This window comes from Bradyrhizobium zhengyangense (assembly GCF_022012555.1).
Lineage (GTDB): Bacteria > Pseudomonadota > Alphaproteobacteria > Rhizobiales > Xanthobacteraceae > Bradyrhizobium > Bradyrhizobium zhengyangense.
Map to the genome: position 1 here is coordinate 57,672 of NZ_JAKLTZ010000013.1, position 52,969 is coordinate 110,640.

Annotated in this window: 66 protein-coding genes and 1 riboswitch (2 of these 67 only partly in view); of the genes, 27 read left to right on the top strand and 39 right to left on the bottom strand. The window is 64.4% G+C overall.

Annotation, left to right across the window (positions count from 1 at the left end):
- Positions 1-67, bottom strand: the 5' portion of a protein-coding gene (locus L6639_RS33290) for a hypothetical protein (protein WP_188108359.1). The gene continues 218 nt to the left of window position 1, outside the view; only the first 67 of its 285 coding nucleotides appear in the window; the start codon lies at positions 65-67; its stop codon lies beyond the left edge, outside the window.
- Between the two features lie 239 nt (positions 68-306).
- Positions 307-633, bottom strand: a complete 327-nt coding sequence (locus L6639_RS33295; protein ID WP_237865840.1) for a hypothetical protein — start codon at positions 631-633, stop codon at positions 307-309.
- A 135-nt stretch (positions 634-768) separates the two neighbouring features.
- On the opposite strand from L6639_RS33295, the gene L6639_RS33300 reads away from it, so the two are divergent.
- The 3 genes from L6639_RS33300 to bfr all read left to right on the top strand — a co-directional run bounded on the left by L6639_RS33300 (position 769) and on the right by bfr (position 2,132).
- Positions 769-1,074 (top strand): hypothetical protein, encoded by a 306-nt coding sequence (locus tag L6639_RS33300; protein WP_237865841.1) that lies wholly within the window; start codon positions 769-771, stop codon positions 1,072-1,074.
- Positions 1,075-1,240: 166 nt separating this feature from the next.
- Complete coding sequence (locus L6639_RS33305; protein WP_237865842.1) at positions 1,241-1,510, top strand: (2Fe-2S)-binding protein; 270 nt, start codon at positions 1,241-1,243, stop codon at positions 1,508-1,510.
- A gap of 133 nt (positions 1,511-1,643) precedes the next feature.
- Complete coding sequence (gene bfr, locus L6639_RS33310; protein WP_011089420.1) at positions 1,644-2,132, top strand: bacterioferritin; 489 nt, start codon at positions 1,644-1,646, stop codon at positions 2,130-2,132.
- A gap of 76 nt (positions 2,133-2,208) precedes the next feature.
- Here bfr and L6639_RS33315 read toward each other — a convergent pair whose 3' ends face one another.
- From L6639_RS33315 to L6639_RS33325, 3 genes are all read right to left on the bottom strand, one after another.
- Entirely contained in the window at positions 2,209-2,811 is a 603-nt protein-coding gene (locus L6639_RS33315; protein ID WP_237865843.1) for an MSMEG_1061 family FMN-dependent PPOX-type flavoprotein, read from the bottom strand.
- Positions 2,812-2,887: 76 nt separating this feature from the next.
- Positions 2,888-3,232: a hypothetical protein gene (locus tag L6639_RS33320; RefSeq protein WP_237865844.1), complete on the bottom strand. Its 345-nt coding sequence runs from the start codon at positions 3,230-3,232 to the stop codon at positions 2,888-2,890.
- 142 nt (positions 3,233-3,374) lie between these two features.
- Complete coding sequence (locus tag L6639_RS33325; RefSeq protein WP_237865845.1) at positions 3,375-4,436, bottom strand: alpha/beta fold hydrolase; 1,062 nt, start codon at positions 4,434-4,436, stop codon at positions 3,375-3,377.
- A 126-nt stretch (positions 4,437-4,562) separates the two neighbouring features.
- Between L6639_RS33325 and L6639_RS33330 the strand changes: the two genes are divergently transcribed.
- Both L6639_RS33330 and L6639_RS33335 read left to right on the top strand, forming a co-directional pair.
- Positions 4,563-4,829 (top strand): DUF2277 domain-containing protein, encoded by a 267-nt coding sequence (locus L6639_RS33330; RefSeq protein ID WP_237865846.1) that lies wholly within the window; start codon positions 4,563-4,565, stop codon positions 4,827-4,829.
- Between the two features lie 97 nt (positions 4,830-4,926).
- A complete protein-coding gene (locus L6639_RS33335) occupies positions 4,927-5,142 on the top strand; it encodes a hypothetical protein (protein WP_237865847.1) in 216 nt (71 codons plus the stop codon).
- 9 nt (positions 5,143-5,151) lie between these two features.
- On the opposite strand, the gene L6639_RS33340 is transcribed toward L6639_RS33335, so the two are convergent.
- Positions 5,152-5,670 carry a collagen-like protein gene (locus L6639_RS33340; RefSeq protein WP_237865848.1) on the bottom strand — a complete coding sequence of 173 codons (519 nt, stop codon included), beginning with the start codon at positions 5,668-5,670 and terminating at the stop codon, positions 5,152-5,154.
- Positions 5,671-5,827: 157 nt separating this feature from the next.
- On the opposite strand from L6639_RS33340, the gene L6639_RS33345 reads away from it, so the two are divergent.
- Positions 5,828-6,079, top strand: a complete 252-nt coding sequence (locus L6639_RS33345; protein WP_237865849.1) for a hypothetical protein — start codon at positions 5,828-5,830, stop codon at positions 6,077-6,079.
- Here L6639_RS33345 and L6639_RS33350 read toward each other — a convergent pair.
- Together L6639_RS33350 and L6639_RS33355 are read right to left on the bottom strand one after the other, a co-directional pair.
- A complete protein-coding gene (locus tag L6639_RS33350; RefSeq protein ID WP_237865850.1) occupies positions 6,076-6,324 on the bottom strand; it encodes a helix-turn-helix domain-containing protein in 249 nt (82 codons plus the stop codon). The two genes, L6639_RS33345 and L6639_RS33350, sit on opposite strands and share 4 nt — an antisense overlap.
- A gap of 211 nt (positions 6,325-6,535) precedes the next feature.
- Complete coding sequence (locus tag L6639_RS33355; RefSeq protein WP_237865851.1) at positions 6,536-7,303, bottom strand: SDR family NAD(P)-dependent oxidoreductase; 768 nt, start codon at positions 7,301-7,303, stop codon at positions 6,536-6,538.
- A gap of 111 nt (positions 7,304-7,414) precedes the next feature.
- Between L6639_RS33355 and L6639_RS33360 the strand changes: the two genes are divergently transcribed.
- Entirely contained in the window at positions 7,415-7,900 is a 486-nt protein-coding gene (locus L6639_RS33360) for a J domain-containing protein (protein WP_237865852.1), read from the top strand.
- 6 nt (positions 7,901-7,906) lie between these two features.
- On the opposite strand, the gene L6639_RS33365 is transcribed toward L6639_RS33360, so the two are convergent.
- The 4 genes from L6639_RS33365 to L6639_RS33380 all read right to left on the bottom strand — a co-directional run bounded on the left by L6639_RS33365 (position 7,907) and on the right by L6639_RS33380 (position 9,913).
- Entirely contained in the window at positions 7,907-8,545 is a 639-nt protein-coding gene (locus L6639_RS33365) for a hypothetical protein (protein ID WP_237865853.1), read from the bottom strand.
- A 92-nt stretch (positions 8,546-8,637) separates the two neighbouring features.
- Positions 8,638-8,892, bottom strand: a complete 255-nt coding sequence (locus tag L6639_RS33370; protein WP_237865854.1) for a hypothetical protein — start codon at positions 8,890-8,892, stop codon at positions 8,638-8,640.
- A 231-nt stretch (positions 8,893-9,123) separates the two neighbouring features.
- Positions 9,124-9,384, bottom strand: a complete 261-nt coding sequence (locus L6639_RS33375; RefSeq protein WP_237865855.1) for a hypothetical protein — start codon at positions 9,382-9,384, stop codon at positions 9,124-9,126.
- 145 nt (positions 9,385-9,529) lie between these two features.
- On the bottom strand, positions 9,530-9,913 hold the full coding sequence (locus L6639_RS33380) for a RidA family protein (RefSeq protein WP_237865856.1): 384 nt from the start codon (positions 9,911-9,913) through the stop codon (positions 9,530-9,532).
- 462 nt (positions 9,914-10,375) lie between these two features.
- On the opposite strand from L6639_RS33380, the gene L6639_RS33385 reads away from it, so the two are divergent.
- On the top strand, positions 10,376-10,810 hold the full coding sequence (locus L6639_RS33385) for a hypothetical protein (RefSeq protein WP_237865857.1): 435 nt from the start codon (positions 10,376-10,378) through the stop codon (positions 10,808-10,810).
- A gap of 144 nt (positions 10,811-10,954) precedes the next feature.
- Here the strand turns inward: L6639_RS33385 and L6639_RS33390 are convergent, their stop codons facing one another.
- Both L6639_RS33390 and L6639_RS33395 read right to left on the bottom strand, forming a co-directional pair.
- On the bottom strand, positions 10,955-11,650 hold the full coding sequence (locus tag L6639_RS33390) for a glutathione S-transferase family protein (RefSeq protein WP_237865858.1): 696 nt from the start codon (positions 11,648-11,650) through the stop codon (positions 10,955-10,957).
- Between the two features lie 11 nt (positions 11,651-11,661).
- Positions 11,662-12,057: a hypothetical protein gene (locus tag L6639_RS33395; RefSeq protein ID WP_237865859.1), complete on the bottom strand. Its 396-nt coding sequence runs from the start codon at positions 12,055-12,057 to the stop codon at positions 11,662-11,664.
- Between the two features lie 275 nt (positions 12,058-12,332).
- On the opposite strand from L6639_RS33395, the gene L6639_RS33400 reads away from it, so the two are divergent.
- On the top strand, positions 12,333-12,770 hold the full coding sequence (locus L6639_RS33400; RefSeq protein WP_237865860.1) for a VOC family protein: 438 nt from the start codon (positions 12,333-12,335) through the stop codon (positions 12,768-12,770).
- A gap of 303 nt (positions 12,771-13,073) precedes the next feature.
- A complete protein-coding gene (locus L6639_RS33405) occupies positions 13,074-13,802 on the top strand; it encodes an SDR family oxidoreductase (protein WP_237865861.1) in 729 nt (242 codons plus the stop codon).
- Positions 13,803-13,924: 122 nt separating this feature from the next.
- Here the strand turns inward: L6639_RS33405 and L6639_RS33410 are convergent, their stop codons facing one another.
- Entirely contained in the window at positions 13,925-14,572 is a 648-nt protein-coding gene (locus L6639_RS33410; protein ID WP_237865862.1) for a glutathione S-transferase family protein, read from the bottom strand.
- Between the two features lie 248 nt (positions 14,573-14,820).
- Between L6639_RS33410 and L6639_RS33415 the strand changes: the two genes are divergently transcribed.
- On the top strand, positions 14,821-15,045 hold the full coding sequence (locus L6639_RS33415; RefSeq protein WP_237865863.1) for a DUF6429 family protein: 225 nt from the start codon (positions 14,821-14,823) through the stop codon (positions 15,043-15,045).
- Positions 15,046-15,052: 7 nt separating this feature from the next.
- Positions 15,053-15,607: an HD domain-containing protein gene (locus L6639_RS33420; RefSeq protein ID WP_237865864.1), complete on the top strand. Its 555-nt coding sequence runs from the start codon at positions 15,053-15,055 to the stop codon at positions 15,605-15,607.
- A gap of 141 nt (positions 15,608-15,748) precedes the next feature.
- Here L6639_RS33420 and L6639_RS33425 read toward each other — a convergent pair whose 3' ends face one another.
- From L6639_RS33425 to L6639_RS33460, 8 genes are all read right to left on the bottom strand, one after another.
- Positions 15,749-16,255, bottom strand: coding sequence for a mismatch-specific DNA-glycosylase (locus L6639_RS33425; protein ID WP_237865865.1), 507 nt, complete (start codon positions 16,253-16,255; stop codon positions 15,749-15,751).
- Positions 16,256-16,342: 87 nt separating this feature from the next.
- Positions 16,343-16,951: a hypothetical protein gene (locus tag L6639_RS33430; protein WP_237865866.1), complete on the bottom strand. Its 609-nt coding sequence runs from the start codon at positions 16,949-16,951 to the stop codon at positions 16,343-16,345.
- 91 nt (positions 16,952-17,042) lie between these two features.
- Positions 17,043-18,941, bottom strand: coding sequence for a phosphomethylpyrimidine synthase ThiC (gene thiC, locus L6639_RS33435; RefSeq protein ID WP_237865867.1), 1,899 nt, complete (start codon positions 18,939-18,941; stop codon positions 17,043-17,045).
- Between the two features lie 186 nt (positions 18,942-19,127).
- Positions 19,128-19,736: a thiamine phosphate synthase gene (locus L6639_RS33440; protein WP_237865868.1), complete on the bottom strand. Its 609-nt coding sequence runs from the start codon at positions 19,734-19,736 to the stop codon at positions 19,128-19,130.
- Positions 19,723-20,505: a thiazole synthase gene (locus L6639_RS33445; RefSeq protein ID WP_237865869.1), complete on the bottom strand. Its 783-nt coding sequence runs from the start codon at positions 20,503-20,505 to the stop codon at positions 19,723-19,725. The genes L6639_RS33440 and L6639_RS33445 overlap by 14 nt, the downstream gene beginning before the upstream one ends.
- A gap of 152 nt (positions 20,506-20,657) precedes the next feature.
- A complete protein-coding gene (thiS, locus tag L6639_RS33450; protein WP_237865870.1) occupies positions 20,658-20,855 on the bottom strand; it encodes a sulfur carrier protein ThiS in 198 nt (65 codons plus the stop codon).
- 7 nt (positions 20,856-20,862) lie between these two features.
- Positions 20,863-21,873, bottom strand: coding sequence for an FAD-dependent oxidoreductase (locus L6639_RS33455; RefSeq protein ID WP_237865871.1), 1,011 nt, complete (start codon positions 21,871-21,873; stop codon positions 20,863-20,865).
- A riboswitch (TPP riboswitch) is annotated at positions 21,861-22,002 on the bottom strand. Its footprint overlaps the gene before it by 13 nt.
- 27 nt (positions 22,003-22,029) lie before the next feature.
- Positions 22,030-22,566, bottom strand: coding sequence for a lytic transglycosylase domain-containing protein (locus L6639_RS33460; protein WP_237865872.1), 537 nt, complete (start codon positions 22,564-22,566; stop codon positions 22,030-22,032).
- A 244-nt stretch (positions 22,567-22,810) separates the two neighbouring features.
- On the opposite strand from L6639_RS33460, the gene L6639_RS33465 reads away from it, so the two are divergent.
- A complete protein-coding gene (locus tag L6639_RS33465; RefSeq protein ID WP_237865939.1) occupies positions 22,811-23,041 on the top strand; it encodes a hypothetical protein in 231 nt (76 codons plus the stop codon).
- Here the strand turns inward: L6639_RS33465 and L6639_RS33470 are convergent.
- Positions 23,038-24,375: an ATP-binding protein gene (locus L6639_RS33470; protein ID WP_237865873.1), complete on the bottom strand. Its 1,338-nt coding sequence runs from the start codon at positions 24,373-24,375 to the stop codon at positions 23,038-23,040. The genes L6639_RS33465 and L6639_RS33470 overlap by 4 nt on opposite strands.
- A gap of 15 nt (positions 24,376-24,390) precedes the next feature.
- Positions 24,391-25,131: a response regulator gene (locus L6639_RS33475; RefSeq protein WP_237865874.1), complete on the bottom strand. Its 741-nt coding sequence runs from the start codon at positions 25,129-25,131 to the stop codon at positions 24,391-24,393.
- Positions 25,132-25,312: 181 nt separating this feature from the next.
- Here L6639_RS33475 and L6639_RS33480 point away from each other — a divergent pair, with 181 nt between their 5' ends.
- Entirely contained in the window at positions 25,313-25,891 is a 579-nt protein-coding gene (locus L6639_RS33480; RefSeq protein WP_237865875.1) for a hypothetical protein, read from the top strand.
- Between the two features lie 217 nt (positions 25,892-26,108).
- The gene (locus tag L6639_RS33485; RefSeq protein WP_237865876.1) at positions 26,109-26,636 is read left to right on the top strand and encodes a PRC-barrel domain-containing protein; all 528 of its coding nucleotides are present in this window, start codon (positions 26,109-26,111) and stop codon (positions 26,634-26,636) included.
- A 105-nt stretch (positions 26,637-26,741) separates the two neighbouring features.
- Here the strand turns inward: L6639_RS33485 and L6639_RS33490 are convergent, their stop codons facing one another.
- From L6639_RS33490 to L6639_RS33530, 9 genes are all read right to left on the bottom strand, one after another.
- Positions 26,742-27,950, bottom strand: a complete 1,209-nt coding sequence (locus tag L6639_RS33490; RefSeq protein WP_237865877.1) for an ABC transporter substrate-binding protein — start codon at positions 27,948-27,950, stop codon at positions 26,742-26,744.
- Positions 27,951-28,118: 168 nt separating this feature from the next.
- Positions 28,119-28,946 (bottom strand): ABC transporter permease, encoded by an 828-nt coding sequence (locus tag L6639_RS33495; protein WP_237865878.1) that lies wholly within the window; start codon positions 28,944-28,946, stop codon positions 28,119-28,121.
- The gene (locus tag L6639_RS33500) at positions 28,943-30,205 is read right to left on the bottom strand and encodes an ABC transporter permease (protein ID WP_237865879.1); all 1,263 of its coding nucleotides are present in this window, start codon (positions 30,203-30,205) and stop codon (positions 28,943-28,945) included. The genes L6639_RS33495 and L6639_RS33500 overlap by 4 nt, the downstream gene beginning before the upstream one ends.
- Positions 30,206-30,274: 69 nt before the next feature.
- Positions 30,275-31,345, bottom strand: coding sequence for an ABC transporter substrate-binding protein (locus L6639_RS33505; RefSeq protein ID WP_237865880.1), 1,071 nt, complete (start codon positions 31,343-31,345; stop codon positions 30,275-30,277).
- A 47-nt stretch (positions 31,346-31,392) separates the two neighbouring features.
- Positions 31,393-32,502: an ABC transporter ATP-binding protein gene (locus L6639_RS33510; RefSeq protein ID WP_237865881.1), complete on the bottom strand. Its 1,110-nt coding sequence runs from the start codon at positions 32,500-32,502 to the stop codon at positions 31,393-31,395.
- 134 nt (positions 32,503-32,636) lie between these two features.
- On the bottom strand, positions 32,637-34,205 hold the full coding sequence (locus tag L6639_RS33515; RefSeq protein WP_237865882.1) for a DUF4403 family protein: 1,569 nt from the start codon (positions 34,203-34,205) through the stop codon (positions 32,637-32,639).
- Positions 34,206-34,315: 110 nt separating this feature from the next.
- A complete protein-coding gene (locus L6639_RS33520; RefSeq protein WP_237865883.1) occupies positions 34,316-35,161 on the bottom strand; it encodes an SMP-30/gluconolactonase/LRE family protein in 846 nt (281 codons plus the stop codon).
- Positions 35,162-35,238: 77 nt separating this feature from the next.
- On the bottom strand, positions 35,239-35,877 hold the full coding sequence (locus tag L6639_RS33525; protein ID WP_237865884.1) for a Vgb family protein: 639 nt from the start codon (positions 35,875-35,877) through the stop codon (positions 35,239-35,241).
- Positions 35,878-35,963: 86 nt separating this feature from the next.
- Positions 35,964-37,184, bottom strand: a complete 1,221-nt coding sequence (locus tag L6639_RS33530) for a helix-turn-helix domain-containing protein (RefSeq protein ID WP_237865885.1) — start codon at positions 37,182-37,184, stop codon at positions 35,964-35,966.
- Between the two features lie 99 nt (positions 37,185-37,283).
- Here L6639_RS33530 and L6639_RS33535 point away from each other — a divergent pair, with 99 nt between their 5' ends.
- Together L6639_RS33535 and L6639_RS33540 are read left to right on the top strand one after the other, a co-directional pair.
- Positions 37,284-38,069, top strand: coding sequence for a DUF899 domain-containing protein (locus L6639_RS33535; protein ID WP_237865886.1), 786 nt, complete (start codon positions 37,284-37,286; stop codon positions 38,067-38,069).
- Positions 38,066-38,323, top strand: coding sequence for a hypothetical protein (locus L6639_RS33540; protein WP_237865887.1), 258 nt, complete (start codon positions 38,066-38,068; stop codon positions 38,321-38,323). The genes L6639_RS33535 and L6639_RS33540 overlap by 4 nt, the downstream gene beginning before the upstream one ends.
- Before the next feature lie 51 nt (positions 38,324-38,374).
- On the opposite strand, the gene L6639_RS33545 is transcribed toward L6639_RS33540, so the two are convergent.
- Positions 38,375-38,872: a GNAT family N-acetyltransferase gene (locus L6639_RS33545; RefSeq protein WP_237865888.1), complete on the bottom strand. Its 498-nt coding sequence runs from the start codon at positions 38,870-38,872 to the stop codon at positions 38,375-38,377.
- 92 nt (positions 38,873-38,964) lie between these two features.
- Positions 38,965-39,669 (bottom strand): L,D-transpeptidase, encoded by a 705-nt coding sequence (locus tag L6639_RS33550; RefSeq protein ID WP_237865889.1) that lies wholly within the window; start codon positions 39,667-39,669, stop codon positions 38,965-38,967.
- Between the two features lie 273 nt (positions 39,670-39,942).
- Here L6639_RS33550 and L6639_RS33555 point away from each other — a divergent pair, with 273 nt between their 5' ends.
- From L6639_RS33555 to L6639_RS33565, 3 genes are all read left to right on the top strand, one after another.
- The gene (locus tag L6639_RS33555; protein ID WP_237865890.1) at positions 39,943-40,995 is read left to right on the top strand and encodes a glycosyltransferase family 4 protein; all 1,053 of its coding nucleotides are present in this window, start codon (positions 39,943-39,945) and stop codon (positions 40,993-40,995) included.
- Between the two features lie 33 nt (positions 40,996-41,028).
- Positions 41,029-41,718 (top strand): class I SAM-dependent methyltransferase, encoded by a 690-nt coding sequence (locus tag L6639_RS33560; RefSeq protein WP_237865891.1) that lies wholly within the window; start codon positions 41,029-41,031, stop codon positions 41,716-41,718.
- A gap of 153 nt (positions 41,719-41,871) precedes the next feature.
- Positions 41,872-42,531, top strand: coding sequence for a hypothetical protein (locus L6639_RS33565; RefSeq protein ID WP_237865892.1), 660 nt, complete (start codon positions 41,872-41,874; stop codon positions 42,529-42,531).
- A 290-nt stretch (positions 42,532-42,821) separates the two neighbouring features.
- Here L6639_RS33565 and L6639_RS33570 read toward each other — a convergent pair whose 3' ends face one another.
- On the bottom strand, positions 42,822-44,486 hold the full coding sequence (locus L6639_RS33570; protein ID WP_237865893.1) for an aminotransferase class III-fold pyridoxal phosphate-dependent enzyme: 1,665 nt from the start codon (positions 44,484-44,486) through the stop codon (positions 42,822-42,824).
- Positions 44,487-44,521: 35 nt separating this feature from the next.
- On the opposite strand from L6639_RS33570, the gene asd reads away from it, so the two are divergent.
- Positions 44,522-45,385 (top strand): archaetidylserine decarboxylase, encoded by an 864-nt coding sequence (gene asd, locus L6639_RS33575; protein WP_237865894.1) that lies wholly within the window; start codon positions 44,522-44,524, stop codon positions 45,383-45,385.
- A 69-nt stretch (positions 45,386-45,454) separates the two neighbouring features.
- Complete coding sequence (locus tag L6639_RS33580; protein ID WP_237865895.1) at positions 45,455-46,024, top strand: NUDIX hydrolase; 570 nt, start codon at positions 45,455-45,457, stop codon at positions 46,022-46,024.
- 56 nt (positions 46,025-46,080) lie between these two features.
- Here L6639_RS33580 and L6639_RS33585 read toward each other — a convergent pair whose 3' ends face one another.
- Together L6639_RS33585 and L6639_RS33590 are read right to left on the bottom strand one after the other, a co-directional pair.
- A complete protein-coding gene (locus L6639_RS33585; protein ID WP_237865940.1) occupies positions 46,081-47,535 on the bottom strand; it encodes a FecR domain-containing protein in 1,455 nt (484 codons plus the stop codon).
- A gap of 192 nt (positions 47,536-47,727) precedes the next feature.
- Positions 47,728-48,519 carry a DUF2147 domain-containing protein gene (locus tag L6639_RS33590; RefSeq protein ID WP_237865896.1) on the bottom strand — a complete coding sequence of 264 codons (792 nt, stop codon included), beginning with the start codon at positions 48,517-48,519 and terminating at the stop codon, positions 47,728-47,730.
- Between the two features lie 256 nt (positions 48,520-48,775).
- Here L6639_RS33590 and L6639_RS33595 point away from each other — a divergent pair, with 256 nt between their 5' ends.
- The 5 genes from L6639_RS33595 to L6639_RS33615 all read left to right on the top strand — a co-directional run.
- Positions 48,776-49,108: a hypothetical protein gene (locus L6639_RS33595; RefSeq protein ID WP_237865897.1), complete on the top strand. Its 333-nt coding sequence runs from the start codon at positions 48,776-48,778 to the stop codon at positions 49,106-49,108.
- 129 nt (positions 49,109-49,237) lie between these two features.
- Entirely contained in the window at positions 49,238-50,440 is a 1,203-nt protein-coding gene (locus tag L6639_RS33600; RefSeq protein WP_237865898.1) for an extensin-like domain-containing protein, read from the top strand.
- A gap of 282 nt (positions 50,441-50,722) precedes the next feature.
- Positions 50,723-52,021: a M20 family metallopeptidase gene (locus L6639_RS33605; RefSeq protein ID WP_237865899.1), complete on the top strand. Its 1,299-nt coding sequence runs from the start codon at positions 50,723-50,725 to the stop codon at positions 52,019-52,021.
- Positions 52,018-52,851, top strand: coding sequence for an ABC transporter permease (locus L6639_RS33610; RefSeq protein WP_237865900.1), 834 nt, complete (start codon positions 52,018-52,020; stop codon positions 52,849-52,851). The genes L6639_RS33605 and L6639_RS33610 overlap by 4 nt, the downstream gene beginning before the upstream one ends.
- A 23-nt stretch (positions 52,852-52,874) precedes the next feature.
- Positions 52,875-52,969 carry the start of a taurine ABC transporter substrate-binding protein gene (locus L6639_RS33615; protein WP_237865901.1) on the top strand. It continues 916 nt past the right edge of the window, so the window shows 95 of its 1,011 coding nt (coding positions 1-95); its start codon is at positions 52,875-52,877; the stop codon falls past the right edge of the window.

The window sequence follows — 52,969 nt, forward strand, 5'->3', positions numbered from 1 at the left end:
GCGTGGCGGTCACCAGCGAACCGGCGATCGTCGCAACCGTGAGGGCGGCAACAATAGTCTTCTTCATGCTCTTGGCTCTCCTGGGAGAAGGACGTCCCTTGTTAGGAGCGTCCGGGGTTCAAAGGTTCACGCACACGCTGATGGAATTGGCCTTGCAGCTAGGAAGCGCGCAAATGGTCAATCCACGGTAAACGCACACGGAGCTGTGACGAGAAAAAGCGGTCTTTTTCGGGCCTTGAGATGAACGGCGCATCCGTAGTGAACCGGCCCGACCGAAACCGCTCAAGCGATCCGGTCTAATGCGCCTCAGCCACAGACTCGGACGCGGCGGACGCGCCAGGCGTAGCCGTCCCAGAAGCGCTGCTTCTGCCAGACGCAGCCATTGCCGTAATAGTCGTCGGCGACGTAGCCGGGACCCGGCGCGTAATAGCGGGGCGGATAGTAGCCGGGGCCATAGCCGTAACCCGGGCCAGGTCCGTAATAATACGGAGACGCCAGGGCGCCACCGACGATAGCGCCACCAATGATGCCGGCGGCGACGCCCGCCGCGACACCGCGCTGCGCATGAGCCGGCGTTCCAGCGGTCAGGACCAGGGTGGCGGCAGCAGCGACTGCCAATAGCGTCTTCTTCATCGGCTCGACCTTTCACAGGACCGCATAACTCTTCCGGCCAAAGTTCCATATTTCGCTTGAATGATCAATGAACGGCGCGTTGGGCGGATGCGACCAATTGGTTGAGACAGAGGCTTGCAAGCCCGGGAGACGACGATGAACGCCCTGACCAATGCCCTGATCGCCCTCGGCGCCGTTGGCGTGGTGGGTTATGCCCTGATGACCCATCTGCAGAACCGTGCTCCGCGGCCGCGCGCCAGGACGGGTGGCGATGGCGGCGGCAGCGACAGCTATTCGGATACGACGAATGAGGGCTTCTCGCTGGGAAGCTGGTTCTCCAGCGACAGTTCCGGAAGCTCGACCGACAGCGGCAGCTGCTCCGCCAGCGACGGTGGCAGCAGTGGCGGAGATTGCGGAGGCGGTGGCGGTGGCGATGGTGGAGGCGGCGGGAGCAGCGATTAAGCCCGGTTCGGCATCTTCTTGATCCAGCGCAACTCGCTATTTTAGAGCCGTTCTAGGCTCTATCCGGGCCAGTTTGGAATAGCTTGAAATACCGGCTTTTCCTTTTGCATCCGGCCGGCCCCTTAAATATCGATGATGGCGCATCACCGAAGGGCCTACCGCTTCCATGATCGTTTGTTCCTGTAACGTGCTGAGCGATGACGACATCCGCGCCGCCGTCGCCGAGTCCGACGATGCTGTGCGTCATGCCAAGCAGGTCTATGGATGCCTCGGCTGCAGCGCCGAATGCGGTCGCTGCGCCCGAACGATCAAGACGATCATCGACGAAGCACTTGGCCCATGTGCGCAATCCTGCTGCGCCGGTTGCCCGCACAGCCACACAGTGGCTGCGAATGAGATCGCCGAACCCGCACAGTTCGCCCTAGCCGCCTGCTGAATTCTTTTGCCATTTCATCTGAGCTTTTCCCTGGCCGCGTTCCGGTAGCCGGTTGCTCTCATGTTTGATCTCATTTAGAAGCATTCTAAAATCGGTGTAGCGCCGATTTGGACTGCAAGAGCTGGAGTGGACCATGCAGGGCGACGCAAAAGTCATCGACTATCTCAACAAGGCGCTGCGTCACGAACTGACTGCGATCAACCAGTACTGGCTGCACTATCGCTTTCTCGATAATTGGGGCCTGCTGGATATGGCCAAGGTCTGGCGCAAGGAGTCCATCGAGGAGATGGAGCACGCCGACAAGCTGACTGCGCGCATCCTTTTCTTCGACGGCTTCCCGAACATGCAGGTGCTCGATCCCCTGCGCATTGGCCAGAACGTCAAGGAGATCATCGAGTGCGATCTCGCCGCAGAGATGAGCGCACGGGCGCTTTACCAGGAAGCGGCGACCTACTGCCACGGCGTCAAGGACTACGTCACGCGTGACCTGTTCGAGAAGCTGATGAGCGACGAGGAGCACCACATCGACTTCCTCGAGACCCAGCTCGACCTGATCGGCCGTATCGGCCTCGAACTCTACACCCAGAAGCACGTCGGCGGGCTCGAGGGCGAAGGGCATTAGGCTCCGACGTTAGTCACACAGTTGCGAGGCCGTCCCGGCTTCTGCGGGGACGGCCTTTTTCGTTCCAGTGCCCCAGCTACAGCTGCGCCTTGTAACGCTCTTCCACGATCTCCTGGCTCTCGGGCTCGCCGAGGCTGGTCTGATCGTGGATGACCTGGCTGATGCTCGGCATCACCGAGCGCGCCACCTTCTCCGGCGACCACAGCTTGGAGCGCATAAGAGCCTTGCCGCAGTGGAAATAGACTTCGCTGACGGCGACGTTCAGCACCGCGCGCGGCGGCTTGCCGAACTCCACCATCGCGGCGAGCAGATCCGGATCGGTCGAGAGCGTGCCGCGTCCCCCGACGCGCAGCGTCTCGTCGATCCCAGGCACGAAGAACAGCAGATGCACGAACCCCGAGCCCTCGACGACATTGCGAAAACTGTCGATGCGGTTGTTGCCGGCGCGGTCGGGCATGAGCAACTGGTTTGGGCCAGCGACATGGACGAAGCCGACGCCGCCACCGCGCGGTGAGGCATCGACGCTGCCGTCGAGTCCCGATGTCGCGAGCACGCAGAACGGCGACATCTCGATGAACTTCTTCGCATGCGCATCGATCGCGGGACGCGCTTTGGCGATCACGCGCGGGGTTGGCTTCGCATAGATGGTGGCGAGGTCTTCGGCGCAAAGGTAGGTCAACGGTGTGCCTCCGGATGAGCTCGGCGTCAAACTACTTGATTGCTTTACGTCCGCCAACGAATTCCATCTTGAGACGTCAGACCGCGTCGGCCGGTACGAAGCAGCTGATGATGATGGCGCCGCGGTGATGGACGTACCACACCACGGCTTGACCGACCGGATTGCCGCGATCACGGATGATGGCGCGCTCAGGCACCTCCATCCATTGTCCCTCGATCGGCACCCAGTAAGCACCTTTGCGCACGTCGTAGTCGGTGCGGTGGCCATCCGAAATGTCGCAGCAGGGTACGCCGTTCGGCGCGATCACGCTCTTGAACCACGCGCGGATGTCGGGCGGAACGCTGTCGTACTGACCATTGTCGAACGCGAGCGCGGTGCTCGTCATCGCGGCGAGCCAAACGCACAGCGCAAGCCTGTGCATGCAAATCCTCCTCATCGCGTTTTCGATTCGTATCGTTGATGCGATTAAGCCCGAGCCGCCGGCTCATTGCATGCTCAAATAATATGCGGCGCCGAGGCGCCGCATATGATGCGTTGCGATATCGAGGTTGCTCCGACGATGTCTACATCGTCCGCTGCGGTGCGGTTTGCAGCAATTGTCGGACCTGCTCGCTGTAGAATTTTGCGTTGCCGGTGGTGCCGTGGCCGCGCGTCTCGGTGCTCGCGGGGATGAGGTACAGCTTGCCGTTCTTGACCCGCTTCATCGCGGCATCCGTGATCCCTGTCTCGGGCGGATTGCGCTCGTCGTCGGCGGAATTGATCAGCAGCAGCGAGGCCTCGATAGCCTCGAGCTTCTCGGCAGCGTTGTAGTCATGTGAGGAGTCCCATTGATAGACGTAGTCGTTCGCGTCAGCAGTAATCGGCGTCGCCAGTCGCTCGTCGACGATCTTGTCGGCCTTCGCCGCGGTCGGCGCTTGTTGCTGATAGGCGAGCGTGCCGCCGATGCTGGCAATGCCATAGGCGGTGATCGCGTACTTCATCATCCGTGGCTGGCTGGTGTAGTTGCCGCCGTTGTAGTCGGGATCGTTCCTGATGGTGTCGAGCATGATCCGTCGCAGCATCCAGTTGCGTGACGCCATCTCGGTCGGTTGCGAGGCCATCGGTACCAGCGCGTCCATGTCCTTCGGATACTTCTCGCCCCACAGCCAAGTTTGCATGCCGCCCATGGAATTGCCGATCACGAGCCGCAGGTGCTTGACGCCGAGGCCTTCAGTCACGAGGCGATGCTGCGCCTCGACCATGTCGTCGTAATCGTATTTCGGAAAGCTCGTCTTCATGCCATCGGAGGGCTTCGACGATTTACCGTGGCCGATCGCATCTGGGAGGATGATGTAATATTTGGACGCGTCGAGTGGTTGGCCGGCGCCGAACAATTCGCCGGCGAAGGCTGGCGTCAGCATGCTTGCGCCCGAGCCGCCGGTGCCGTGCAGCACCAGCACCGGCTGTCCAGTCGGTTCGCCGACCGTGGTGTAATGCAGCTTCAGTTCCGGCATGACCTCGCCGGTGTGGAATTTGAAATCCCGCGCGACCCAATCGCCCTGCTTCGGCGCCGGGTAGTCCGCCGCGTATGCCGATGCGGAAACGGACAGCAGAATGGCCGACAGCGCTGCAAAATATGCTTTCATGTTCCTCTCCCCAGGCGGCTCATATCCGGCGGCCGCGTTGGCGTGGACCTTACCAGAAGAGGGCGGAACGATGTAGGATTTCGGCTCAGCCGATCGTCTTAAGGGGAAACCACCGGGAGAAACGGCATGTGCCGCAACATCAGGACGCTGTTCAATTTCGAGCCGCCGGCGACAGAGGAGGAGATCCACGCCAGTGCACTCCAGTTCGTTCGAAAGCTCTCCGGCTTCAACAAGCCGTCACAGGCCAACGAGGCGGCCTTCGACCGCGCGGTGGCGGAGGTTTCGGATGCTGCGCGAAGACTGCTGACCTCGCTGCACACCCACGCACCGGCGCGCGACCGAGAGGTCGAGGCGGAGAAAGCCAAGGAGCGTTCGCGGCTGCGCTTCGGTTAGAGGTTCCGCAAGGTCCCACCGTGACCTGCCTCACGGTGGCGTTGGCCGTGACGCGCGATGATGCCTGCCGGGGTTCTGACAACCCGGAGCAGGAACCATGAGCCGTCCCCTTCTTCCGCTGAAAGCAGGTGCCATCATATTCACGCTGTTGTGGACCGCGTGGATGATGTGGTGGAGCGGATCGTTCTCAAGCGCAAACGTGGTGATCCTGGCGGTTTGCGGCGCGGCAGTCGGCTATCTCTGGTACCGCGCCATGCGCTGGCAGTTCGAGCGCATGGGCATGGTGCCGCGGCGGGACGACCAGGCGCAGTAGCTGCGCCCGCTAGTCCTTGTGGCCGTGCTTCTTCTTTTTCTTCTTTCTCTTGGGCTCGTCGCCTTCGCCCTCGTCGCTCTCGTCATCCGAGGACGCATCTTCAGCCTCGTGCACTGCAGCTTCGAGCGCGGCGTGCTCGGCGGCCTCCTGCTCGCGCTGGCGGCGACGTTCATCCCAGGCGTCGAAGAGCTGATCTAGCCACGGCAGCACTTGTTCGATGGACGGTAATTGACCGGGAGGGCCTGGCTCGCCGCGCGGGCCCTGGGGGCCGGCTGGGCCCTGAGGTCCTGAGGAGCCCTGCGGTCCTGCGGCGCCCCGCGGGCCGGCTTCGCCCGGCTTGCCCGGCAAACCAGCCTTGCCCTGTGCGCCTGCCTTTCCGGCCGGTCCCGGTTTACCTTGTGGTCCCGGCTTGCCGCGTGCACCGTCCGGGCCTCGCTTGCCCGGATGACCCTGCGGCCCCGGTCGCCCCGGTTCGCCCTGCCGCCCGCGCGGACCCTGTGGTCCCGGCCGTCCCTGATCGTCTGCCACGCCGCTACTCCCTCTTGGCAAGCTTGCTACTTAGCGGCGTTTGACGACAGCAGCAATTCCGCCCGGGCGTCGTGGCGGGCTTGATCAACATCAATCGGCGCCGCAGGGCGCCGTGTCATTGATGACGCGCGGCCACAATCCTTGCGAGGAACGACCGATGCGCGCAGCCTGGAAAGTCTTCTGCCTGTCCGCGGTCGTTCTCGCAGCGACGCTCGGCCTTGCCCATCTGCTCGTGCCGGACGTCGTCCCGGTTGGCTATGCCGAGGAGCCGCAGCCGTCATGGGCTATACTGACGGCCTTCGCGCTGCGCGCCATCGCGTTGACCGCGGCCTGGGTCGCGATCATCACGGTGTCACTGCTTGTCGGCACGAAGCTGTACCGGACGCTCTCCGGCGCCGTCACGCGCTAGTCGTGATAGGCCGGCACCTCGATGCCGGAGGCGGCATAAATCCTGATCTTGTTGCGCAGCGTGCGCACCGACAGGCCGAGCACACGCGAGGCACGCGTGCGGTTGCCGTCGCAGCGCGCGAGCGTCTGCAGCACGAGCTCGCGCTCGACCTCGCCGACGGTCGCGCCGATCAACAGTGGAACGATCTCATTGGGTGCAAGGAATTGCGCGCCCTGCTCGGGCGCCGCGACATGAACAGTGGTCATCAACACACTCCCCGATCAACGCCCGCCTCCATCGTTGGAAGCGGATCGAGAACAAACGACCCCCAAGCCGTATATCCTAAGCCGTAGATCTACGGTGGGCGGGTTTGGTTAATGAAAGGTTAATTTCGATCGATCGCACCAGATGACCTTGGGAATGCCGCCGCGTTGCCGCGATTGGCACGAGATGCATAGCAACGCGGACCGATCTCACTCACACCGTGCGATATCCGCCGTCCACCATGACGATCGATCCTGTGACGAAAGACGACAGGTCTGACGCAAGGAATATCGCGGGGCCGACGATGTCCTCCGGCTTACCGGTACGTGCGAGCGGGGTGTGGTCGACGAAGGCCTGCACCAAAGCAGGATTGGTGGCGCGTACATGGGCATTGATGTTGGTCTCGATGAAGCCTGGCCCGATCGCGTTGACGCGCACGCCTTCCTTGCCGAGCTCGACCGCGAGCGCCTTGGTGAAGCCGAGCACGCCGTGTTTCGAAGTGGTGTAGGCCGCCGAGCTCGGCGTGCGCAGATGCACGAAAGACTGGATCGAGGCGATATTGACGATGCGGCCCTTGGCTGCACGCAGCGGCGCGAGGAAGGCCTGCGTCGTGTTGAAGACGCCGTTGAGGTTGAGTGAGATGATGTCGTTCCAGTCCTTCGCCACCGCCTCGGTCTCCGCAGTGATGGCGTTGCGGCGGGTGATGCCGGCGTTGTTGACGAGGATCGAGACCTGACCGACCTTGTCGGCGACCTGCTTGGCCAGGGCGAAGCAGTCGTCACGCCTGGTCACGTCGAGCGCAAAGCTCGTAGCCTTACCGCCGGCTTTGCTGATCTCTTCGGCGGCCTCCGCGACCGTGGCGGCGTTGACGTCGAGCAGCACCATTTGCGCGCCCTCACGGGCATAGCCGGCGGCGATCGCCCGGCCGATGCCGGAACCGGCGCCCGTGACGACAGCGATGTGGTTTGCGAGCAATGCCATGGCAATTTCCTCCCGGATTCGTTTCTAAGTTTCATGAAAGGCTAACCCGAAATTAAGGGGTCGGAAACGGCGGCCTTGGCATACTCGTCCGCGTTGCTAAACGTTGCGCGCATGATGGAACGACTCGAATCCTGGAAATTGGCGCTCGAGCGCCTGCGGTCGGCGGAATTTGCGGACTGGGCCGAGGCTGGCCGGCTGGTGGCCGAGATCGTGCGGATGAGCACGGATGCCACGCTGCGGCAGGCCGCCGAGCAAGCGCTCCCCGTGCTGCGCCAAGTCGCGGACAATGACGATCACGGCGTGACGCTCGCCGCCCGGCGCCGCGTCGGCGTGATCCTCGATGTCGTCCATGATCTGACCGCGCCGCGCTTCGGCCGTCGCAACGCGGCGCCAAAGAAACTGTCGAGCGAGGATCGCGCCCGCAAGATGCTGGGCCTGCCGCTCGCAGTGCAGCTCACTTGCGAGGACATCAACCAGGCCTATCGTCGCGCCGCCAAGGGCATGCATCCCGACCAGGGCGGCAGCGCGCAGGCCTTCATCGACTTGTCGGCCGCCCGCGATGTCTTGATTCATCCCGGCGCGCACAAGGACGCCTGAGAGCGCTCAGCTCTTGTTGACGCAGCTTGGATAGGGCGCGGCTTCGCCTGAGACGATCGGGCAGAGATCGATCGGGTTGAGATCGCGTAGGCGCCTTTGCCAGCGCTCGTCGTTGACCGGCGGCTCGTCGCTTTCGGGGCCGCGCTCGGCCCATTGGATGGTGTAATAGTCGCTCGCGCCCTTGAGCGTGATCAGCAGCGCGGTCTCGCTGTGCCGCGTCGGGCCGCTGTCGATGCGACCGCAACCGATCACCGCGACAAAGCCCTCGAAGCGGCCGAACATGGTCGCGCCCAAAGGCCTTGCCGCAAAGCTGTCGGGGCAGGCCGATTTGAAGCCGCCGGCGATGGTGCCCGCGAACATCTCCGGCGAGCTGCCCGGCGTCAGCGTCATGCCCTTCTCGCCGGTGACCGTGATCATCTGCGTCCAGCGCTCGGGCGTCTCACCCTTGAGCACGGCTTCGCGGATGTAGTGGCCGCCCTTGGTGTTCTCGAACACGGCCGCGAAGTCAGACGGCATCGCGAAGGCGACGAGCTGGCCGAAGATCGGCGAGATCACGCGGAAGGATCGCGGGGCCTGCGACGCAGCCGCAGCAGTGAGCAGAAGCGAAGCGGCGAGGGCCGCCAGCCGCGTGGTCCGTGCGCGCATCGACCTGCTCCTGTCGGCGAGGTGAAAAAACGACCGGGCAAGGATGCTAGCGTCGCATCCTTGCCCGGCCCTGTCGTCCGCCGATCGAAGTCTTACCAGCTGCAGTGACCGGCCTTGAGCGCGCTGTCCTTCATGACGAGCGCGTCGACGAAGGTCGGAACGCTCGCGCTGGCGCGATGATAGCCGGCGGGCCACGGCGTGGTCGGAATGCTCTCGTCCCAGATCTGGCAGAAGCCGCTGTCCTGCCAGCGGATCAGGTGATAGCCGGCTTCGGCCGGGCTCGCAGCGACGAAAGCGGCAGCGGCGAGACCGGCGGCAGCGCAGAGCATGGAAATACGACGACGCATGGATCAGCTCCTCAAATTGAAAGATGTGATGCGCCTCCCGACCATGACGGGGAGGGGGTGCGGGGCGCTTCCTCAGCCTGCGCCCCGGACAAGAGGTGAGTAGTTCCGTGCGCTGATCAGGTTCAAAGCGAAAACGCGGGAAATCGCGGAATTCGCTTGCCAAAAGACCTGCCAAAAGAAGAGGGCGGGCTGCTCGCGCAACCCGCCCTCAAACAGAAACGGCCCGATGGCTCAGAGCGTGCAGCGACGCTCGCCACGCAGCTTGATCTGGAGGTCCGAGGCCTGGGTGAAAGTCGGGAACGGCTTGCTGACGACCTTGTAGGTCGAGACGCCCCACTGGGGCGGCTTGTACTGCAGGTCCTCGTTCCAGACCTGGCAGATACCCGTGTTGTCCCAGCGGATCACGTAATAGCCGACCTTCGCGGAGGCGGGCACTGCAAAGACGGAGCTGGCGATGCCGGCAACGGCACAAAGGGCGAAAACGCGACGCATGGAAAATCTCCTTGGTCTGGGCGGGTGATCCGAAAATTCGTGCGGTAAAAACAGCGGCTTTGCAAGCCGGGGAGCCCGCCTTCACGGATATGTCAGACCGGCGCGGCCACTTGGTTTGGCTGCGTGCCCTGCAAGACACACACGCTCACTTCGCCAGCGACGCCACCGCCTCGATCTCGATCAGCATTTTCGGATCGGGCAGCGCCTGCACCACGCAGGTGGTGCGTGCAGGGAACGGCGGCGGGCCGAACGCGCCGGCATAGAGCGCATTCATCGCGGCGACGTCAGTGGGGCGGGTCAGGAGCACGTTGACCTTGACGAGGTCGCGCGTCGTGGCGCCGGCCTCGTCCAGCACGCGCTTGATGTTGACGACGACGTTGGCGAACTGCGCCTCGAACCCGTCAGGCAGCGCGCCGTGGGCGTCGAAGCCCGGGATGCCCGACACGAACAGCAGGTCGCCGACACGGGTCGCGAAGGAGAGCGGCGGCGCCTTGACGTGCGGCGGGGCAGCGAAATGCTGGATCGGCATGGGGGCCTCCGAGGATGCGAGGTGAGTTGGGAGAGCGTAGCGGTGTGCGGGGCGTGCTCCAACACAAAACGCGAAAACAACCCCATGCACAGTAGAAATGATTGGCGAAACTGTAATTCGGGAAGACAGAAATTTGGATTGACCCGTCGGGCAAAACAGTGGCAGGATGGCATGATGGGGATGGTGCGGGTGCGCGCGCCTTGCAGCCTCGAACTCCGCTGTCATCGCCCGGCTTGACCGGGCGATCCAGTACGCCGCGGCGGATGTGGTGAGAGCGAGCTCTTCGACGCTGGTCTCTGGAATACTGGATCGCCCGGTCGAGCCGGGCGATGACAGCTGAGTGTATGGCTGACGGCTCGCGCCTCACCCACCCCCCATCATGTTGCCGCCGCGATCGATCGGATAGATTGCGGCGTCTGATTCGCTTTTCCTCTCGAGAAAAATAGCCCCCGGAGACGCCCCATGAAGATTGCTTCCACCTTGCGTGCCGCGCTCGTCGCCATTGCCGCGCTGGCCGGCCTTTCGACCGCGGCGCAGGCCGACGGCGGCACCGTGGTGCTGACGATCTACAAGGCCGGCTGGATCATCGGCGGCTCCGGCGGCTCGGGCGTTTTGAACTTCCGCGGCCGCTCCTATGCGCTCTCGACCGGCGGGCTCGATTACGGCCTCGTCTTCGGCGGCTCCAAGACCGTGCTGCGCGGCCGCGTCTCCAACATCGTCAGGCCCTCCGACGTCGCCGGCGTCTATGGCGCCGCCGGTGCCGGCCTCGCCGTCGGCCGCGGCGCCCGCGCCATCGTGCTGACCAACCAGAAGGGCGCGGTGCTGGAGCTGTCGGGCACCCAGACCGGCCTGATGGCGAATGCGGATCTCTCCGGCCTCGCGATCACGATGCAGTAGAGCACGGTGCCGTAGGGCGCGGTGCCGTAGGGTGGGCAATGGCGCGCCCTTCGCGCGCCGTGCCCACGTTCTGCCGGATACGGAGAGAGAGCGTGGGCACGGCGCAAGAGCGCCTTTGCCCACCCTATGAGATCTCGAGCGCGTCTACGCTCCACTCACCATCCCATGCACCCGCTCGCAATGCGCGACGAGATTCTTGTGCGCATCGACGAACGCCTTCAGCGGTGTCGGAATCGGGAAGTAAAAGATATTCGCGATGAAGCCGTAGATGCCGGCATCTACGCTGGTGGGCCGCTCGCCCTCGACGAAACCGGACGCCGGCACGATCTCGGCCAGCACCTGCAGATCGGCAAGTCCCCGCGCATAAGCCTGCTCCGGCGTGTAGCGGCCGATGCCCTGGTAGTGATAGCGCTGTGCGTTGTAGGCCTTCGCCTTCTCGAAGCCTTCAGCATTGATCTGCTGATGCTGCGCGATGAAGCCGTCGCGAAACGCGGGGTAATAGCGCTCGTCCTTCCAGCGCGAATAGGACATCACCCAGTAGAGATCATCCAGCATGCGCGTGATGAGATGATGGCTGCGGCGCTGCGCCGGTGACAGCGCGGCATCGATGGTCAGGTGATATTTCGCGATCGCGTGCGCGATGATGGGTTCGCTGTCGCCGATGGTCTCGCCGTCGTCGACGACATAAGGCAGTTGCCCGCGCGGTGCCGCGGAGGCATCGAAGATGTGCTCGTGCACGAAGGGAACGCCGGCGAGCTTCAAGAAGGCGTAGACCTTGAGCCCGTAGCCGTTGTTGTCGGCGACGCCGAAGAGTTCCGGATACGAATAGAGTGTGAGCATGATGGCTCCCTTTACTCGCGGGCGGGCGTCGTGGCTCGCTTGTCAGTGGTGGCGGCCTGCGCGCGTTTGCCGGAGCGGATCATCAGGAACGATCCTGACGTGCCCGGCAGCCGCCAGCGTCCGTCGATCTCGGTCGCCTCTCCGTTCATGATGCCGTCATAGTGGACGATGTCGAAGCCGTAGCCCGGCGGCTCGTAGCGCTTGACGAACGACACCACGCTGCCGGCACGATGGCCCGTGATCGAGGCGTTGTGCGTCCGTAGCGGGCAGTGCGGATTGGAGCACGGCTCGGTGACGTGGCCTGAGAGCGCGCCGCCGGTCTCGATCAGTGTTGCCGTGAACGTGACCATTCCCGTGCCGGGTTGGATGTAAGTGCCGTCCCAGACACCGGAGAGATCGTCGCTCATGCGGCGGCTTCCTCGATATGATGTGCGCCGGTTGAGGCCCGGCTTTTCCGTCCCACGTTCTTCCACCCAAAGTCGTATCGCCCCGGTTCCGCGCTTGCAAGTGTCCGCACGCGACGTCCATGGGTCGCGGGATGCGCGGCCTCATCCGTTCGGTGTAGTCCGGTGCCGCTCAGGGGCAAAAAAGCGCTATTCCGCCTGTCGGATGATCGTCCGCTCGTTCGTCCTTCGGGTGACGGCGCACCCGCGTGCGTCCGGTTCGACGCAAAGGATAGCATATGACCTCCATCACGCCGTTTCTCTGGTTCGACAACAACGTTCCGCAAGCCGTCGACTTCTACAAATCGGTGTTCCCCAACGCCAGGGTCGAGACCGTCAGCGACTTCATGGCGGTGTTCGAGCTCGAGGGACAGCGCTTCCACGCGCTCAATGGCGGGCCGATGCACCGCTTCAACGAGGCGGTGTCGTTCTTCATCAGCGTGGAGACGCAAGGCGAGGTGGACTATTTCTGGAACCGCCTCACCGCCGACGGCGGCGAGGAATCCCGCTGCGGCTGGCTCAAGGACAAGTTCGGCCTGTCGTGGCAGGTCATTCCGGCGGCGCTCGGCCGCTATCTCGGCGATGCCGACCGGACCAAGGCCAACCGCGTCATGCAGGCGATGATGGGGATGCGGAAGATCGTGATTGCGGATCTGGATAGAGCCTACGCTGGGTGAGGCGCTGACGGTTCGCGGTTTGGTGGCATGTCGTATCCAAACCCATAGTGTCGTCCCGGCGAAGGCCGGGACCCATACCGCGTGATTTATCGGTTGCGGTCAATAGAAGTACCGGACGACGAGTCTTCGCCAAATCGCCGCCTGTGGTTATGGGTCCCGGCCCCCCGTGCGCAATTGCGCACTAGGCCGGGACGACAGCTGAGTGTGGGACGCTAGCGTTGATCCACCCGACGAGGCCTGTGATCCACATCGCCAATTCGCGTGGAGCCGCTATACTGCCGAGCTCAGTTGAATGGTGATCTCATGGCAAGAGAATTGGAAGGCAAGGTTGCGGCCGTGACCGGGGCGGCGTCGGGCATCGGGCTTGCGAGCACTGAAGCCATGCTGGCCGCGGGCGCGCGCGTGGTGATGGTCGACCGCGACGAGGCCGCGCTCAACGCGCTCCGCAACAAGCACGGCGATGCGATGATCCCGCTGGTCGTCGATTTGCTCGATCCCAAGGATTGCGCGACGCTGTTGCCGCGGGTGCTGGAGAAGGCAGGCCAGCTCGACATCTTCCATGCCAATGCGGGCAGCTATGTCGGCGGCGACCTGATCGATGCCGACACCATGGCGATCGACCGGATGTTGAACCTGAACGTCAACGTCGTGATGAAGAACGTGCACGACGTGCTGCCGCACATGATCGCACGCGGGAGCGGCGACATCATCGTGACGAGCTCGCTGGCGGCACATTTTCCGACGCCATGGGAGCCGGTCTACGCCTCGTCCAAATGGGCGATCAATTGCTTCGTCCAGACGGTGCGGCGGCAGGTCTTCAAGCACGGCATTCGCGTCGGCTCGATCTCGCCCGGCCCTGTTGTCACGTCGCTGCTCGCGGACTGGCCGCCCGAGAAGCTGCAGGAAGCGAGGGCTTCGGGCAGCCTGCTGGAGGCCAGCGAAGTCGCAGAAGTCGTGATGTTCATGCTGACCCGGCCGCGCGGCATGACCATCCGCGACGTGGTGATGATGCCGACGAATTTCGATCTCTAGGCATGTTCTCGTAGGGTGGGCAAAGGCGCGCACTTCGCGCGACGTGCCCACGTTCTGTCGGACTCATGGAGAGGTGGTGGGCACGGCGCAAGAGCGCCTTTGCCCACCCTACGGCACTATGGCTACCCGCTCGACGCTACCGTGAACACTGCCAGCTGCGCCTCGAACGCGCGGCGGAAGGCCGGGCGGGCTTCGCCGCGGGCCACATAGGACGAGAGGGTCGGATAGCCCTCGAGCACGTTCGATGCGTTCAACCGGCGCAGCACCGTCACCATCAGGAGATCGCCGGCGCTGAACGCGCCGTCGAGCCAGTCGGCGCCGCCGAGGTGGCGGGACAGTTCGTCGAGCCTGATACCGACGCGATTCCTCAGGATCGGCAGCCGCTCCTCATACCAGCTCTCGTCGCGTTCGAGCAGCACCGCCATCCCGAGCTCGACGATCGGCGGCTCGATCGTGTTGAGCGCGGCGAACATCCAGGCGATCGCGCGGCACCTCGCATTGGCGTCCTTCGGCAGCAATCCGTCATGACGCTCGGCGATATGGAGCACGATCGCGCCGGTCTCGAACAGGGCGAGATTGCCGTCCTCATAGGTCGGGATCTGCCCGAACGGATGCAGCGCCAGATGCGCCGGCTGCTTCATGGCCTCGAACGACAGCAGGCGAACGTCGTAAGCCTGGCCGACCTCCTCGAGCGCCCAGCGCACCCGCATGTCCCGCGCCTGTCCCCGGCCGCGGTCGGGCGGGCTTTCGAAGGCGGTGATGGTGGGCATGGGGGCGTCTCCGGGTGAATGTAACTCTGTATCTAGGACGAACGAGCGGAGCGAATTCCGACAATGCCGTAGGGTGGGCAAAGGCGCGCCCTTCGCGCGACGTGCCCACGTTCTGTCGGACTCATGGAGCGGTGGTGGGCACGGCGCAAGAGCGCCTTTGCCCACCCTACAAAGCGGTGCCCTTGGGGAGCGTTGCGGATTGCCTGATGTGCATTAGGATAGTGCCAATACCGCACGGGGAGATCACAATGGCCATCAACACCGACAAGATCGACGACGCGGCGCTCGCCTTACTTCGCCTGACCCTGCACGATGGTTGTCGGGCGTGGAAGGGTTTCGACTGGGATGTGCTTGGCCGCCTCCACGACAAGGGCATGATTGATGATCCCGTCGGCAAGGTGAAGTCGGTGGTGTTCACCCCCGAAGGCCTCGAGCGTGCGAAGGCGCTGTTCAAGGAATTGTTCGAGGAGTGATGCCTCGATGAACCGCGAACAGCTAGCTGCCGCCTACGCGGCACCTGGCCGCCACTATCACAATCTGGCGCATATCGAGGATTGCCTGGCTGCACTCGCGCGGGTCGACGGTCTTTCCGCGGCCGAGCGCGAGACGGTGACGGAGGCGATCTGGTGGCATGATGTCGTGTACGATCCTGCTAGGTCCGACAACGAGGAGCGCAGCGCGGAGCTCGCCGAGCAGTACGTCCGCACTGATCTTCGTCAGGACGTCGGCCGCCTGATCCGCCTGACCAAGACGCACGACGTTAGCGCCGGCGATCGCTTAGGGGCGATCCTGATTTCGATCGACCTCAGCATTCTCGGCACCGATCCCGCGCGCTATGACGCCTATGCCGCCGCGATCCGCCAGGAATTCAGCCACGTCAGTGAGGACGACTATCGCATCGGCCGCGCCCGGGTGCTCCGCCGTTTCGCCGCACGCGAGGTCATCTTTCCCGATTCTGACTTCGCCGCGATGTACGACCGCCCCGCCCGAGCAAATCTCGCGCGTGAAGTGGCGGCGCTGGGCGTCGGTGCGTAGGGTGGGTTAGCCGCTCACAAGCGCAGTCGTTCAACACGAAACGGTGCAAGGCGTAACCCACCGCGTGCGCCGCCGCGGCAACAGAAGCGGTGGGTTACGCCGGGCGGCCCGCGCTTCGCGCAGCCGCGCAGCTAACCCACCCTACGCAGCAATCCACCTCGCCAGCTCCCGCCACGGCTCCAGCGTCCAATGCCCCGACGCCGCTCCCGACGGCGAGGGCAGCACAAAAATCTCCGGCAAGCTCTCATCCCGCTTCTGCCGTCCCAGCGCAATCGCAGCTGACGGCCTGCCATAAAACAAGCTCGCCGCCTTCTTGCTCGTGAACGCAATCGTCCCCGGCCGGTACTTCTCGATCTTGGCCCTGAAGCCGGGCACGTCGATCGTCTCCGCCGCGATCTGGTGATCCATCCCTGCGCCCGACTTGGAGAGATCAGTGAAGCCGATGCCGAGCTCGATCAGCGATGCGAACTCGCCCGGCTGATAGCGCCGCGGCGTGATCCCGGCCTCTTGGATCGCGCGCCAGAAGCGGTTGCCGGGATGAGCGTAGTAGTGCCCGAGTTCGGCCGAGCGCGTGCTGGCCGCGGTGCCGACGAAGACGAGGCGGAGGTTGGGGCGGAGTTGGTCGGGGAGGCGGTGGGGGAAGGGCAAATAAAGTATCCGTTGCGTACAGCTCGCATAAGGATCGGCTACACGCGGAGCGAACGTTGAGTTCAGGTGTCCATTCGTTCGTCCGAGCTACGCCTGCTTTTTGAATAGAGCAGTATGGACAGATCCCGTTTCGGCGCTCTGCATGCCAACATACAGGATGGTTTCATCATCAGGAAATTTTATAAGATGGTGATTTAAGAGGCGGATCAATCTTTCTCGCCATGAAGGAAATAAGCTCTCAAGTTCATTCAGTGACTGTTCTTCTCGATATGGGTTATTTGCATGCATTAGAGTCCCGATCTTGCCGTGCGCTTCAACCAGTTCGTCAAGCGTTAAGAACCCAACTGAGACGGGTTTCCATTCGTCCTTCGCGCTTTTGTTTGTCGACGGTACTCGATCGATTGGGTTCGGAAAGAATCCAGGGTTCTTGCTTTTGACGATCACGACAATCTTCGTTACCTGCCATTCTTTGGCTAGTTTGCGTGTCAGCCCTTCAAATAAATGCTGATGAGACGTCAGCGTTGCCAAAATTACCAACTCAAAGATCTTGCGGAATTGTAGAGCCACGAATTCGATGTTTGTGTATTTGAATGATGTCGTCTTTCTCTCGTAAAGTATCTCGTCTATTGCGATTTGCCTGCGCTTAATCTCCTCCATGCACCTAGTGTAGTTTGCATAGTCAGGTTCGCCAGCCATTCTGCCCACTCCAATTCAAGAGCCGGGCTTTCGCCCGGCTCTTGTAGGATCATTGCTTGCTATTTCGCGCGAGATTGGTCGTGGGTGCCCCTCACAACACCCGATTGCTCTCCTTCACCTTCTCCGCATCCAGATAAACGCTGCTGCCCATCTCCTTGAACTTCGCGCTCATCTTGGCCATGCCGTCTTCGGCCGTGCCCTGCATCGACATGCCCACGCTGTTCGGATCGTTCAGCGTCGCCGCGTAGTCCCGCACGTCCTGCGTGATCTTCATCGAGCAGAACTTTGGGCCGCACATCGAGCAGAAATGGGCGACCTTGTGGGCTTCCTTCGGCAGGGTCTCGTCGTGGAAGTTCTTCGCGGTGTCGGGGTCGAGGCCGAGGTTGAACTGGTCGCTCCAGCGGAAGTCGAAACGGGCGCGGGAGAGGGCGTCGTCGCGCAGCTGGGCGGCGGGGTGGCCCTTGGCGAGATCGCTGGCGTGGGCGGCGATCTTGTAGGTGATGACGCCGGTCTTGACGTCGTTGCGATCGGGTAGCCCAAGATGCTCCTTCGGCGTGACGTAGCAGAGCATGGCGCAGCCGAACCAGCCGATCATGGCAGCGCCAATCCCTGAGGTGATGTGGTCGTAGCCCGGCGCGATGTCGGTGGTCAGCGGTCCAAGCGTGTAGAACGGCGCTTCGCCGCACTCCTTGAGCTGCTTGTCCATGTTGATCTTGATCTTGTGCATCGGCACGTGGCCGGGGCCCTCGATCATGACCTGGCAGCCCTTGTCCCACGCAATCTTGGTGAGCTCGCCGAGCGTCTCCAGCTCCGCGAACTGGGCGCGGTCGTTGGCATCGGCGATCGAGCCCGGGCGCAGGCCGTCGCCGAGCGAGAACGAGACGTCATACTTGCGCATGAGGTCGCAGATCTCGTCGAAATGGGTGTAGAGGAAGCTCTCCTTGTGATGCGCCAGGCACCACTTCGCCATGATCGAGCCGCCGCGCGAGACGATGCCGGTGACTCTGGCGGCAGTGAGGTGGATGTAGGACAGGCGCACGCCGGCGTGGATCGTGAAATAGTCGACGCCCTGTTCGCACTGCTCGATCAGCGTGTCCTTGTAGAGCTCCCAGGTCAGTTTGACCGGGTCGCCGTTGCACTTCTCCAGCGCCTGGTAGATCGGCACCGTGCCGATCGGTACCGGCGCGTTGCGCAGGATCCACTCGCGGGTGGTGTGGATGTTGCGGCCCGTCGAGAGGTCCATCACGGTGTCGGCGCCCCAGCGGATCGCCCACACCATCTTCTCGACCTCTTCCTCGACCGACGAGGTCACCGCCGAGTTGCCGATATTGGCGTTGATCTTGGTCAGGAAGTTGCGGCCGATGATCATCGGCTCGAGCTCGGAGTGGTTGATGTTGGAGGGGATGATGGCGCGGCCGCGCGCGATTTCGCTGCGCACGAACTCCGGCGTGATGAAGGCGGGGACCGAGGCGCCAAAGCTCTCGCCGTCGGCGAGGGCGCCTTCGGCGCGCTCGAGCTGCTGCTTGCGGCCGAGATTTTCGCGCGCGGCGACGTAGATCATCTCCTTGGTGATGATGCCGGCGCGGGCGAATTCGAGCTGGGTGATCTTGTGGCCGTCGAGGCCGCGCAGCGGCTTGTGATAGGCGGCGAAGGAACGTGCGGCGTTGTCGGTGGAGACGCTGCCGTTGTCCTCCGGCTTGATCTGCCGGCCTTCATATTCCTCGACGCCGCCGCGCTCCAGCACCCATTGCTTGCGATTGCGGGCGAGACCGGCGTTGACGTCGATGGTGACGGAGGGGTCGGTGTAGGGACCGGAGGTGTCGTAGACCGGCAGGTTCGGCTCGCCGGCGCCTTCGGAGAGAATGATCTCGCGCAGCGGCACGCGCATCTCGGGCGCGGCGTCGGGCGAGGCGAAGATCTTTCGCGAGGAGGGAAGGGGGCCGGTGGTGACGGCGGGGACGGTTTTTTCAGGGTTGGAGCGGATGTTCATGGGATCCTCCTTAATTCAGTTCGTTTGTGTCGCTGAGCAAGCGTCGATTGCAGCTGTCATCCCCGCGAAGGCGGGGATCCAGTATTCCAGAGGCCGCGCGGCTCGAGCCGAAGAGCCGCGGCGTACTGGATCGCCCGGTCAAGCCGGGCGATGACAGTGGGGTGTGGGGTGAGAGCGGAGTGCGCATCACGCCGCCTCCTTCGATTGGCCGAGCCACTGCCGAACCCGCGCATCCGGGTCGGCATTTTGGGTGACGTCGCTGACGACGGCGATGGAATCCGCGCCGGCGGCAAAGATCTCCGCGGCGTGCTCGAACTTGATGCCGCCGATCGCGACCAGCGGGATGCTCCCGATGCGCTTCTTCCATTCCGTGATCCTGGGAATGCCCTGCGGTTCGAAGCGCATCGATTTGAGTGTGGTGAAGAAGATCGGGCCGAGCGCGACGTAGTCGGGCTTGGCCTCGAGCGCCGTTTCAAGCTCCGCGTCGTCGTGGGTGGAGATGCCGAGCGACAGGCCGGCTTCGCGGATGGCCTTGAGGTCGGCGTCCGCCAGATCCTCCTGGCCGAGATGCAGATACTTTGCGCCGGCGACGATCGCCGCACGCCAATAGTCGTTCACGACCAGCTTGGCCTGCGTACCCTGCGTGATTGCGAGCGCGTCGGTGACCATCTGCAAGGCCTGCGAATCGTCGAGATTCTTCGCGCGCAGCTGGATGGTGCCGACGCCGAGCTTGGTCAGGCGCTCGACCCAGTCGAGACTGTCGACGACGGGATAGAAACGATCAGGATACGGCATGCCAGAACGGTGTCCCAACGACAGGGGTGGAGGGGGAGGCGAAGTCGCGGGCGTTCATCAGCCCGGCTTCATAAGCGGTGCGGCCGGCATCACAGCCGAGGCGGAAGGCTTTCGCCATCGCGACGGGATCGGCGGCCTTGGCGATCGCGGTGTTGAGCAGCACGGCGTCATAGCCGAGCTCGAGCGCCTCAGCCGCGTGGCTCGGTGCGCCGATGCCGGCGTCGACCACCAGCGTGATGTCGGGCAGGCGCTCGCGCAGCAGCTTGAGCGCGTCGCGGTTGATGATGCCCTTGGCGCTGCCGATCGGCGCGGCCCACGGCATCACCACCTTGCAGCCGGCGTCGACCAGGCGGTTCGCGATTGACAGATCCTCGGTGCAATAGGGGAACACCTCAAAGCCGTCCTTGATCAGGATGGCGGCGGCTTCGACGAGGCCAACGACGTCGGGCTGCAGCGTGTCGTTGTCGGCGATGACCTCCAGCTTGATCCAGGAGGTGCCGAACAATTCGCGCGCGAGCTTTGCCGTGGTCACGGCTTCGCGCACGCTGCGGCAGCCGGCGGTGTTCGGCAGCACCGTGACGTCGAGCTCGCGGATCAGCTTCCAGAACGCGTCGCCGGTTTTGCCGCCGGCGGATTCGCGCCGCAGCGACACCGTGACGATGTTCGAGCCGGAGGCGCGGATCGCGTCCTGCATGATCGCGGGCGAAGGATAGAGCGCGCTGCCGATCAGCAGGCGGGAGTCGAAAGTCTTGCCGTAGAAGGTCACCATTTGGGAGGTGTCTCCTTGAATGACGGTGTCATCCCCGCGAAGGCGGGGATCCAGTATTCCAGAGGCCGTGCCGTGATACGGAGGAGCCGCGGCGTACTGGATCGCCCGGTCAAGCCGGGCGATGACAGCGGAGTGTGTGGTGCATTCATCAATCACCCTCCCTGCCGCGGCGTGATGATCTCGATCTCGTCGCCGGCTTTCAGTGCGGTCTCGGCCCAGCGGCTTTTCGGGACGACGTCGTAATTGAGTGCGATGGCGAAATGCGTGCCCTCGTAGTCGAGCTCGGAGAGCAGCGCATCGACGCTGACTGAGCTGATCTCGCGTTGCTCGCCGTTGATGATCACAAGCATTGGACGATCACGCGCATTGCATCACCTCATTGTCGATCTGGCCGCGCTCGACGAAGTTGAGCGTCAGCTCGGCCAACGCAGGGGCGATCAGGAAACCGTGGCGGTAGAGCCCGTTGACGCTGATCTTGCCGCCGCGCACGCCGATGCGCGGCAAATTGTCGGGAAAGGCCGGGCGAAGGCCGGAGCCGAATTCGACGATGCGGGCTTCGCCAAAGGCCGGATGCACGGCATAGGCCGCACCCAGCAGCTCCAGCGCGGAGCGGACGGAAACGCCGGTGTCCTCGGCCTCGATCGAGGTTGCGCCCAGCATGAACAGATTGTCCTCGCGCGGGATCACGTAGAGCGGCCAGCGCGGATGGATCAGCCGCACGGGGCGCGACAGCTGCACCTCGCTGGTCTCGATCAGGATCATCTCGCCCTTGACGCCGCGCAATTCCGGCTGCTCGTCGCGGGCGCCAAGGCCGCGGCAGTCGATGACGAGCCCCTCAAGGTCGTTGGCGCTGACATCGCTGCCGAACTTGATGGTGCCGCCGGCGGCGACGATGCGCGCGTGCAGCTTCGGCAGCACGCGGCGCGGCTCGACATGGCCCTCGGTCGGGAAGAACAGCGCATCGCGGAAACGGCCCTCCAGCGACGGCTCGAGCTCGGCGAGGCCAGCGGCATCGAGCCGGCGATGGCCCTCGGTCATGCGGGCAAAGCGCTCGAAATCGTTGCGCTCGCGCGGATGGGCGACGACGAGGGAGCCGTTGAAGGGGGTATCCGGCAGCTCGCGCCGCCAGATGTCGAGCGAGCGCAGCCCCAGGCGGCTGATGATGGGTTCGGCGACTTCCGCCTCGCAATAGGGTGCGAGCATGCCGCCGGCCCAATGGCTGGTGGCATCGGTCATGTCAGCGTCACTGCGCTCGTGTAGGGTCACGGCGTGGCCGGCCTGCGCGAATAACAGCGCCTGCCAGGCTCCGGCTATGCCTGCACCGATGATGGATACCGGGGAATCCGGTCGCTTGGTCGTCTGCAACATCCCTGTCCCTTCGCCGGCATGACCCGGATCAGGTTCAAAGGGTCACCGCGGTCTTGGGCAGCCGGTGTTGGCCGTATTGCCCATTTAGCGGTATCTCAGCTCCTCCTCGGAGCACCCCTCGGAACGGCTCTAATGTAGGCTAGTGGGGCAGGGTGGTCAACGCGTTTGGCCCGGAACCTGCGCCCGCGCGTTGCGGATATGCTGGGCGAGCTTCCTGTGCGGGGCTATGAACATCGGCTGCGGATTGCCGTTCGGCTCGAGCCGAGGTTCGAAGCTGGCCTCTCGCACCATCTCCTGACGTTGCCGCTTTGCAGCGTAGTAATAGCCGCCCGCGAAATAACGCACGGCTCGGTCATGGTCGCCATTGGCGGCATGATAGGCGCCGGCGAGGTACTTGACGGCGTAGGTGAGATTGGTGTTGGGGTCGCGCAGGCCGCTCGCATCGCCGGTGTAGCCGAGGCCGCGGGCCGTCGCGAGCTTGATCTGCATCAGCCCGATGGTGCCGCCATGGCCGACGAGGCCCGGCTGATAACGGCTCTCGCGCATGATGACGCGATGCACCAGCGCCTCCGGCACGCCGTTGGCGCGTGCATGCATCGCGACCATCTCGGCATAATCGGCCTGGCCTGCGAAGGCTGCCTGCGACGACATCAGTCCGGCCGCGACCAGCGCGGCAACGCGTAAAATTTTCATGTAAATCCCGGAGATCCTGAGTGACCTGCGCCGGCTGCCGTTAGGCCTGCCGAACGCGGCGATGATGTGGCCAAACGCCGCCGGTCCTGATTTTGCGGCGCCGAGCCGCCGTTACGACTCAATCCTGGCGCAGGAGTCTCTCAGGCGGACATCTCGCGACAGCGACCCTGTCTATTCGCAGATGTCAGCGAAAGCGAGTATGAAGCCCTCGCGAATCGGGAGAGGTGCCATGACAAAAGCAGCGATGACAAAAACAACCATGGTCAACACCCACAGCGGCGACATGTCCAGACAAGATCTGCCCACCCAGAACCCGTGTGCCCAGTGCGGCGCGCCGATCGCGCAGCCCGACTGGATCGAGCCGGGCGAGGGGCGGGTCTCCTATCTCTGGACATGCCACGCCTGCAATTATCGCTTCGAGGCGATCGCGATCTTCGACGAGCCTGCCGTCGAGTATCCGCCACTCGCGGCTTAAGCGGCGACCTGCGCCGCTAGCTTGGGCTGCTGCCACACCGGCAATTGCATCCGCACGATCAGCCCGTGCGGCTGACGGTCGTGCAGCGACAGCTCGCCGCCATGGGCGAGCGCGATCGCGCGCGCGATCGACAGGCCAAGGCCGAAGCCGGTGGAATCGTCCATGGTGCGCGCGTCGTCGCCGCGCACGAACGGCTCCAGCATCTCCTGCTTGCGCGCGTCCGAGATACCGGGGCCGTCATCCTCGACGTCGATGACGAGTTTGGTGCCGGATACATCGAGGCGGATCGTCACCTCGGCGCCGAAGCGCACCGCGTTCTCGACGAGATTGGTGACGCCGCGATGCAGATCGTCGGGGCGCGCTGCCGCGGTCGCGGATGAAGGGCCGTCATAATGCACGACATGGCCCATGTCGCCGAACTGGTCGGCGATGAGCTGCAGCGTGCTGGCGATATCGACCAGCGTCACCGCTTCGATCTTGCGGTCGTTGCGCAGCAGTGACAGCACGCTCTCCAGCATCGAGCGCATCTGGTCGAGGTCGATCAGCATGCGCTTGCGGTTGCCTTCGTCCTCGATGAACTCTGCGCGCAGGCGCAGCCGCGTGATCGGGGTGCGCAGGTCGTGGCTGATCGCCGCCAGCATCTTGGTGCGATCCGACATCAACCGCGCAATGCGCTCGTGCATGCGATTGAGCGCGCGGGCCACCGAGCGGATCTCCTCCGGGCCGCGCTCGGGCAGCGGATCGGCAGCACCGTCCAGGCTGAAATTCTCGGCCGCCTTGGCAAAGGACGACAAGGGCGCCGCCAGCGCGCGCGCGGCCCACAGGCCGAGCACGGTGATGCAGATGAAGGCGGTCATCAGCGTCACCAGCCACGGTGCGCCCCAGAACCACGGACGCGGACCGTTCTCGACGTGGCCTGCGATCACGGTGCCGTCAGGCAATTCCACGCCGACGCGATGCGCATCGCCCTTTGGCGCAAGCTGCACCACCTTGTAGCCGCGGGCGAGATGGCGGCGGATCCCACGCAGGTGCTGGGCTTCGCTGTCGTCGACCGACGCCGCAGTGCCGGGCGCCAATGTCTCGAGGTTGAGCTTCGGGAAGGCGCGCGCGAGATCTGCGATGAGGCGCGGCCGGTCGTCGGGGCTCGCCGAGCCGAGCAGCAGCGCCGCGTCGGTCAGTTGATGTGCGCCATCAGGCGGGCTGTCCGGACGATCGGGGCGGCTGAGCAGGAAGGCGGTGGTGACGACGAGATGCAGCGCGACGGTCGAAGCCAGGACCAGCGCGGCGATCTGTCCGCCGATACCCTTGAGGTGAAAGAACCCGAACGGCTTCATCGTCGCAAAGCCCGATCAGTTGCTCTGGGGTGTGGCAAACACTTCCGTCCGAGGCGTAAACAGGTAGCCGCCCGAACGCACCGTCTTGATGATGGTGGGGTCGGCCGGATTGGGCTCGATCTTGCGGCGGATGCGGCTGACCAGCACGTCGATGGAGCGCTCGAACGAACCGGTGTTGCGGCCCTGCGTGAGGTCGAGCAGGCTGTCGCGGGACAGCACGCGCCCGGGGCGCTCGCAGAACGTCCTGAGCAGGTCGAACTCGGCGCTGGTCACCGCGACGCGGGCGCCTTCCGGATTGCGCAGCTCGCGCAGGCGCAAGTCGATGCGCCAGCCTTCGAAGACAAGTGTAGAGGCGCCCTCGATCGAGCTCGCGGCCTGGGCGGAGGCCTGACGCCGCAGCACCGCGTTGATGCGGGCGAGCAGCTCGCGCGGGTTGAACGGCTTCGGCAGGTAATCGTCCGCGCCCATCTCGAGGCCGACGATGCGGTCGACGTCCTCGCCGCGCGCGGTCAGCATGATGATTGGCGTCTGCGCCTCGGAACGTACCTTGCGGCACAGGCTGAGGCCATCTTCGCCGGGCAGCATGACGTCGAGGATGATGAGATCAACGCGGTGGTCCGCCATGGCGCGCGACATCTCGCGGCCGTCGCTCACGGCGGTGACGTTGCAGGAGTTGTTGCGCAGATATTTCGCGATCAACGTCCGGGTTTCGCGATCGTCCTCGACGACCAGGATATTGGGAGACGGAATGGCCATGGGCCTTGTTTGTCCAAGATTCGGGCCAAAAGGCGAAGATTATTGTTTCAGTGTGTTTCCGGGCGAATGTCCGCAACGCCCCGCAACGACACCGTCGTCGTACGGCAAGGTCTCGTTAAGTCCGGTAACCATACCGTGGCGCAGTTGCGTACGAAACCCCCGCAAAAACCACGGTGCTATCATGACTTCGATTTCGGCGGCCTCCGCCAGTCTTCACCAGTCGCCGCTCCAGCGGCTGCAGCAGGAATTGCAATCGCAAGTGTCGGACGGCACGATCTCGTCGTCCGACCAGTCCGCCCTCACCACAGCCCTGCAGGACATCGATACGGCGCTCCAGCAGAGCCAGCCCAGCGATCAATCCAGCGGCACCAAGCCGTCCAAGGACGGCCTGAAGTCCAAGATCGACGACCTCATCTCCAATGAGGTCTCGAACGGCACGCTGACGTCGAGCCAGGCCGACGAGCTGAAGGGCGTGTTTCAGTCCGCCTTTAGCAAGGGGCCCGGCGGCGCTCACGGCGCCGGTGGTCCGCCTGCGGGGCCGCCGCCGTCGGATGGCGGCTCTTCGGATTCTTCGACATCGACGACGGACGCGACGAGCAGCAGCTCGACCGACAGCAGCACGGCGAAAATCCTCGAGCAGTTTCTCCAGGCGCTGCAGCAGTCGCAGTCTTCGTCGAATTCATCATACGGCGCCAACGGCAGTGCGACGAGCGCGAGCAGCACGGACATCTCCGCGCTTCTGATCGACTACAAGAGCTGACCTGCGCGACGCTAGGTCGGCGCGTTCCTCGCCGCGAGCATGCTTCGTCCCAGGGCGCATGATCGTCGGCGGGGAACTTTGCATCCCCGCACGTTCCAGGAACTTTTCCTCGCGCCGCAGCGCCGCAAGGGCGCAACGAAATTGCCGCATGTTAGGAACCGTGCGTGTTCGTCGCTGTTCTCTCAGCACAAGTTTTCTGCTGAAGGAGAGGACAACCATGTTGATGAAATCGATCGCCGCCGGCCTTGCCGGCACCGCTTTGCTTGCGACCGTTGCGTTTGCGCAAAATCCGACCACCACCGCCGACAAGGCGCCGACCGCTACGACGACGACAACCACAAGTGCGTCGGGTGAATGGCGCGTCTCGAAGATGGCGGGCGTGAAGGTCTACAACGACGCCAACGAGAACATCGGCTCGATCAACGACCTGCTGATGGACAAGAGCGGCGCCGTGAAGATCGCCGTGATCGGCGTCGGCGGCTTCCTCGGCATGGGCGAGCATCTCGTCGCCGTGCCCTATGAGAAGCTGAAGTTCGTCAATGAGGCTGTGGCCTATACCGGCACCAGTGCGAACCCGAATGCCAAGCCCGCCGCGACCACGACGACCGGCGCCGCGACCGGCACCGAGAAGACGACCACCACCACGACGGCATCGTCGAGCTCGAAGTGGTATCCGGACCACGCCGTGTTCAATGCGTCCAAGGACGAGCTGAAGAACATGCCCGAGTTCAAGTACTCCGAGTAATAAACGTCGCGTGAGTGCTGAAACGAAGCGCGCCCGGCTTTGACCGGGCGCGCTGTCGCGTCTTCTTTTCTTTCACCTTTCCCCGGTTGCGGGGGGAGAGGAGCTTTACTTCACCAGCGGGCAGCCGCCCTTGTCGAGCGGACGGAAAGCTTCGTCGCCGGGCACCGTGGTGACCAGCTTGTAGAGGTCCCACTCGCCCTTGGATTCTTCCGGCTTCTTCACCTCGTACAGATTCATGTCGTGGACCATGCGGCCGTCAATGCGGATCTTGCCGTTCTTGGCGAAGAAGTCGTTGATCGGCGTCTTGCGCATCTGCTCCATCACCTTCGGAGCTTCGTCGGTCTTGATGGCCTCGATCGCCTTCAGATAGTGCATCGTCGCCGAATAGAGGCCGGCCTGGATCATGGTCGGCATGTGGCCGACCTTGTCGTTGAAGCGCTTGGAGAAGGCCCGGGTCTCGTCATTCGTGTCCCAGTAGAACGCATCCGTGATGATCAGGCCCTGCGTCGCCTTGATGCCAAGCGAATGAACGTCGGTGATTTCCATGAGCAGCGCGATCATCTTCTGACCGCCTTGCGTGATGCCGAATTCGGCCGCCTGCTTCAGCGCATTGGTGGTGTCGCCGCCGGCGTTTGCCAGCGCGACGACCTTGGCTTTCGAGGCCTGGGCCTGCAGCAGGAACGAGGAGAAGTCCGACGAATTGAGCGGATGGCGGACGTCGCCGAGCACCTTGCCGCCGCTCTCCTTGACGACGTTGGCGGCGTCACGCTCGAGCGCCATGCCGAAGGCGTAGTCGGCGGTGACGAAGAACCAGGTGTCCTCGCCGCGCTTGACCATGGCCTTGCCGGCGACGTTGGACAGCGCGTAGGTGTCGTAGGTCCAGTGCACGGTGTTGGGTGAGCAGGCGACGCCGGTGATGTCGGACGAGCCCCCGCCCGAATTGATGTTGATCTTGTTCTTCTCGCGCGTCAGCGCCGAGATCGGCAGCGCGACCGAGGAGGTCGGCACGTCCATGACGGCGTCCACCTTCTCATTGTCGTACCAGTTGCGGGCGATATTGACGCCGACGTCGGGCTTGTTCTGGTGGTCGGCGGACACGATCTGGATCGGCACGCCCGCGACCTTGCCGCCGTAATCGGCGACGGCCATCTCGACGGCGGCGAGCGAGCCCTTGCCGGTCGCATCGGCGTAGAGGCTCGACATGTCCGTGAGCACGCCGAGCTTGACCACGTTGTCGGAAATCTGCGCCTGCGCCGCGCCGCAGCTTGCGGCGACGGCGAAGCTTGCCGCGACCGCGGCGATGAGTTTATGCATATCGTTTCTCCCTCAGCATTGTTGTTTGGGCTTTGTTGCGGGGACTGTTCTAGCGGCTATTGGAGATCGCAGCTAAGCGCTCCACGCCATAGCAGGATGCAAAATCGGAAGGGGCGGGCGGTGTGCCTTCGCCTCTCCCCGCTTGCAGGCGGGCCGAGGGAGAAGCCCTCAACCGCTACCCTTCAGCCGTTCGTTGCGCCGGCGCAGGCCTTCCAGCGTCGCAAGCAGGATGACCGAGACCGTCGTGAGGATCACCGCGGCTGCCGTGATGGTCGGGCTGATGTTCTCGCGGATGCCGCTGAACATTTCGCGCGGCAGGGTGCGCTGCTCAGGCCCCGCCATGAACAGCACGATCACGACCTCGTCGAAGCTGGTCGCGAAGGCGAACAGGGCGCCCGATGCGACGCCGGGCAGGATCAGCGGCAGGATCACGCGGCGGAATGCTTCAAGCGGCGCGGCGCCGAGCGAGGCGGCGGCGCGGGCGAGGTTGGTGTCGAAGCTTTGCAGCGTCGCGCCGACGGTGATCACCACGAACGGCGTTGCCAGCGCGGTGTGAGCGAGGATCAGGCCGAGATAGCTGCCGGTGAGGCCAATCGGCGCGAAGAAGAAATAGAGACCCACTGCGGTGATGACGCCGGGCACGACGACCGGCGACAGCACGAACGCCAGCACCAACGGCTTGAACCGGCTCTTCCACTGCGCCAGCCCAAGAGCTGCCAGCGTGCCCAGAACCATGGACAGCAGCGTCGAGGCGACGCCGATGATCATGCTGTTCTTCAGCGAATTCATCCAGCGCGCCGAACTGATGAAATCCTCATACCAGCGCAAGGAGAGGCCCGGCAGCGGATAGGTGAGATAGGAGCCCGAGCTGAAGGACAACGGCATGATCGCCAGGATCGGCGCGATCAGGAAGATGAACACCAGCGTCGAGATGACGATGGTCGCGATCCATGCGATGCGCTGGCTGGGCGTGCGGAGGGAAGGCGCGTCGCTCAATTCTTCATCCCTCCGGTCACCTGCTGGCCCTGCACCAGCTTGCCGTAGACGAGCGCGAGCAGGACGGTCGCCAGCAGCAGCACTGCACCCAGCGCCGACGCAAGGCCCCAATTGGCTGTTTCGGTGGTGTAGAGCGCGATGAAGTAGCTGATCATCTGGTCGGCGGCGCCGCCGACCAGCGCCGGCGTGATGTAATAGCCGAGCGCCAGGATGAAGACGAGCAGGCTCCCGGCGCCAATGCCGGGGAGCGTTTGCGGCAAATAGATTCGCAGGAAGGCGGTGACGGGCGACGCGCCGAGCGAGGCGGCGGCCCGCATGTAGGCCGGCGAGATCGCCTTCATGCTGCTGTAGAGCGGCAGGATCATGAACGGCAGTAGCACGTGGGTCATGGCCACGCAGACACCGAAGCGGTTGTAGATCAGGCGCAGCGGCTCGTCGATGATGCCGAGCCAGCGCAGGCTGTCGTTGACGACGCCCTTGCTCTGCAACAGCACGATCCAGGCGCAGGTGCGGACCAGAAGCGAGGTCCAGAACGGCAGCAGCACGAAGATCATCAGCAGGTTCGACCGGCCCGGCGGCAGCGTTGCCAGCAAATAGGCGACCGGAAAGCCAAGGATCAGGCAGAGCACCGTGACACCAAGACTGATGAGGAAGGTACGGGCGAACACCTCCCGGTAGATGGCTTGGTCAGGCGGGGCCGCGACGATTGCGCCGTTAGCGTTCCTGACAAGGTCGAGCGCCCCCAGCAGGTAGAAGCTGGTGACTGGACCACTTGCACCTTTGATCGTCATCCAGGTGGCGCGGTCGCGCCAGGCTGCGTTGATCTTGCCCAGCGTCTCCTTGGCCGTGCCCGGCCCCGGCATCGCTTTCAGATTGCGCGCGGTGCTGGTGAGGATCGTGCGAAAGCCGTTTTGGGCGTAGTTGAGCCGCTTGGCCGCGATGGCAATGGTGCCGGCGTCGCGCGCGGCCTGAATGTCGCTTGCCAAAGCCGCATAGGTCTTTTCGTCCGGCAGATCCTTGCCATCCCAATTGGCGAGAGCCACGACGGTTTGCGGCAGAACCTGGCGCACCTCGCGGTCATCGACGGCGTGCCACAGCATGCCGGCGATGGGCCCGGCGAACGTGAACAGCAGAAACAGCAGCAACGGTCCCACGAGCGCGAACGCCTTGAGCTGGCGCGCGCGCTCCGCCCGCTTCAGGCGGCGCTTGAGCGGCACTTCGGTCTCGGCACCGGCGCCGGTGAAGGACGCTGCTGTCATGGCGTGATCATTTCAGGCAAGAGGCACAAGCGAAGGGGAGCACCCCTCCGCCTGTGCCATACGGCCGCATTACTTCGCGGCCCATTTGTTGAAGCGCTCGGTCAACTTGTCGATGTTCTCGAGCCAGAAGGCGACATTGATCTCGACCGCGTTCTTGATGTTATCGGGCGCGGTCGGCAGATCCTTCAGCACGGCCGGCTGGATCAGCGCAGCGGCGTCCTTGTTCGAAGTGCCATAGGCGATGTTCTCCGAAAGCTTCGACTGGTTCTCGGCCTTGCCTGCGAACTCCAGGAACTTGTAGGCCGCGTCCTTGTTCGGGCTGCCCTTCAGGATGACCCAGCTGTCGAGGGTGAAGAGCGCGCCATCCCACACCATGCCAAAATTCTTCTTCTCGTTCTTGTTCGCGGTGTCGATGCGGCCGTTATAGACCGAGGTCATCGCCACCTCGCCGGAGGCGAGCAATTGCGGCGGCTGGGCGCCGGCCTTCCACCAGACGAGGTCGCCCTTGATGGTGTCGAGCTTCTTGAATGCGCGATCGACGCCCTCGTCGGTCGCCAGCACCTTGTAGACGTCCTGCGGAGGCACGCCGTCGGCCATGAGGGCGATCTCCAGCGTGGTCTTCGGGCCCTGGCGCAAGGCGCGCTTGCCCGGAATCTTCTTGGTGTCGAAGAAGTCGGCCCAGCCCTTGGGCGCTTCCTTCAGCTTGTCCTTGTCGTAGCCGAGCACGAAGTCATACAGGATCGCGCCGACGCCGCAGGGATTGACCGACGGCTTGATATAGGCGCCCTCGCCGCCGATCTTGGAATAGTCCAGCTTCTCGTACAGGCCTTCCTCGCAGCCGACGGCGAGCTCGTCGCTCTCGACCTGGACGACATCCCAGGTGGCGGCGCCACCCTGAACCTTGGCGCGCAACACGCCGACGCCGCCGTCCCAGGACTCGTCGTTCATGGGAACGCCTGATGCCTTCTTGAACGGCTCGAAGTACACCTTCTTCTGTGCATCCTGATACGCGCCGCCCCACGACACGACGGTGAGGTCACGCGCCTGTGCAACCGTCACCGGCGCTGCGCTGACGGTGAACGCCGCGAGGAAACCCAGAGCAATCTTGCCAGTCATCTTGCTGGTCTTGCGCTTCAACATGGTCCTTGTCCTTCTTCAGGTGAGTTGCGTTGAGGTTGATCGATCAATCAAACGGGGTCGAGCGCGAGGCAGTCCTCGGGGCGGAAGGTGATGAAGACACTTTCACCGTGGCTCAGGCTGTCAAGCAAGCCCGGCTGCAGCTTGACCATGAACTCGCTATTCCCTGCGACGTCGAGCACGGCCAGCGCGTGGTCGCCGAGATAGATGGTGTTTTGTACCTTGGCCGGCAGCCGGTTCGGTCCATCGCTGGACGCGCCATCCGGGACGATGGCGATCCGCTCCGGCCGCACCGACAGCGAGGTCGCGGCGCCCGCGCCTGATATGTTGACCGCACGGGCCATGACGGTGCCGCCGGCCTTAAGCGCGACGCGGCAATAGTCCTTGTCGGTCGTCTCGACGGTGCCTGAGAGCACGTTGTTCTCGCCGACGAAATTGGCAACGAAGCTGTTCACCGGGCGCTCGTACAGCGCGTCGGGCCTGTCGATCTGCTGCACGATGCCGTCGTTGAACACGGCGATGCGGTCCGACATGGTGAGCGCTTCGCTCTGGTCGTGGGTGACGTAGACGACGGTGATGCCCATCGTCTCGTGCAACTGCTTGATCTCCAGCTGCATCTGCTCGCGCAAGCGCTTGTCGAGTGCGCCAAGCGGCTCATCCATCAGCACGAGCTGCGGGTTGAAGACCAGCGCGCGGGCCAGCGCCACGCGTTGCTGCTGGCCGCCCGACAACTGCCCGGGGCGCCGCTGCGCCAGCGTTTCCATCTTGATCATCCGCAGCGCCGTCTTGACGCGCTCCTGCGTTTCTGCCTTGCTCGTCTTGCGGACGGACAGCGGGAAGGCGACGTTCTCCTCGATCGTCAAGTGCGGAAACAGGGCATAGTTCTGGAACACCATGCCGATGTCGCGCTTGTGCGGCGGCATGTTCTTGATCGGGCGGTCTGCAATATAAATCTCGCCCTGGGTCGGGACCTCGAAGCCGGCCAGCATCATCAGCGTGGTCGTCTTGCCCGAGCCCGATGGGCCGAGCAGGGTGACGAACTCGCCCTTCCTGATGTCGAGATCGAGGTTCTTCACCACAAGGTGCTCGCCATCATAGGTCTTCTGGATGCCGGAAAAGCGCACCAGGGCCGGCGCAGTTGTGACGATGCCGGCTTCCATGATACCTCGCGATGTCCCCTACAAAACTCTCGGCACCTCGTCGGAGGTTGCGACGATCAGCTTAGCATCCTCCAACGAGAATGCCAGCCGCGCAAGCGATAAGGGACTGCGCGGATTCCGTGCATGAAAGCGCGCTACATCCCCGACAGCTTGGTCACGTACACGTTCAGCGTTCCGCCGGCTTCCGCAACCACGCGCAGCGTCTTGGAATCGAAGGCGATGTCGGCCAGCGTGAGGCTGCTGATGGAGGCGTCGACCTTGACGCCGTCCTCGCTCTTCTGGAAGTCGGCGATCGCGGCCGCGATCTTCTCGCGCGCGTTGGCGGCGATCGGCTTCAGGTCGAGCGTCGCCTTCTGCACCAGCGCCTGCTGCATCTGCGGTACCACCGCGCGCGCCGCGGCGCCGAGCAGACCGAAGGCTGCCTCGGATTCGACCGCAAGCTGGATGTCGGCGAGCCGCAGCGTCTGCTGCGCCTGGTCGAGCATCGGCCGGCCCCAGATGTGCACGGTCGCCTCGGCGCCGAGCCCGAGCCAGCTCTTCTTCTCCTTGGCGCGCACCAGGAGCGAGATCAGAAGGCGATCGCCAGAAGGGATCACGTTGACGCTCTTCACGGTGACCTCGACCGGACCGGAGCCGTCCTCGGGATAGGTGTGGCCGACCATCTGGGCCGCGATCAGCTTGTTGATCTCAGTGAAGGGCACGTCGATGGGAACGCCGATGTTCACGCCGGTGCCGGTCGGCGGCACGATCGAGATCTTGTCGGGGAACGGGCAGTCCGGCTTGGTCTGCGTCGAGGTCACGCGCGTCTCGGCCTCGAGGCCGAGCAGCAAGGTCACGGCCTGCGCATCGACGCGCGGCTGCGCCGCGATGGCGCGGGTCGGCTTCATCTCGAGCCAGAGCGGCGGCAGCGTCGCCGAGGAGCCGGTGCCCTGCAGCGGGATCGAGCGGCAGGCCTTGGCCCATTGCACCCTAGCGTTCTCGCGCAGGCTAGGGTCGTTGCGGATGCGCTCGGCGACGACATTGAGCTGCTCGCCGACGGTCTTGTCGATCAGCGGCTTGACCTGCGCCGGCACGTTGACCTTGGCGCCGGCGACGTTGACGTTGGTGTCGCCGAGATTGACCTGCGCGCCCAAATTCGGCTCGAGATGCCAGGCGGCCGCGAGCTTGGGACGCGAGGTGACGACCACGCTGCCCTTGATCTCGGCGCTGGCATTCAGGTTCTTGATGTTGACCGCACCGATCCGTTTTGCCGCGTCGCCGCCGAGCACGCTACCCAGGGCATCGCCCAGCGCGCCGGTGGCCTTCGACGACAGCGAACCCGTGACATTCAGCTTGCCGGTGATCGGCGTCGATAGCGTCAGCACGTCCTTGTCGCCGGTCGCCGACATCGGCCCGCGCGCGGCTGTCCAGCCGATATCGGCGTTCTCCAGGATTTGTGAGATCGGGTTCTCGGCCTTGCCAGCGAAATTGCGCGGCGAGGCCTTCTCGGCCTGGTCGCGGATCGCCGACAGCGCGATCGCGACGGGGGCGACCACGATCGAGCTCTTGGAGGCCGGCGGCAGCGGCGGCAACTGCGCGATCGGGGGAGCCGAATTGGTCGCGCGCGGCGACAGCCAGTCCATCACCCTCAAGCTGACGAAAAAAGACGCCGCGAGCACCGCGGCGGCGATCAGCACAGTCTTCAAATTCAAAGTCAGACGCATCAATCCCCCAGGCCGCCCCGAGGAGGATTTTACAGGGCGGGCGAGGAGGGCGCTAGAGCGCACCGATGGGGTGGAATTGCGGCAAAGGGGTTAATGGCAGCGGCCGCGGCTCAGGGGTAGCCCGCGCCGGGCGCATCCACCGTGACGGTATCGATCCGCGCGGAGGACTTGCCGCGCCGCAGGTCCTCATGCGAGGTCGCGGCGCTGATGCAGAACAAGGTTCGCTGCTCGGGGCCTCCGAGCGCGCATGCAATGGCGCGGCGGCCGGGGACGGCGATGCGCTGCAGCTCCTGCCCGCTGGCGTCGATCCGGATGAAGGCATCCTCGGAATAGGCGGCAACCCAGACCGCGCCGTCGTGGTCGAGGCAGATGCCGTCCGGCTCCTTGCCGCAGGGCAGCCTGCGGCGGAAGGTGAGGCTGCCATCGGGCGCCATCTCGTAATCGGCGACGCATTCGCCATCCATCTCCGCGACGACGAGCCGGCGGTGGTCGGGCGAGATCGCGATGCCATTGGGAAAGCGCAGTCCTTCGGCGACGACGCGCGTCGCGCCGTCCGGTGCGACCTGGATGATGCGCCCGTCGGCGCCGCGATCCGGTGGAGGCGGGAAGTTGAAGCCGAGGTCGCCGACATAGGCGCGCCCGAGCCCATCGACGATCATGTCGTCGATGACACCGGTCGCGACGCCCGACAGATCGGCATACAGCGAGAGCTTGTCCTCGGCGAAGACGAACAGGCGCTTGCGAAACATGGTCAGGACGATCAGCCTGCCATCGGGCAGGAAGCCGGTGCCGCACGGCGTGTCGTCCTCGAACGTCGCGTGCGTTCTGCATTGGCCCGCGGTGTCGGTGCTCAGCAGCGTCCGCGCCAGGCAGTCGACGAACCAGAGGCGTCCGTCATGCCAGCGCGGCGCCTCGTAATATTTGCCGCCGTCGAGCAGCGTGGTCAGCGCGGTCATTGGTTTCTCCCGAGAGACGGTGCCATATCTTTACACCGTGATCGCGGGACTCGGCTATCGCTGTTAGCTGCGCTCCTCTAGCTGCGTTTGGGGCGGCGAACCGCTCTCACACGCCCGCTGTCGCCGCCGCCGCAGAACAGCTGGTCGCGGCCGTCGGATTCCAGCCCCGAGACCATCGTCCCTTCCGGCATATCGAGCTGCTCCAGCACCTTGCCGGTGTCAGGATCGATCCGCCTGAGGTCGCTGTCATCGCCTTCCCAGGTGCCGTGCCAGAGCTCGCCGTCGACCCAGGTCACGCCTGTGACAAAGCGCTTGCTTTCGATGGTGCGGAGGATCTTTCCCGTTTCAGGATCGACCTGATGGATCTTGCGCTCGCGATACTGACCGACCCAGAGCGATCCCTCGGCCCAGGCCAATCCGGAATCGCCGCCACCGCCCGGTGCGGGAATCGTGCTCACGACCGCACCGCTCGCCGCGTCGATCTTCTGGATGCGATCCTCCGCGATCTGGAACAGGTGCCTTCCGTCGAACGCCGTCCCCGCATGTGCGGCGACGTCGATGGAGCGCGAGATCTTGCCGCTCGCCGGATCGAGGCCATTCAACTTGTCGCCCGACGCGAACCAGACTTGGCTGCCATCATAGGTGACGCCGTGGACGGCCTTGACGTCCGGGAAAGGCCCGTACTCTCGGATGATCTCGGCGGCGGAACGCTTCATCGGCTCGATCCCTGTGATGCGGCTTTATTGTTTACGCATGATCTTGTCGGAAAACCGCTGCACACTTTTCCGGATCATGCTTTAGCCTACGTCTTTATCAGCGGCGAGGGGAGTAACAAGCCTGTCGGGAAACCCGGGACCGGCGGCGTCATCCAGCGGCGCGCCCTGCCGTGGCCGAACGACTGCACCTTGTTCGATCGTGCAAGCTCCTCGAGCGCACGCTGCACCGTGCGTGCGCTCATGCCAAGCGCGAGCGCGAGCGCCGAGCTCGACCAGGGCTCGCCATCGGCAAGGATGGCAAGGACGGCGGCGTGCTTCTCCTCGACGGGGCGCGCCAGCACGATGACGTCACGCGTTTTTCGCGGCGCCAGCTCAAAGCCCTGCTTGGTTGCGCTGATCTCGGCCAGCGGCTTGAGCTGGGTGCGGAGCCGCCCGATCTCGACGCGCAAGCGCGCGCGGTGAGACTCGTCGGCGTGCCTGGCCTGGAACGCGCCCGAGATCAGCGCCTCGCGCGAGACATCTTCGGGCCATGCCTGTGCCAGCAGACGAGCGAGTGCGAACAGCACGGGCCGCGTTCCAAGCGGCACGGCAACGTTTTGCCTGCGCACCACATGATGAAAGGTGTCGACGACGAGCGCCGTCGAGGTCGCAAGGCGCTCGACCTCGCCGAGCAGGAGCGGGTGCTCGCTGCCGCGCGCGATCAGGCGCGCGGCCGGCGTGTTCAGGATGAGGCTTGCGCTGTCGACCTCGGCCACCAGCGCCGGGATGTCGGCCTGTCGCGCGGCGCGGGCCGCCAGGTCAAGCGCCGAGCGCGCCTCCTTTGATTTGAGCCGCCTGATGGCGATGCCGGCAACCACGAGCTCGCGCACGACCAGGGACGCAGGCGGCAGCGGGCAGGCGCCGATCTCGGCCAGCGTCCGCTCGGCCTCGTCCACGCGTCCGAGCAGGAGCAGACGGCGCGCCTCGATATGGCCTGCATGGGCGGCATTGGCGAGATCGCCGTGGCTTGCCAGCGTCGCCCGCGCCGCTGCGAGAGTCTTCGCCGGCCAGTTCAGGTCGCGCGAGACCAACGCGATCTCGGCTTCGGCCACTACGCATCTCGCCCGCGCGACCGCCTCTCTCGGCCCGAAGGCGCGGGCGGCGCTCCGCAGCAGCGCCTTGGCCTTGGCGAGATCGCCGAGCTGCGCCATCGCGATGCCGCGCAGCGCCAGCGAGGGCGCATCGTTGCGCAGTGCGACGCGGTTCAGCGCGCCGAGCGGATCGCCGGCCTCGAGGGCGCGTGCGGCGGCCGTGATCAGCGACTCCATGAAAATCCCGCCACACTTGTTACTCCCACCGTCCGCTCCTCCGGTGCGAGAACTCCCCCACGGCCGACGATGTGCGGTGAGCGAGAGATTTGGAGAGCCATGATGACATCAGCAAGCAAAGCAGGGACTAACGAACAGACCGTCATGCAGACACCGCCGGTGGTGTCGCCGCAGGAATGGGAGGCCGCCCGACAGCAACTGCTGGTGAAGGAGAAGGCACATACCCGCGCCCGCGACGCACTCGCCGCCGAACGCCGGCGCATGCCGTGGATGGAAGTGACCAAAACCTACGCATTCGAGGCGCCCTCGGGCAAGGCCAGTCTGCTCGATCTGTTCCAGGGCCGGAAGCAGCTCATCCTCTACCGGGCGTTCTTCGAGCCGGGCGTGTTCGGCTGGCCCGACCATGCCTGCCGTGGCTGCTCCATGGTGGCCGACCAGGTCGCCCATGTGTCGCACCTGAACGCCCGCGACACTACGCTGGTGTTCGCCTCGCGCGCCCCGCAGGCGGATATCGCGCGGCTGAAAGCGCGGATGGGCTGGAACATTCCGTGGGTTACCATCACCGACAGTTTCGATGCCGATTTTGGCGTCGATGAATGGCACGGCACCAACGTGTTCTACCGCGACGGGAAGCGGATCTTCCGCACCTATCTGATCAAGAGCCGCGGCGACGAGCAGATGGGCGGAACCTGGAACTATCTCGACATCACCCCGCTCGGCCGCCAGGAGCCCTGGGAGGATTCGCCGCCCGGCTATCCGAAGAGCCCGACCTACAAATGGTGGAACTGGAACGACAGCTATGAGGCTGGCAGCGAGCCCGACAAGAAGTGGGTCGAGATCACGGACGCCGGCGAAATCGCGCTTCGTGCGCCAGGCGCGCAATGAGCGACGTCCATCCCGCCAGCACCAGGCGTGACGGCAGCGAGGCCGCATCTCAGCTTGCCCGATGGCTGGGTCTTGCGGCCACGCCCACCTTCGCGGTCATGGCCCTGCTGACGGCCGCCTTCAGTGGCGGCCCGGCGGATATGCTCTGCTCCGCCGGGCACGGACTGTCACTGGGCGGGATGGTGCCGATGTATCTCCTGATGAGCGCGTTTCATTCAGCGGCGTGGCTGCGGCTGTTCTCGCCGCGGCGGTAGACGGGGATCATTGCAAGGAAAAACGGCCCCGGCATTGCCGGGGCCGCTTTGCTATTTGTTGCTTCCGTCGAGGAATAGCTCCATCAGCACTTCATCGAAATACTGGCCGTTCTGTTTGAAGGCCTTCACCTCGCGGCCGTATTCGACAAAGCCGGTCGTCTTGTAGAGGCGCAGCGCCGCTTCATTCTTGCTCATAACACTCAGCTGGAGCTTTTCGACATGCTTTGCCGCATGGGCAATCACCGTGTCGACGAGATGCCGGCCCACGCCGGCTCGCCCTGCCTGTTGTCGCACATACATGCCCCACAGATGGGCCTTGTGCATGGTCTGCGGACCATCCTGCCGGTGGAAGCCGGCGATGCCGACGAGCTCGCCGTCGATGAAGGCGCCGAAGATGTCGGACGCGGTGAGGCGCTCCTCGAACCAGGCGAGCGGTTTTTCCTGCTCGCGCGCGAAGGTGCTGGCGAAAGCTTCGGGATGCGCTTCGAGCGCTTCAAGCCTGATCGCCCGGTAAAGAGCCGCATCTGCGGGTGTGAGCAGTCGGATCATGTTGATGAAGATATCTCACGACAGACCATGTGCCCAAACGAAAACGGCCCCGACAGCGCCGGGGCCGTTCGTATCTCGATCCCCGCCTCGCGTTACCTCAGCTCAGCGCGGCGCTCGGTCATCGGAAGCACGATCACCTTGGTGCCGACGTTGACGCGGGAGTAGAGGTCGGAGACGTCGTCATTGGTCAGGCGGATGCAGCCGGACGAGACGTGCTTGCCGATCGTATCGGGGGCGTTGGTGCCGTGGATGCGGTAGACGGTGCCGCCCAGATACATGGCGCGGGCGCCGAGAGGGTTGCCGGGGCCGCCGGCCATGTGGCGCGGCAGATAGGGCTGGCGCTGGATCATTTCCGGCGGCGGCGTCCAGTCCGGCCACTCCGCCTTCTTGGTCACTGACTGCGTGCCGGACCAGGTGAAGCCGTCACGACCGACGCCGATGCCGTAGCGGATCGCCTGACCGTTACCGAGCACGTAATAGAGATAGGTGTTGGGCGTATCGATGATGATGGTACCCGGCGCTTCGCGCGTCGCATACGAAACGGTCTGGCGGCGGAAGCGGGCCGGCGTCTCGACTGCGTCCTGATCCTCGGACGGCGCGGTCTGGTAGGTCGGCGCAGAATAGGGCTGGAAGGGCTGAAGCGGCTGCGGCGCAGTCATCACCGGCAGCGGCTGGAAGAACGGAAACAGCTGTACGGGCGCGGCTTCGGCCGGGCCGGCACATGCGATTGCAGCAACGGCCACTGCACTGACGGCAACGGCGCGCGAATACGTCTTCAACGTGTCCAGATTGAACATTGGTCGCCCCTGTTTGCGTGGTGTTTCTTGGTCACCCCGGCACCATTGCGTGCTCCGTTGCTTAAGTTCCTAACGGAAACAAGTTTCGGGACGTTTGCGCGGAAAACCGAAAACGGTTTCATCGCGGCAAGGATTGTTTCATGACAGTTTCGTGGCCGCGGAGGTTCGTTAACGAACAAAACAGCGCGCCGACACTTATGTGACGTCACACGCCTGAAATATCCATCGTTGATGGTCGATGCCTGAGAATCATCAAACTCTCGGGATTTCCCCATGCGGGTATTAATCGCGACTGACGCTTGGCATCCGCAGGTCAACGGCGTGGTCCGGACGCTGACCTCGCTGGCGGCCGCCGCCAGGGCGCTCGATGTCGAGATCGACTTCCTGACCCCTGACGGCTTCAGGTCCTGGCCGCTGCCGACCTATCCGGGCATTCGCATCGCGCTGCCGAGCGGGAAAGAGATCGCGCGGCGGATCGAGAGGTGCGCGCCTGAAGCCCTGCATATCGCGACCGAGGGCCCGATCGGCTGGGCGGCGCGGGCCTATTGCCGCCGCAACCGCCTCGCCTTCACGACATCCTATACCACCCGCTTTCCGGAATACGTCTCGGTACGAACTGGCATTCCCGATGCCGTCGGCTATGCCCTGCTGCGCCACTTCCACGATGCCGCCGCCATGACCATGGTGGCGACGCCGTCGCTGCGGCAGGAGCTTTCGGCACGCGGCTTCAAGCGGCTCGGCTTCTGGGGGCGCGGTGTCAACACCGAGCTGTTCCATCCCGACTCTCCCGCGACGCTCGATCTGCCGCGACCGATCTTCATGACCATGGGCCGCGTCGCGGTCGAGAAGAATCTCGAAGCCTTCCTCTCGCTCGAACTGCCGGGCACCAAGGTCGTCGTCGGCGATGGTCCGCAGAAGGCCGCGCTGGAAAAGAAATATCCTGATGTGGTCTTCCTCGGCGAGAAGAAGGGCGCGGATCTCACTGCGCATCTCGCCGCTGCTGACGTCTTCGTGTTCCCGAGCCTCACCGATACGTTCGGCGTGGTGCAGCTCGAGGCGCTCGCCTGCGGTACGCCGGTTGCGGCGTTTCCGGTGACGGGACCGAAGGACGTCATCGCCGATCATCCGATCGGCGCGATCGACAGCGATCTGCGCGCCGCGTGCCTGCGCGCGCTCACGATGTCGCGCGAGACTTGCCGCAACTTCGCGCTGGAGCGCTCCTGGGAGAACAGCGCGCGTCAGTTCGTCGGCAATCTCACCTCACTCCAGCCCAGCCGTGCCTTGCGCGCCTCGCCTCGCATGGCGCGGCGGCCAGTGCGCGGTTGATTCATACTTTGACCCACAGCGAGAACCTCATCGATGGCTAAGATCATGAACCTTGACGGCACCCAGCAGCTCGACCTCACCCGTGGCTCGGTCGAGCAGGCCTATGACCGCTGGGCGCCCGTTTACGATCTCGTGTTCGGCGGTGTGTTTGCCAAGGGCCGTCAGGCCGCGATCGCAGCCACTAACAAGATCGGTGGTCGCGTGCTCGAGGTCGGTGTCGGCACCGGCATCTCGCTGCCGTTGTACGCTCCTCATCTGCGCATCTTCGGCACCGACATTTCGGACGCGATGCTCGACAAGGCCCGCCGGCGCGTCAGCGAGGGCAACCTCAAGAACGTCGAGGGCCTCGCGGTGATGGACGCCGAGAAGCTCGAATTCCCCGACAATTCCTTCGACGTCGTGATGGCGCAGTATGTCGTCACCGCGGTGCCGAACCCGGAGAAGGCGCTCGACGAATTCGCTCGCGTGCTGCGTCCGGGTGGCGAGCTGATCATCCTCACCCGCGTCAGCGCCGACACCGGCATGCGCCGTTTCATCGAGCAGAAGCTGCAGCCGGTGGTGCGTCCGCTCGGTTTCCGCACGGCCGAGTTCGCCTGGTCGCGTTATGCCAAATGGCTCGCCGGCGCCAAGGGTATCGAGCTCGCCGAGCGCCGCCTGATTCCGCCGCTCGGTCATTTCTCGCTGGTGCGCTTCCGCAAGGTCGACATCGCCAAGGCAGCCTGAGCAAGGCTGCAAGAGCGGCGGCTCTGTCCGCCGCTCACGCGTTCGCGTGCGTCACCGCGTCGCTGCACATCGTCACATGACAAAATGATGATGTCACACGGCGTACATCGAATCTCTGTAAATCCTGAACCCGAAAGCATTTTGGGGGAGAGCATGATCAAGAACTACCTCGAGCAGTTGCGGATCCAGCGCTGGGACGACCATCGCTATTATCACCACAGCCGCATCAATCAGAGCCTGCACTTCGTCAGCGCGCTGAGCTTCCTCTTTGCTTATCTCTGGCTCTTCGTCGATCCCATGATCTCGGCGCTGGTCGGCTGGCTGGTCTCGATGACCTCGCGCCAGGCCGGTCACTTTTTCTTCGAGCCGCACACCTACGACCACGTCAACCAGGCGACGCACGAATACAAGGAAGAGATCAAGGTCGGCTATAACCTTCAGCGCAAGGTGGTGTTGATGGCGATCTGGGCGCTGTCGCCGCTGGTGCTGGTCGTCGATCCGACGCTGTTCGGCCTGTTCACGCCCTGGGCGAATGCGACCGACTTCGTGCGGCAGGTTGCCAAGATCTGGCTGGCGGTCGGCGGTGGCGGTCTCTTGTTCCGCACCGTGCACCTGTTCTTCATCCGCGACGTCGAGACCGGCCTCGTCTGGATGACCAAGATCCTGACCGACCCGTTCCACGACCTGATGCTGTATCGCAGCGCTCCGCTGGCCCTGATGCGCGGCGAGCTGATGGACCCCGGCCTGCACCTCAATCCCGAGCACACGCTGGGCCTCATCTCCGAGCCCGTGCTCGAAGAGCAGCACGCCTGAGCGCGCTGGTCTCACCCAATACTCCGATGTCTGATGGTTACGTCATGCCCGGCCTCGTGCCGGGCATCCTTCTTTCGCCTCTCCCCGCGTGCGGGGAGAGGCCGGAGCGCATCGTAGATGCGATCCGGGTGAGGGGGAGTCTCCGCGGGGGGGCTGCCAGATGGTCGTGCGCCAACGCTCACCGCGCGCGCGGAGAGTCCCCCTCACCCCAACCCTCTCCCCGCAAGCGGGGAGAGGGGGAGCAGAGAGCTCGCCCCGGAATTACGGTGGCTATGAGTGGAGAATCAGCCTCAGCGCCCAAAGCGCTTGGCCAGCATCTCTTTCAAAATCTGCCGCTTGATGGTCTTGTTGGTGAGTGCACCATCGTGCCACCAGAAGCCATCCGCCTTCATCTTCTCGGCGGCGCGGACGAAGCGGTCGGAGACTTCGCTGAAGTCGGCGTCGGTGTAGTTCAGACTGAAGATCAGCCGGCCGGTGCCGACCCAGCTCAGCGCCAGGCCTTCGGCGCGAAGGTAGTATTGCAGCATCCAGTTGTAGCGCGACGGGGTTGTGTATTTCACCGTCCAGATCGACGAGAAGTTGGCGAACTCCACCGGCAGCTTGGCATCACGCATCATCTTGTTGAGCCTCGCGGCGCGGCCGTTCCAAGTCGTATCCAGGCCGTCATAGATGGCGCGGAAGTTCGGGCTGGCGAGCCGGCTCAGGAACTCGTCCATCGCCGTCATGACGTAGGGATGCGAGTTGAAGGTGCCGCGGGCAAAGCAGACGTCGGCCGGGCGATCATCGCGGAAGCGGCGCATCAGGTCGCGTCTGCCGCAGACCACGCCGACCGGCAGGCCGCCGGCGAGGCTCTTGCCGTAGGTCACCATGTCGGCCTTGACGCCGAAATATTCCTGGGCGCCGCCGGCAGCGAGACGGAAGCCGACGAAGACCTCGTCGAAGATCAGCACGATGCCGCGTTCGGTGCAGATCTCGCGCAGCTTCTTCAACCATTCGGTGTAGGCGCCACGATCGAAATGACCGCCGCGAGAGGAGTCGACCAGCGAGGAATCGCCGGGCGCGTTGGCATTCGGATGCAGGCCCTGGAGCGGATTGACCAGCACACAGGCGATGTCCTTGCGCGTGCGCAACACGTGCAGCGTCTTCTCCGACATTTCGGAGAGGGTGTAGGTCTCGTGCGCAGGGATCGGGTTGCCGACACCGGGCTGCACGTCGCCCCACCAGCCGTGATAGGCGCCGGCGAAACGAACCAGATGCGTGCGCTTGGTGTGGTAGCGCGCAAGGCGCACCGCCTGCATCACGGCTTCTGTGCCGGACATGTGGAACGAGACTTCGTCGAGGCCCGATATCTGGCAGAGCCGCTGCACGTTCTCGAGGATGACGGGGTGGTAGGGGCCGAGCACCGGACCGAGCGCATGGGCGCGCTTCTCGGAGCCCTCGATGCATTCCTTGTAGAAGTCGTTACCGAAGATGTTGACGCCGTAGGACCCGGTGAGGTCGTAGGAGGTGTTGCCGTCGACATCGGTGACGGTGACGCCGCTCGAGGATTCCATGAAGGTCGAGGTGCCCAGATGCTCGCGAACGAGACGCGAGAACTGGAACGGCACGCGGTAGCTTTCGGTGAAGTTGAGGTCCGAGATCGTCTCGGCCGCCTCCTTCGTCATGGCGCGGCCCTTGGGGTAGCGATCGGCATAGAGGCGCGCGAGGCGGAAGAAGGCGTCCTTGCGCTGCATCACCACATTCGCGGGCGCGCCGTCACAGCCGAAGTACTTATCGCCTTCGAACTCGTAGAACGGCAGCAGCTTTGCCACGCGGCGCGACATCTTGGAGTGCCCGGCGAGCGAGCGGTGCTTGGCGCGGGACAATTCGACCCGCGCCTTGATCTTCGGGAGGACGGCGGCAGCGGACGCTGCGGCGGCCACGGACATCGAGAGAATCGGGAGTGTCGTTTCCATGACAACAAGCGCTAATACTGTGAGCTGACAGATTCATGACAGTCAAAGCCTTCATCGCCTCTTTCACCCAGCAGGAAGACCTCAACTTCCTGTTGACCAACCGCATTCCCCGCGCGGCGCTGACCCGCTTCATGGGCTGGTTCTCCAAGATCAGGAATCCGCTGGTGCGGGATTTTTCCATCGCGCTGTGGAAGCTGTTCTCCGACCTCGACCTGTCGGAAGCACGCAAGACCCATTTCACCAGCCTGCACGATTGCTTTACGCGCGAGCTGAAGCCGGGTCTGCGTCCGTTCGATCCGGATCCCTCGGTGGTCGCCAGCCCTTCCGACGGCATCATCGGCGCTCATGGCCGGATCGCGGACACCGAGCTGTTCCAGGTCAAGGGCGCGCCCTATTCTTTGCTCGACCTGCTCGGCGATCCCGCGCTGGTCGAGCAACACCGCAACGGAAGCTTCGTGACGCTGCGGCTGACCTCGAGCATGTATCATCGCTTCCATGCGCCCTATGATGCGCATATCGAGCGCGTCACGCTGATCCATGGCGATGTCTGGAACGTCAATCCGATCGCCTTGAAGCGGGTCGAGCGGTTGTTCTGCAAGAACGAGCGCGCGGTGATCCGCACGCATTTGTCGACCGGTGAGGCGGTGACGCTGGTGCCGGTGGCGGCGATCCTGGTCGCCAGCATCCGGCTGCATTTCCTCGACATGGTGCTGAACGCGCAGACCAGGGGGCCGGTCAATTTCTCCTGCGACGCCAACGTCGCCAAGGGTGAGGAGCTCGGCTGGTTCGAGCACGGCTCGACCATTATCATTCTCGCGCCCGGTGACTTTTCGTTCTGCGACGGCATCGGCGAGGGGACGCGTATCCGCGCGGGTCAGGCCCTGCTTCGTCGGACATAGTCTTCATTCCGCCGCGTCGGCGGCCTATATCGTTCACGGGGACGAATAGACGATACGACGGGATTGGTGATGGCGCGGGCGCCGGTGATGGCGGCGGGTGGAATTGTGCTGCGGCGTGGTGCGCCGCCGCTGATTGCCATCGTGCGCCAGCGCAAACGCAATGAATGGGTCCTGCCCAAGGGCAAGCTCGACGACGGCGAGACGCCGAAACAGGCCGCGCATCGCGAGGTGCTGGAGGAGACCGGCCACGAGGTCGCCATCCAGGAGTTTTTGGGCACGCTCGTGTACCAGTCTGGCGGCCGTTCCAAGGTCGTGCATTTCTGGCGAATGGAGGCCGAGGGCGACCAGGTCCGGAGGTTGATGAACGACATCAAGGCGGTCGATTGGTTGCCGCTGGACGACGCGCTCGCGCGCCTGTCGCGGGAATATGAGCGCGCCTTCCTCACCCAGGTCGGCCCGATCGCGATCGCCGCGGCGGGACTCGCATCGTCTCCCGCGCCCGGGCCGACGCCAACGCTGGCCGCCGTCGAGATCGATGCCGCCTTGCAGACGCTGACACCGGCCGAGGCCGCTTCTGTTGACGAGCTGCGGCACGGACTGTTGCAAAAGGTGCGAGCCTGGCTGCGCGGCGAGGCGTGAGGTAGTCGCTTTGCCGACCCTACGAGAACTTCGCTCGCGACGAAGAGCTGACCAACCTACCGCTTCTTCTTTTCCTTGGGAGCCTGAACCGGCACGGGTCTGCGCGGTGCAGCCGGTCGTTGCGCGCCGGGCAGGCGCTGCTGGAAGCCGGGCTGGCGTGGCGCGGCGCCTTGTTGCGGCTGGACAGTCGGCGGCGCACCGGGCTGCAATCCGGTGTGCGGCGTTTGCGGTGTAGTGCCGTTCGGCTGCGCAGGCATGACTGGTCCAGGCCGCTGCGGAGATTGTCCGCTGCGCTGTGGCTGCGTCGCGCCGCCGGGCTGCGTGCCTTGTCCGGTGCGCGGCTGGGCGGCTGGCTGACCCGTACCCGGCTGGCCCGGTTGCTGCGGACCCTGGCCCGCGCGCGGCGCACCCGGCTGTGTCGCTCCGCCTTGTCCTTGTCCTGGTCCTTGGCGCTGCGGCTGCTGCGTTCCCTGACGGTTGGGAGCTCCCGGCTGCGGCTGCTGACCCGGACGGTTGTTCTGGCCGGGTTGACCAGGCTGGCCATTCGGCCGCTGCGGCTGCTGCTGGGTCGGCGCCGGATTGGGGCGCAATTGCTGTTGCTGCGGCGGCTGCGCCGGCCGCGGAATGCGGCTCACTGCTGCCGGATTGGCGCGGCGGAAGTCACGCTGTTCGGTGACGATCTGCCGTCCCGTGGTCTGCGCTGCATGCACCTGGCTGACGAAGCCGCGGTCGCGCGCGATCTGCTGCGGGGGAATCGTGATCGGGACTGCGGCAAAGCGCATGCCGCCTGGGCCGGCCGCACCCGGCCGAATCGCAAAGCCGCTCGAGGCTTGCGTCAGCGCGCCGAGCCGCGTGCCGCTGGCGCGGTCGTTGACGTCGATATGGCCGACCCGGCCGTCAGCGTCGGGATAGAGCTTGATGTTGACGTTGTTCGCAGCGTTGGCGGTCGCATTCTCGGGCACGTCGACGACGCCGGTGGTGCCGCGGATGCCGAGCGTTGCGGTCGGGGTCGCGATCTTCATGTCGCCGGTCTTCGCCACGGCTGCGGCGACGAAGGCGACGGTGCCCTTGCCGATGTCGAAGATGGCCGAGTTCTGCTTGCCGCCGTCCTCATAGACGTAGTTATCAATGGTGATCTTCGCGCTGGCCGAGAGATTGAACGTGGTGGCGTCGTTGAAGGTGATGCCGAGCGAGGAGTTCGAGGACGTCTGCACGACGTCGTTGAGATAGATGTCGTCGCGCACCTTCAGCGGATAGGAGTTCTTGTCGCGGATCACGGTCGCGATTCCGGTCACGGTGGCGACGTTGCCGATCGGCTCGACCGTGGTGAACTGTGCATCCGCAGCGGGCGCGGGCGAAGCTGCTGGCGTCGGCGAAGGAGCGGGCGAGGATTGTGCTTGCGGCTGCGCCTGCGCGAGCTCGATTGGGTCGGATGCGCGCGCGTTGTCTGCGCCGGCCAGCGGCAGCGCCAGCAGCGGCAATGCGAACACGAAGCGGCGCCAAGCCACCATCAAAGCCACGAATGAGGTCCCGGTGAGAACGCGAGGCGAGATCGAGCGATATCAGCCGGAGATTGCTGAACGGCGGATGAACATCTATCGCATGGGAGGGGCGAACGTTCAAACGCCAATGTTCAAACGCCACGCCCCTGAAACAGGGACGTGGCGCCATCATAAGAACAAGAAGGCTTGTCAGCCGCGGTGTCAGCTCACGCGCTTCCAGGTCTGGCCGCCGCAGAACATGCCGCCGAAGGCGCAGCCCTGCACGCGCATCGCGTTCGGACCCTTCATGGCGATGGTCGAGTCGTAATTGCGGCCGGAGTCGGGATCGTGGATGCGGCCGCTCCACTTGGTGCCGTCGGGCTTCATGTTGATCAGGATGCGCTCATTGGTCTTCTCGGCATAGCCGCAGAGATTAGTGCCGCATTGTTCGACGCGAACATTGCCCTTGTTCTCTTCGGTCGCCCACACGCCGATCGGCGTGTTCGCGGCCTGCACCGGCGCGACGGGAGCCGGGGCCGGCGCAGGCACTGTCACCGGAGCCGGAGCCGGCGCAACGGCGACCGGCGCGGGGGCGGCTAGCGGAGCAGGAGCTGCAACAGGCGCGGGCTGCGTGGTCGTGTCGACGGACGGTGCGGCGGCGACGACCGGGGCAGGGGCGGCTGGCGCAGCAGCAGGTGCAGTCGCCTGCACCGGGGCCGGCGCGACGGGCTGTTGCTGCACCGGCGCCGGCGCGGGCTGCGCCGTCGTCGCGGGCGGCGTGCTGTCGTCATCGTCCTTGGAGCCAAGGCCCTTGAGGTTGATGTTGTTCAGCTTGATCGGCTTGTTCGACAGGCCGGGCGCGACGATGGTGACGCAATCGAGCGAGGCGCAATTGCGCGGCGTCTCGATGCGGATGTTCTGGCCTTCGATCCGGAACGAGATCGAATTGCCGGCATGCGCGACGGCAGTCGAGGCGAGGAAGAGTGCTGCGGCTGCGATGGTGAGCTTGTTCATGACAACCTCCGAAATGGCGTGGGTCCCGAGATGGATTGAAGTCGCCCCTGGGCCCGATGTGGTTCGACCCTATGCCAGACCGCTTCGGTCTTCTGTGACGAACCTCACAGCCGCTGCCTGCGTGAGCCAGCGCACATTCGGTTGCACTTGGACAACGTCGCGCCGACCTCTGTCCAATTTGTAATTCCCCCGCACCGAACCCGCATTCGCCTTGCACGCGACCGATGGCCGGCGACGCATGCAAAGGAGAATGCACATGAAACGTCTCGCCCTCATCGCCGCGCTATTGATCGGCAGCGCAATCTCGGCGCACGCCGACACCGATATCTGGACCAATGTGCTGAAGCAGAAGCGCGGCGACGACGCACTCAACACTGACAGCTCGTTCTGCGATGCGCAGCTCGGCGCACCACAGAACGGCACGCCGACATCGGCGCCGTACAAGCGCTGCATGCGCGCACGCGGATGGCGCTTGAGCCACACGGTGCGCGAGAAGGACGATCGCTATCCCGATCCTGATAATCCCGGCATGATGTGCCGCAACTTCAAGATTGGCGGCATCACCGGATCGGAATGCTCGAACTACTGATGCCGCCTTGGCCTCATCGCCTTGGCCACCATCGCTGCCGGCTGCGCGCACCGCGCGGCCGGTATGGTTAAGGAATGTTGAAATCAACACGTTGAAGAGTCTTTAAGTAAATTCACCGAACGTGCGCGCATGACGCGCGGAGTTCGTTTGTATCTCGTCGGCTCCATCGTCCTCGTTTCTCTCGCGGGTTGCGGACGCGGCTTTTTCCAGGCCGAACGTGAACCGTGGCGAGCCGAGGCCGAAGCGGCGTGCCTGAAATCGGGCGCCGTGAAAGAGAGCGCTGACATCGTCCGGATCGATCCGATCTCCGGCCCCGGCATGTGCGGAGCCGAGTTCCCGCTGAAGGTCGCCGCCATCGGTGAACCCTCCAGCAGCTACGGTTTCGCCGATGAAGAGCTGCGTCCGCCCGGCAATGTCGGCAACCAGCCGCGCTGGCCAGTGACCCAGCCGCAACAGAATTATCCCGCCTCCAGCTATCCGCAGCACTCGAACTATCCTGAAAGCGCTGTGCGCCAGCCTGCCGGCTATGGCGCGTCTTCAGGACCGGTGTCGCTCAGCGCCCCCGGCGTCGCGCCGCAGGAAGACGAGATCGACCTGCCGCCCGAGGGCACTGACGCCGCAGGTGCTGCGCGCTACATGAATGCGCCGAGCTATCCGGCACGGCCGCCCGGGCCTGCGCCTTACTCGCAGGCGCCGGCGCAACAATCGTTGCCGCGTCTTGGTCCCGCGCAGGGCAATCCGGTTACTTCCGTCGGTCCGGTCGCGGTGAAGCCGACCGCAACGCTCGCCTGTCCGATCGTCTCGGAGCTCGACCGCTGGTTTGCCGACACCGTGCAGCCGTCGGCGATGCGCTGGTTCGGCGCCCGTGTGGTCGAGATCAAGCAGATCTCTGCCTATTCCTGCCGCGGCATGAACGGCAACCCGCACGCCCACATCTCGGAGCACGCTTTCGGCAACGCGCTCGATGTCGCCGCCTTCGTGCTCGCCGACGGCCGCCGCATCACCGTGAAGGATGGCTGGCACGGCATGCCGGAAGAGCAGGGGTTCCTACGCGACGTCCAGTCGGGCGCGTGCGCGCATTTCACCACGGTGCTGGCGCCGGGTTCCAACGTCTATCACTACGATCACATCCACGTCGATTTGATGCGCCGTGCCAGCCGTCGCCTGATCTGCCAGCCGGCCGCGGTGTCCGGCGAAGAGGTCGCCGCGCGCGCGGGCGGCCGCAGTCCTTACGCGAACAATCGCGATCCCTACGTGACCGGCTCGCTCGGTGGGCGCAAGAGCGGCAAGCACGAGAAGATCAACGAGGAAGATGAGTTCGCGGACGAGTAGCCCGGCGCGATCCGAATCCTCCGCTCTCCGCGTCTGGCGCCTGCACGGACGACCTTGACCAGCCGCCCGCACGCTGAGGACAGTCTGTTCAGCCTGCGCTGCGTCTTCGGCAAAGTGCATCTCGGGCGCAAAAATTTGCGCGGTCGAAATTTCCGCCCAAATCATTGAACCGCAATCATTAATCACGCCCTGACCGGTATTTCGGGCGGTTGGCACAGTCGCTGCAATGAAGGTGCTGCAACGAAGCGGCGCGGCCGGCGCCGTGAGCCAGCGGAACCCGTCATGCAGATGCCCGTCACCCCGCCCTATTCCGATCTCGAGCAGCGCGTGCTGTCGCGTATCACGGAGCAGCGCTGGCTCGAGTTGGCATCGGAGCTGATCCGCACCGGCCAGCCGCGCTCCGGCAATCCGCTCGATCCCGACCTGCCGCCGGCGGAGGAAGAGGCGATCTCGATGCTGGTCGCGGGCAAGCTCGAAGCCCTCGGCATGGAGGTCACCAAGCATTGCGCCCAGCCGCACCGGCCGAACGTGCTCGGTGTGTTGAAGGGACGCGAAGGCGCGCCGTCGTTGATCCTCAACGATCACCTCGACACCTATCCGGTGGTCGAGCCGGAGAAATGGCACATGACGGATTTCGATCCGTTCAAGGCCACGCGTCATGGCGACCTGCTCTATGCCCGCGGCACGTCCGACACCCGCGGCAATCTCGCCGCATCGCTGCTGGCGGTGCAGGCGCTGATCGAAGAGGGCGTGAGGTTCGATGGCACCCTGTTGTGCTGCTACACCGTCGACGAGGAGCGCAACGGCACCGAGGGTTCCATCTACATGCTCAACGAGGTCGGCTTGACCGCCGACTACGAGATCACTGCGGAGCCGACCGCCTGGGGTGACGTGTCCGGCGATTGGGGCATGAACCTCTCGGTCGCCAATTCCGGTCATTGCCTGGTCGAGGTCGCGGTCCAGGGGGTCAAGTCGCACATCTGGCGACCCGACATCAGCGTCAATGCCATCATGGAGGCGGCCAAGCTGCTGCCGAGGCTGAAGGAGATGGCCTTCACGCATATCCCCAGCAAGTTCATGGGCCATACGCCGCCGTGTTGCTCGGTGGTGCGCATCCGCGGCGGCTTGCCCGGCGAGATGCAGTTCTCTCCGGATGCCTGCACCATCACGCTTGCGGTGGTCGGCATCGTGCCGGGCATGACGCTGGACAGCGTCATCTCCGACATCGAGCGCGTCGGCCGGGAAACATTTGCGGGCGCCAACGACGTCAAGGTCGCGGTGCGCCAAGTGCCCGGCTCGCTGTTCGTCAACGCAACCGAGCCGGTGCCTGTGGAGGAGGAGCCTTGCCGCTCCTTGCGTGCCGTGTACCGGCGCCTGATGGGCCGCGAGCCCGGGGTCAACCGCAAGAATGCCTTCAACGACACCATTCGCTTCCGCGAGGCCGGCATCAACGCGGTGACCTTCGGTCCCGGCGAGGACGGCTGGGCTGTCGACAACGAGAACATCTCGATCACCAAGTCGGTGATGGCAACGCGGATCTATGCGCTGACCATCATGCAGATCCTGGGAGTTCGCACATGAGCGTCGAGGCTAGCCCCATGGCCATTCCGATCTCGGCTGATCGCACGCGGCGAGGCAGCCTGAGGCTCCCGAAGGTCTCGCGGTCCGTTCTGCTGTCGACGCTCACCATCGCCGTGCTGCTGGCGACATGGGCCGTCGTCACGGAGATGGGCTGGGCCAACGAGCTCTTCCTGCCGAAGCCGCAGGCGGTGTGGGCTGCCTTCATCAAGACCATGACCAAGGGCTATCAGGGCGCAACGCTGCTTCAGCATCTCGGCGCCAGCCTTTACCGCATTCTCGTCGCTTTCGCCCTGGCCTGCCTGATCGGCATTCCGCTCGGCGTCCTCATGGGCGTCTCGCGCAATGCGCGCGCGCTGCTCAATCCGCTGATCGAGTTCTACCGACCGCTGCCGCCGCTCGGGCTCTATACGCTGCTGGTGATGTGGCTCGGGATCGGCGAGAGCTCAAAACTGTCGCTGCTGTTCCTCGCCGGCCTGCCAGGCATCGTCATCTCGACGATCCAGGCCGTCACCAGCGTCGATCCCGTCTATGTGCGTGCCGCACAGTCGCTCGGCGCGACTCGGCGCGACCTGCTGTTTCACGTCTACTTGCCCGCAGCCGGCCCGTTGATCCTCGCCGGCATGCGGATCTCGCTTGGCTTCACCTACACCGTTCTCGTCGCCGCCGAGATCGTTGCCGCATCCGCCGGCATCGGCTGGATGATCTGGGACGCCGCGAAGTTCCTGCTGTCCGACGTCGTGATCATGGGCCTGATCGTGCTCGGCCTTACCGGCATCGTGCTCGACCTCATGATGCGCGGCGTCGCGAAACTATTGATGCCATGGGCCTGATTCCAATCCGAGGGGAGACCAGTATGATGAAGAGACTTGTTGCCGCGCTTGCTGTCGCCACGTTTGCACTCACGTCCACCGCACGCGCCGAGGACAAGCCGGCCAAGATCACGGTTGG

Excerpts from the sequence above, each read along its gene's own strand:
- L6639_RS33295 (WP_237865840.1), bottom strand. The coding sequence starts at position 633 with ATGAAGAAGACGCTATTGGCAGTCGCTGCTGCCGCCACCCTGGTCCTG.
- L6639_RS33300 (WP_237865841.1), top strand. The coding sequence starts at position 769 with ATGAACGCCCTGACCAATGCCCTGATCGCCCTCGGCGCCGTTGGCGTG.
- L6639_RS33305 (WP_237865842.1), top strand. The coding sequence starts at position 1,241 with ATGATCGTTTGTTCCTGTAACGTGCTGAGCGATGACGACATCCGCGCC.
- bfr (WP_011089420.1), top strand. The coding sequence starts at position 1,644 with ATGCAGGGCGACGCAAAAGTCATCGACTATCTCAACAAGGCGCTGCGT.
- L6639_RS33320 (WP_237865844.1), bottom strand. The coding sequence starts at position 3,232 with ATGCACAGGCTTGCGCTGTGCGTTTGGCTCGCCGCGATGACGAGCACC.
- L6639_RS33325 (WP_237865845.1), bottom strand. The coding sequence starts at position 4,436 with ATGAAAGCATATTTTGCAGCGCTGTCGGCCATTCTGCTGTCCGTTTCC.
- L6639_RS33330 (WP_237865846.1), top strand. The coding sequence starts at position 4,563 with ATGTGCCGCAACATCAGGACGCTGTTCAATTTCGAGCCGCCGGCGACA.
- L6639_RS33335 (WP_237865847.1), top strand. The coding sequence starts at position 4,927 with ATGAGCCGTCCCCTTCTTCCGCTGAAAGCAGGTGCCATCATATTCACG.
- L6639_RS33345 (WP_237865849.1), top strand. The coding sequence starts at position 5,828 with ATGCGCGCAGCCTGGAAAGTCTTCTGCCTGTCCGCGGTCGTTCTCGCA.
- L6639_RS33350 (WP_237865850.1), bottom strand. The coding sequence starts at position 6,324 with ATGACCACTGTTCATGTCGCGGCGCCCGAGCAGGGCGCGCAATTCCTT.
- L6639_RS33355 (WP_237865851.1), bottom strand. The coding sequence starts at position 7,303 with ATGGCATTGCTCGCAAACCACATCGCTGTCGTCACGGGCGCCGGTTCC.
- L6639_RS33360 (WP_237865852.1), top strand. The coding sequence starts at position 7,415 with ATGATGGAACGACTCGAATCCTGGAAATTGGCGCTCGAGCGCCTGCGG.
- L6639_RS33365 (WP_237865853.1), bottom strand. The coding sequence starts at position 8,545 with ATGCGCGCACGGACCACGCGGCTGGCGGCCCTCGCCGCTTCGCTTCTG.
- L6639_RS33370 (WP_237865854.1), bottom strand. The coding sequence starts at position 8,892 with ATGCGTCGTCGTATTTCCATGCTCTGCGCTGCCGCCGGTCTCGCCGCT.
- L6639_RS33375 (WP_237865855.1), bottom strand. The coding sequence starts at position 9,384 with ATGCGTCGCGTTTTCGCCCTTTGTGCCGTTGCCGGCATCGCCAGCTCC.
- L6639_RS33380 (WP_237865856.1), bottom strand. The coding sequence starts at position 9,913 with ATGCCGATCCAGCATTTCGCTGCCCCGCCGCACGTCAAGGCGCCGCCG.
- L6639_RS33385 (WP_237865857.1), top strand. The coding sequence starts at position 10,376 with ATGAAGATTGCTTCCACCTTGCGTGCCGCGCTCGTCGCCATTGCCGCG.
- L6639_RS33390 (WP_237865858.1), bottom strand. The coding sequence starts at position 11,650 with ATGCTCACACTCTATTCGTATCCGGAACTCTTCGGCGTCGCCGACAAC.
- L6639_RS33395 (WP_237865859.1), bottom strand. The coding sequence starts at position 12,057 with ATGAGCGACGATCTCTCCGGTGTCTGGGACGGCACTTACATCCAACCC.
- L6639_RS33400 (WP_237865860.1), top strand. The coding sequence starts at position 12,333 with ATGACCTCCATCACGCCGTTTCTCTGGTTCGACAACAACGTTCCGCAA.
- L6639_RS33405 (WP_237865861.1), top strand. The coding sequence starts at position 13,074 with ATGGCAAGAGAATTGGAAGGCAAGGTTGCGGCCGTGACCGGGGCGGCG.
- L6639_RS33410 (WP_237865862.1), bottom strand. The coding sequence starts at position 14,572 with ATGCCCACCATCACCGCCTTCGAAAGCCCGCCCGACCGCGGCCGGGGA.
- L6639_RS33415 (WP_237865863.1), top strand. The coding sequence starts at position 14,821 with ATGGCCATCAACACCGACAAGATCGACGACGCGGCGCTCGCCTTACTT.
- L6639_RS33420 (WP_237865864.1), top strand. The coding sequence starts at position 15,053 with ATGAACCGCGAACAGCTAGCTGCCGCCTACGCGGCACCTGGCCGCCAC.
- L6639_RS33430 (WP_237865866.1), bottom strand. The coding sequence starts at position 16,951 with ATGGCTGGCGAACCTGACTATGCAAACTACACTAGGTGCATGGAGGAG.
- thiC (WP_237865867.1), bottom strand. The coding sequence starts at position 18,941 with ATGAACATCCGCTCCAACCCTGAAAAAACCGTCCCCGCCGTCACCACC.
- L6639_RS33440 (WP_237865868.1), bottom strand. The coding sequence starts at position 19,736 with ATGCCGTATCCTGATCGTTTCTATCCCGTCGTCGACAGTCTCGACTGG.
- L6639_RS33445 (WP_237865869.1), bottom strand. The coding sequence starts at position 20,505 with ATGGTGACCTTCTACGGCAAGACTTTCGACTCCCGCCTGCTGATCGGC.
- thiS (WP_237865870.1), bottom strand. The coding sequence starts at position 20,855 with ATGCTTGTGATCATCAACGGCGAGCAACGCGAGATCAGCTCAGTCAGC.
- L6639_RS33455 (WP_237865871.1), bottom strand. The coding sequence starts at position 21,873 with ATGTTGCAGACGACCAAGCGACCGGATTCCCCGGTATCCATCATCGGT.
- L6639_RS33460 (WP_237865872.1), bottom strand. The coding sequence starts at position 22,566 with ATGAAAATTTTACGCGTTGCCGCGCTGGTCGCGGCCGGACTGATGTCG.
- L6639_RS33465 (WP_237865939.1), top strand. The coding sequence starts at position 22,811 with ATGACAAAAACAACCATGGTCAACACCCACAGCGGCGACATGTCCAGA.
- L6639_RS33470 (WP_237865873.1), bottom strand. The coding sequence starts at position 24,375 with ATGAAGCCGTTCGGGTTCTTTCACCTCAAGGGTATCGGCGGACAGATC.
- L6639_RS33475 (WP_237865874.1), bottom strand. The coding sequence starts at position 25,131 with ATGGCCATTCCGTCTCCCAATATCCTGGTCGTCGAGGACGATCGCGAA.
- L6639_RS33480 (WP_237865875.1), top strand. The coding sequence starts at position 25,313 with ATGACTTCGATTTCGGCGGCCTCCGCCAGTCTTCACCAGTCGCCGCTC.
- L6639_RS33485 (WP_237865876.1), top strand. The coding sequence starts at position 26,109 with ATGTTGATGAAATCGATCGCCGCCGGCCTTGCCGGCACCGCTTTGCTT.
- L6639_RS33490 (WP_237865877.1), bottom strand. The coding sequence starts at position 27,950 with ATGCATAAACTCATCGCCGCGGTCGCGGCAAGCTTCGCCGTCGCCGCA.
- L6639_RS33500 (WP_237865879.1), bottom strand. The coding sequence starts at position 30,205 with ATGACAGCAGCGTCCTTCACCGGCGCCGGTGCCGAGACCGAAGTGCCG.
- L6639_RS33505 (WP_237865880.1), bottom strand. The coding sequence starts at position 31,345 with ATGTTGAAGCGCAAGACCAGCAAGATGACTGGCAAGATTGCTCTGGGT.
- L6639_RS33510 (WP_237865881.1), bottom strand. The coding sequence starts at position 32,502 with ATGGAAGCCGGCATCGTCACAACTGCGCCGGCCCTGGTGCGCTTTTCC.
- L6639_RS33515 (WP_237865882.1), bottom strand. The coding sequence starts at position 34,205 with ATGCGTCTGACTTTGAATTTGAAGACTGTGCTGATCGCCGCCGCGGTG.
- L6639_RS33520 (WP_237865883.1), bottom strand. The coding sequence starts at position 35,161 with ATGACCGCGCTGACCACGCTGCTCGACGGCGGCAAATATTACGAGGCG.
- L6639_RS33525 (WP_237865884.1), bottom strand. The coding sequence starts at position 35,877 with ATGAAGCGTTCCGCCGCCGAGATCATCCGAGAGTACGGGCCTTTCCCG.
- L6639_RS33530 (WP_237865885.1), bottom strand. The coding sequence starts at position 37,184 with ATGGAGTCGCTGATCACGGCCGCCGCACGCGCCCTCGAGGCCGGCGAT.
- L6639_RS33535 (WP_237865886.1), top strand. The coding sequence starts at position 37,284 with ATGATGACATCAGCAAGCAAAGCAGGGACTAACGAACAGACCGTCATG.
- L6639_RS33540 (WP_237865887.1), top strand. The coding sequence starts at position 38,066 with ATGAGCGACGTCCATCCCGCCAGCACCAGGCGTGACGGCAGCGAGGCC.
- L6639_RS33545 (WP_237865888.1), bottom strand. The coding sequence starts at position 38,872 with ATGATCCGACTGCTCACACCCGCAGATGCGGCTCTTTACCGGGCGATC.
- L6639_RS33550 (WP_237865889.1), bottom strand. The coding sequence starts at position 39,669 with ATGTTCAATCTGGACACGTTGAAGACGTATTCGCGCGCCGTTGCCGTC.
- L6639_RS33555 (WP_237865890.1), top strand. The coding sequence starts at position 39,943 with ATGCGGGTATTAATCGCGACTGACGCTTGGCATCCGCAGGTCAACGGC.
- L6639_RS33560 (WP_237865891.1), top strand. The coding sequence starts at position 41,029 with ATGGCTAAGATCATGAACCTTGACGGCACCCAGCAGCTCGACCTCACC.
- L6639_RS33565 (WP_237865892.1), top strand. The coding sequence starts at position 41,872 with ATGATCAAGAACTACCTCGAGCAGTTGCGGATCCAGCGCTGGGACGAC.
- L6639_RS33570 (WP_237865893.1), bottom strand. The coding sequence starts at position 44,486 with ATGGAAACGACACTCCCGATTCTCTCGATGTCCGTGGCCGCCGCAGCG.
- asd (WP_237865894.1), top strand. The coding sequence starts at position 44,522 with ATGACAGTCAAAGCCTTCATCGCCTCTTTCACCCAGCAGGAAGACCTC.
- L6639_RS33580 (WP_237865895.1), top strand. The coding sequence starts at position 45,455 with ATGGCGCGGGCGCCGGTGATGGCGGCGGGTGGAATTGTGCTGCGGCGT.
- L6639_RS33585 (WP_237865940.1), bottom strand. The coding sequence starts at position 47,535 with ATGGTGGCTTGGCGCCGCTTCGTGTTCGCATTGCCGCTGCTGGCGCTG.
- L6639_RS33590 (WP_237865896.1), bottom strand. The coding sequence starts at position 48,519 with ATGAACAAGCTCACCATCGCAGCCGCAGCACTCTTCCTCGCCTCGACT.
- L6639_RS33595 (WP_237865897.1), top strand. The coding sequence starts at position 48,776 with ATGAAACGTCTCGCCCTCATCGCCGCGCTATTGATCGGCAGCGCAATC.
- L6639_RS33600 (WP_237865898.1), top strand. The coding sequence starts at position 49,238 with ATGACGCGCGGAGTTCGTTTGTATCTCGTCGGCTCCATCGTCCTCGTT.
- L6639_RS33605 (WP_237865899.1), top strand. The coding sequence starts at position 50,723 with ATGCAGATGCCCGTCACCCCGCCCTATTCCGATCTCGAGCAGCGCGTG.
- L6639_RS33610 (WP_237865900.1), top strand. The coding sequence starts at position 52,018 with ATGAGCGTCGAGGCTAGCCCCATGGCCATTCCGATCTCGGCTGATCGC.